Origin of the sequence: Ruthenibacterium intestinale, from assembly GCF_040096265.1 — a bacterium.
Taxonomy (GTDB): Bacteria; Bacillota; Clostridia; order Oscillospirales; family Ruminococcaceae; genus Ruthenibacterium; species Ruthenibacterium komagatae.
In genome coordinates this window covers 1-57,671 of the sequence record NZ_JBBMFA010000092.1, presented here as the reverse complement: position 1 = coordinate 57,671, position 57,671 = coordinate 1, and the positions used below count along the sequence as shown (strand labels likewise).

General features: G+C 48.9%; 52 protein-coding genes, 4 tRNA genes and 1 pseudogene (1 of these 57 running past the window's edge). 40 read left to right on the top strand and 17 right to left on the bottom strand.

From position 1 onward, the window contains the following. From WMO24_RS09100 to WMO24_RS09070, 7 genes are all read right to left on the bottom strand, one after another. Positions 1–268, bottom strand: the start of a protein-coding gene (locus WMO24_RS09100) for a sensor histidine kinase (RefSeq protein ID WP_349216113.1). Its footprint begins 1,544 nt before the window's first position; 268 of the gene's 1,812 nt are visible here — the first part of the coding sequence; the start codon lies at positions 266–268; its stop codon lies beyond the left edge, outside the window. A gap of 14 nt (positions 269–282) precedes the next feature. After that, complete coding sequence (locus WMO24_RS09095; protein WP_349216112.1) at positions 283–1,881, bottom strand: response regulator transcription factor; 1,599 nt, start codon at positions 1,879–1,881, stop codon at positions 283–285. Positions 1,882–2,020: 139 nt separating this feature from the next. Further along, positions 2,021–3,085, bottom strand: coding sequence for a galactose/methyl galactoside ABC transporter permease MglC (locus WMO24_RS09090; protein WP_349216111.1), 1,065 nt, complete (start codon positions 3,083–3,085; stop codon positions 2,021–2,023). Between the two features lie 17 nt (positions 3,086–3,102). Further along, positions 3,103–4,602: a sugar ABC transporter ATP-binding protein gene (locus tag WMO24_RS09085; protein WP_349216109.1), complete on the bottom strand. Its 1,500-nt coding sequence runs from the start codon at positions 4,600–4,602 to the stop codon at positions 3,103–3,105. A 156-nt stretch (positions 4,603–4,758) separates the two neighbouring features. Further along, complete coding sequence (locus WMO24_RS09080) at positions 4,759–5,892, bottom strand: galactose ABC transporter substrate-binding protein (protein WP_349216108.1); 1,134 nt, start codon at positions 5,890–5,892, stop codon at positions 4,759–4,761. Between the two features lie 525 nt (positions 5,893–6,417). Further along, a complete protein-coding gene (locus WMO24_RS09075; RefSeq protein ID WP_349216106.1) occupies positions 6,418–7,194 on the bottom strand; it encodes a helix-turn-helix domain-containing protein in 777 nt (258 codons plus the stop codon). A 129-nt stretch (positions 7,195–7,323) separates the two neighbouring features. Beyond that, positions 7,324–7,408, bottom strand: a tRNA-Leu gene (locus tag WMO24_RS09070). Between the two features lie 95 nt (positions 7,409–7,503). Here WMO24_RS09070 and WMO24_RS09065 point away from each other — a divergent pair. The 24 genes and pseudogenes from WMO24_RS09065 (at position 7,504) to WMO24_RS08950 (ending at position 29,380) form a co-directional block, all read left to right on the top strand. Further along, positions 7,504–8,829 (top strand): pyrimidine-nucleoside phosphorylase, encoded by a 1,326-nt coding sequence (locus WMO24_RS09065; RefSeq protein WP_349216104.1) that lies wholly within the window; start codon positions 7,504–7,506, stop codon positions 8,827–8,829. A 95-nt stretch (positions 8,830–8,924) separates the two neighbouring features. Continuing rightward, entirely contained in the window at positions 8,925–9,281 is a 357-nt protein-coding gene (locus WMO24_RS09060) for a DUF134 domain-containing protein (protein WP_349216102.1), read from the top strand. Next, complete coding sequence (locus WMO24_RS09055) at positions 9,278–9,655, top strand: NifB/NifX family molybdenum-iron cluster-binding protein (protein ID WP_349216101.1); 378 nt, start codon at positions 9,278–9,280, stop codon at positions 9,653–9,655. Before WMO24_RS09060 ends, WMO24_RS09055 begins: the two co-directional genes overlap by 4 nt. Before the next feature lie 414 nt (positions 9,656–10,069). Next, entirely contained in the window at positions 10,070–11,119 is a 1,050-nt protein-coding gene (potA, locus tag WMO24_RS09050) for a spermidine/putrescine ABC transporter ATP-binding protein (RefSeq protein WP_349216099.1), read from the top strand. A 1-nt stretch (position 11,120) separates the two neighbouring features. After that, positions 11,121–11,930, top strand: a complete 810-nt coding sequence (locus WMO24_RS09045; RefSeq protein WP_349216098.1) for an ABC transporter permease — start codon at positions 11,121–11,123, stop codon at positions 11,928–11,930. Further along, positions 11,927–12,799: an ABC transporter permease gene (locus WMO24_RS09040; protein WP_349216096.1), complete on the top strand. Its 873-nt coding sequence runs from the start codon at positions 11,927–11,929 to the stop codon at positions 12,797–12,799. Before WMO24_RS09045 ends, WMO24_RS09040 begins: the two co-directional genes overlap by 4 nt. Further along, positions 12,796–14,007: an ABC transporter substrate-binding protein gene (locus WMO24_RS09035; protein WP_349216094.1), complete on the top strand. Its 1,212-nt coding sequence runs from the start codon at positions 12,796–12,798 to the stop codon at positions 14,005–14,007. The genes WMO24_RS09040 and WMO24_RS09035 overlap by 4 nt, the downstream gene beginning before the upstream one ends. Before the next feature lie 69 nt (positions 14,008–14,076). Then, positions 14,077–15,164, top strand: a pseudogene (locus WMO24_RS09030) (putative NPN-dependent ornithine cyclodeaminase). A 131-nt stretch (positions 15,165–15,295) separates the two neighbouring features. Further along, positions 15,296–15,372, top strand: a tRNA-Arg gene (locus WMO24_RS09025). Positions 15,373–15,378: 6 nt separating this feature from the next. Beyond that, positions 15,379–15,455 (top strand) — tRNA-His (locus WMO24_RS09020). A gap of 45 nt (positions 15,456–15,500) precedes the next feature. Next, positions 15,501–15,576: transfer RNA gene (locus tag WMO24_RS09015), tRNA-Gln, on the top strand. 648 nt (positions 15,577–16,224) lie between these two features. Beyond that, on the top strand, positions 16,225–17,511 hold the full coding sequence (locus tag WMO24_RS09010; protein ID WP_349216093.1) for an ABC transporter substrate-binding protein: 1,287 nt from the start codon (positions 16,225–16,227) through the stop codon (positions 17,509–17,511). Positions 17,512–17,662: 151 nt separating this feature from the next. After that, positions 17,663–18,535 carry a carbohydrate ABC transporter permease gene (locus WMO24_RS09005; protein WP_349216092.1) on the top strand — a complete coding sequence of 291 codons (873 nt, stop codon included), beginning with the start codon at positions 17,663–17,665 and terminating at the stop codon, positions 18,533–18,535. An 18-nt stretch (positions 18,536–18,553) separates the two neighbouring features. Further along, positions 18,554–19,393, top strand: a complete 840-nt coding sequence (locus WMO24_RS09000) for a carbohydrate ABC transporter permease (protein WP_349216091.1) — start codon at positions 18,554–18,556, stop codon at positions 19,391–19,393. A 48-nt stretch (positions 19,394–19,441) separates the two neighbouring features. Then, positions 19,442–20,263: a transketolase gene (locus tag WMO24_RS08995; protein ID WP_349216090.1), complete on the top strand. Its 822-nt coding sequence runs from the start codon at positions 19,442–19,444 to the stop codon at positions 20,261–20,263. Then, positions 20,256–21,191 (top strand): transketolase family protein, encoded by a 936-nt coding sequence (locus tag WMO24_RS08990; protein WP_349216088.1) that lies wholly within the window; start codon positions 20,256–20,258, stop codon positions 21,189–21,191. The genes WMO24_RS08995 and WMO24_RS08990 overlap by 8 nt, the downstream gene beginning before the upstream one ends. Before the next feature lie 16 nt (positions 21,192–21,207). After that, entirely contained in the window at positions 21,208–21,624 is a 417-nt protein-coding gene (locus tag WMO24_RS08985; RefSeq protein ID WP_349216087.1) for a cupin domain-containing protein, read from the top strand. A gap of 97 nt (positions 21,625–21,721) precedes the next feature. After that, positions 21,722–22,402, top strand: a complete 681-nt coding sequence (locus WMO24_RS08980; protein WP_349216085.1) for a FadR/GntR family transcriptional regulator — start codon at positions 21,722–21,724, stop codon at positions 22,400–22,402. A 245-nt stretch (positions 22,403–22,647) separates the two neighbouring features. Beyond that, positions 22,648–23,325 carry a response regulator transcription factor gene (locus WMO24_RS08975; protein ID WP_349216083.1) on the top strand — a complete coding sequence of 226 codons (678 nt, stop codon included), beginning with the start codon at positions 22,648–22,650 and terminating at the stop codon, positions 23,323–23,325. Next, the gene (locus WMO24_RS08970; RefSeq protein ID WP_349216081.1) at positions 23,318–24,526 is read left to right on the top strand and encodes a sensor histidine kinase; all 1,209 of its coding nucleotides are present in this window, start codon (positions 23,318–23,320) and stop codon (positions 24,524–24,526) included. Before WMO24_RS08975 ends, WMO24_RS08970 begins: the two co-directional genes overlap by 8 nt. 142 nt (positions 24,527–24,668) lie before the next feature. Then, complete coding sequence (locus WMO24_RS08965; RefSeq protein WP_349216080.1) at positions 24,669–25,649, top strand: ABC transporter ATP-binding protein; 981 nt, start codon at positions 24,669–24,671, stop codon at positions 25,647–25,649. Next, positions 25,646–26,509: an ABC transporter permease gene (locus WMO24_RS08960; RefSeq protein ID WP_349216078.1), complete on the top strand. Its 864-nt coding sequence runs from the start codon at positions 25,646–25,648 to the stop codon at positions 26,507–26,509. Before WMO24_RS08965 ends, WMO24_RS08960 begins: the two co-directional genes overlap by 4 nt. Then, entirely contained in the window at positions 26,509–27,969 is a 1,461-nt protein-coding gene (locus WMO24_RS08955; RefSeq protein WP_349216077.1) for a GldG family protein, read from the top strand. Before WMO24_RS08960 ends, WMO24_RS08955 begins: the two co-directional genes overlap by 1 nt. Beyond that, the gene (locus WMO24_RS08950; RefSeq protein WP_349216075.1) at positions 27,956–29,380 is read left to right on the top strand and encodes a DUF4340 domain-containing protein; all 1,425 of its coding nucleotides are present in this window, start codon (positions 27,956–27,958) and stop codon (positions 29,378–29,380) included. The genes WMO24_RS08955 and WMO24_RS08950 overlap by 14 nt, the downstream gene beginning before the upstream one ends. 59 nt (positions 29,381–29,439) lie before the next feature. On the opposite strand, the gene WMO24_RS08945 is transcribed toward WMO24_RS08950, so the two are convergent. The 3 genes from WMO24_RS08945 to WMO24_RS08935 all read right to left on the bottom strand — a co-directional run bounded on the left by WMO24_RS08945 (position 29,440) and on the right by WMO24_RS08935 (position 32,708). After that, on the bottom strand, positions 29,440–29,907 hold the full coding sequence (locus tag WMO24_RS08945) for an S-ribosylhomocysteine lyase (protein WP_349216073.1): 468 nt from the start codon (positions 29,905–29,907) through the stop codon (positions 29,440–29,442). A 17-nt stretch (positions 29,908–29,924) separates the two neighbouring features. Then, entirely contained in the window at positions 29,925–31,670 is a 1,746-nt protein-coding gene (pyk, locus tag WMO24_RS08940) for a pyruvate kinase (RefSeq protein WP_349216072.1), read from the bottom strand. Between the two features lie 291 nt (positions 31,671–31,961). After that, on the bottom strand, positions 31,962–32,708 hold the full coding sequence (locus WMO24_RS08935) for a YdcF family protein (RefSeq protein ID WP_349216070.1): 747 nt from the start codon (positions 32,706–32,708) through the stop codon (positions 31,962–31,964). An 87-nt stretch (positions 32,709–32,795) separates the two neighbouring features. Between WMO24_RS08935 and WMO24_RS08930 the strand changes: the two genes are divergently transcribed. Genes WMO24_RS08930 through WMO24_RS08920 form a run of 3 tightly spaced genes read left to right on the top strand, consistent with a single transcriptional unit; the run spans position 32,796 to position 36,662 of the window. Further along, positions 32,796–33,611: an ABC transporter ATP-binding protein gene (locus tag WMO24_RS08930; RefSeq protein WP_349216069.1), complete on the top strand. Its 816-nt coding sequence runs from the start codon at positions 32,796–32,798 to the stop codon at positions 33,609–33,611. After that, complete coding sequence (locus WMO24_RS08925; RefSeq protein ID WP_349216068.1) at positions 33,608–35,296, top strand: CARDB domain-containing protein; 1,689 nt, start codon at positions 33,608–33,610, stop codon at positions 35,294–35,296. The genes WMO24_RS08930 and WMO24_RS08925 overlap by 4 nt, the downstream gene beginning before the upstream one ends. After that, positions 35,283–36,662 carry an ABC transporter permease gene (locus WMO24_RS08920; RefSeq protein ID WP_349216066.1) on the top strand — a complete coding sequence of 460 codons (1,380 nt, stop codon included), beginning with the start codon at positions 35,283–35,285 and terminating at the stop codon, positions 36,660–36,662. The genes WMO24_RS08925 and WMO24_RS08920 overlap by 14 nt, the downstream gene beginning before the upstream one ends. Before the next feature lie 63 nt (positions 36,663–36,725). Here the strand turns inward: WMO24_RS08920 and WMO24_RS08915 are convergent, their stop codons facing one another. From WMO24_RS08915 to WMO24_RS08900, 4 genes are all read right to left on the bottom strand, one after another. Then, on the bottom strand, positions 36,726–37,796 hold the full coding sequence (locus WMO24_RS08915; RefSeq protein WP_349216064.1) for a M42 family metallopeptidase: 1,071 nt from the start codon (positions 37,794–37,796) through the stop codon (positions 36,726–36,728). A gap of 6 nt (positions 37,797–37,802) precedes the next feature. Beyond that, a complete protein-coding gene (locus tag WMO24_RS08910) occupies positions 37,803–39,734 on the bottom strand; it encodes an NAD(+) synthase (RefSeq protein WP_349216150.1) in 1,932 nt (643 codons plus the stop codon). 4 nt (positions 39,735–39,738) lie between these two features. Continuing rightward, a complete protein-coding gene (gene tsaA, locus WMO24_RS08905) occupies positions 39,739–40,443 on the bottom strand; it encodes a tRNA (N6-threonylcarbamoyladenosine(37)-N6)-methyltransferase TrmO (RefSeq protein WP_349216149.1) in 705 nt (234 codons plus the stop codon). A 67-nt stretch (positions 40,444–40,510) separates the two neighbouring features. Then, positions 40,511–40,996 carry a DUF1836 domain-containing protein gene (locus tag WMO24_RS08900; protein ID WP_349216062.1) on the bottom strand — a complete coding sequence of 162 codons (486 nt, stop codon included), beginning with the start codon at positions 40,994–40,996 and terminating at the stop codon, positions 40,511–40,513. A gap of 123 nt (positions 40,997–41,119) precedes the next feature. On the opposite strand from WMO24_RS08900, the gene WMO24_RS08895 reads away from it, so the two are divergent. The 13 genes from WMO24_RS08895 (at position 41,120) to WMO24_RS08835 (ending at position 54,082) form a co-directional block, all read left to right on the top strand. Continuing rightward, positions 41,120–42,145, top strand: a complete 1,026-nt coding sequence (locus WMO24_RS08895) for a M42 family metallopeptidase (protein WP_349216061.1) — start codon at positions 41,120–41,122, stop codon at positions 42,143–42,145. 174 nt (positions 42,146–42,319) lie between these two features. Continuing rightward, positions 42,320–43,309 (top strand): ABC transporter substrate-binding protein, encoded by a 990-nt coding sequence (locus WMO24_RS08890; protein ID WP_349216059.1) that lies wholly within the window; start codon positions 42,320–42,322, stop codon positions 43,307–43,309. Positions 43,310–43,411: 102 nt separating this feature from the next. After that, positions 43,412–44,326 carry an ABC transporter permease gene (locus WMO24_RS08885; protein WP_349216057.1) on the top strand — a complete coding sequence of 305 codons (915 nt, stop codon included), beginning with the start codon at positions 43,412–43,414 and terminating at the stop codon, positions 44,324–44,326. After that, the gene (locus WMO24_RS08880) at positions 44,319–45,113 is read left to right on the top strand and encodes an ABC transporter ATP-binding protein (RefSeq protein ID WP_349216055.1); all 795 of its coding nucleotides are present in this window, start codon (positions 44,319–44,321) and stop codon (positions 45,111–45,113) included. Before WMO24_RS08885 ends, WMO24_RS08880 begins: the two co-directional genes overlap by 8 nt. Positions 45,114–45,126: 13 nt before the next feature. Next, positions 45,127–45,798, top strand: a complete 672-nt coding sequence (locus WMO24_RS08875) for an HAD hydrolase-like protein (protein WP_349216054.1) — start codon at positions 45,127–45,129, stop codon at positions 45,796–45,798. Next, complete coding sequence (locus WMO24_RS08870) at positions 45,795–46,757, top strand: NAD(P)H-dependent glycerol-3-phosphate dehydrogenase (RefSeq protein WP_349216052.1); 963 nt, start codon at positions 45,795–45,797, stop codon at positions 46,755–46,757. Before WMO24_RS08875 ends, WMO24_RS08870 begins: the two co-directional genes overlap by 4 nt. A 53-nt stretch (positions 46,758–46,810) precedes the next feature. Continuing rightward, on the top strand, positions 46,811–46,960 hold the full coding sequence (locus WMO24_RS08865) for a hypothetical protein (RefSeq protein ID WP_349216050.1): 150 nt from the start codon (positions 46,811–46,813) through the stop codon (positions 46,958–46,960). Positions 46,961–47,084: 124 nt separating this feature from the next. Continuing rightward, positions 47,085–47,822: a YjjG family noncanonical pyrimidine nucleotidase gene (locus tag WMO24_RS08860; RefSeq protein ID WP_349216049.1), complete on the top strand. Its 738-nt coding sequence runs from the start codon at positions 47,085–47,087 to the stop codon at positions 47,820–47,822. Beyond that, positions 47,788–48,720 (top strand): alpha/beta hydrolase, encoded by a 933-nt coding sequence (locus tag WMO24_RS08855; RefSeq protein WP_349216047.1) that lies wholly within the window; start codon positions 47,788–47,790, stop codon positions 48,718–48,720. The genes WMO24_RS08860 and WMO24_RS08855 overlap by 35 nt, the downstream gene beginning before the upstream one ends. A gap of 66 nt (positions 48,721–48,786) precedes the next feature. After that, on the top strand, positions 48,787–49,932 hold the full coding sequence (locus WMO24_RS08850) for a sodium ion-translocating decarboxylase subunit beta (RefSeq protein ID WP_349216148.1): 1,146 nt from the start codon (positions 48,787–48,789) through the stop codon (positions 49,930–49,932). Between the two features lie 13 nt (positions 49,933–49,945). Next, positions 49,946–50,059 (top strand): OadG-related small transporter subunit, encoded by a 114-nt coding sequence (locus WMO24_RS08845; RefSeq protein WP_349216046.1) that lies wholly within the window; start codon positions 49,946–49,948, stop codon positions 50,057–50,059. A gap of 138 nt (positions 50,060–50,197) precedes the next feature. Then, positions 50,198–52,180: a hypothetical protein gene (locus WMO24_RS08840; RefSeq protein ID WP_349216045.1), complete on the top strand. Its 1,983-nt coding sequence runs from the start codon at positions 50,198–50,200 to the stop codon at positions 52,178–52,180. A 12-nt stretch (positions 52,181–52,192) separates the two neighbouring features. Beyond that, entirely contained in the window at positions 52,193–54,082 is a 1,890-nt protein-coding gene (locus WMO24_RS08835) for an ABC-F family ATP-binding cassette domain-containing protein (RefSeq protein ID WP_349216043.1), read from the top strand. A 34-nt stretch (positions 54,083–54,116) separates the two neighbouring features. Here WMO24_RS08835 and WMO24_RS08830 read toward each other — a convergent pair whose 3' ends face one another. The 3 genes from WMO24_RS08830 to WMO24_RS08820 form a co-directional block, all read right to left on the bottom strand. After that, positions 54,117–55,271, bottom strand: coding sequence for a DHHW family protein (locus WMO24_RS08830; RefSeq protein ID WP_349216041.1), 1,155 nt, complete (start codon positions 55,269–55,271; stop codon positions 54,117–54,119). A gap of 18 nt (positions 55,272–55,289) precedes the next feature. Next, positions 55,290–56,696 (bottom strand): MBOAT family O-acyltransferase, encoded by a 1,407-nt coding sequence (locus tag WMO24_RS08825; protein WP_349216039.1) that lies wholly within the window; start codon positions 56,694–56,696, stop codon positions 55,290–55,292. An 86-nt stretch (positions 56,697–56,782) separates the two neighbouring features. Next, entirely contained in the window at positions 56,783–57,262 is a 480-nt protein-coding gene (locus WMO24_RS08820) for a DUF4358 domain-containing protein (RefSeq protein WP_349216038.1), read from the bottom strand. Between the last annotated feature and the right edge of the window lie 409 nt (positions 57,263–57,671).

The following is a 57,671-nucleotide window of genomic DNA, read 5'->3' as shown; positions in this document are numbered from 1 at the left end:
TTTTGATGATACGGTAATAAACGGTGTCGGAAACGCGCATCATGCGGCGCAGATGACTATCCATGCTTTGCTTGACCTGTTCCAGAACTTTTTGACTGGCGCTGGCCTCGACTTGCTGTGTGGCGGCGGAATAACGAAGCACCAGCGAAAGGCCGATGAACAAAATTCCTACCACGGAAACAGCAGTAAAAGAAAGGGAGATCACGCGGCGTATGCTCATTTTTCGATAGGAAGCCGATAGCCTTCCGATCAAAGAACGCACAAACACAGGCAATCCTCCTTTCATTGTGTTGATTGGCGATGTTCAGCACGGTATTTGGACGGGCTGGTTCCGTACTGACGCTTGAAAACATAGCTGAAATAGTTGGGGTCCAAATAACCAATCTGCTGAGCAATCAGATATGTTTTTTCATCTGTATTACGCAGAAGTTCTGCTGCTGCATCCATACGCACATTGGTGACATAGGCAGTGAAGCTCATTCCGGTTTCTCTTTTGAAGAGGGTTGAGAAATAGGCAGGGGAAAGGTGCAGATGGTCGCACAGCATTTCCACAGAAAGTTCTGTGTCCGTATAATGCTGCGCGATAAATGTACGCGCCTTGTCAACTGCGCGAAGAGTGGTATCGGTGCGCCGTTGGCCGAATACAGTTTGCAGGCGGAGACAACGCTCTTCCACCCAATGTCCCAATTCCTCCGGCGAGGAAAAATCCGTCAGCTGTACTGCGCCGGAAAAACCGGGACCAAAAACAGAATCGATGGGAATGTCAGCCGCTCGGGCAAGCTTGATCAGACAGGTGAGCAACTCCAGGAAAAAACACTGATACTGACTTAGCGTCGTCTCCCGTGCGCGCTGAATAATGTCGCCCAGGAACTGGCGGACGGTATCCGGCGTGCCGAGTTTTACCGCATTGATCAACTCACGTTCATCCGATTCTCCAAAAGTCAGCTGGCCGGTCTGACGCGGTTCCAAATCACCGATGTACAAAGTACGCCCTGTTCCCAGCAGCATGCGGTAGTCGAGGGCGGAAGAAGCGCCTTGGGCGGAACGCATCAGCTGCGAAAAATCATTGACCGGAGCGCCAATTCCAACCGTGAGCTTTAAACGTAAAACCTTTTCCGCCATAGCACGCACGCGCTCCAGTTCATGGATCAGCAAGTAAATTTGAACAGTGCCCGGGAAAGAGGCGAGCAAAGCCAGATCGTCGTCGTACAAGAGCCATCGGCTGTCGCAACAGGATAGGGAAAAGTTCTCCTGAAAAAATCCCTGTACAGACAGAAGAATCAATTCATCCGGATCATCGCCCAAGGCACTGACATGGATGCGGGCTGTCACCCAGCTGTCGCCATTCAGTGAAATTTCGTAGCGCGCTGCGCGTTCGCTGATTTGGGAAGGCTTGAGCTGCCCGTCCAGAACACGTGCATAGAACAGACCACGCAAAAGGGGAAGACTGTCTTCGTAGCGTTGCCGAAGGGCCTGTACATCCTGCTGTTCGGCACGCTGAGTATCCATGTCAGCATGAAGCCGAGCTAAAACCTGTGAAAGCTCCAGTGCATTGATGGGTTTCAGAAGATATTCGAACACGTTCATGCCAATGGCCTGTCGGGCATATTCAAAGTCATCAAAACCTGAAAAAACAATCAGGCGGACGGCGGGCAGCTGTTCCTTTAAGCGACGGCATAGCTCCAATCCGTCCATGAAGGGCATTTTGATATCGGTGAGAACGACGTCCGGATTCAGATGCTCGGCCAATTCCAGAGCGTCCTGACCATTCCCGGCCTCGCCGCACAAACTGAAGCCCAGTGAGTCCCAGTCAATTTTTCGCCGGATTCCGGCACGCAGCTCTTCCTCGTCGTCTACCAGAAGAACACGATAAGCCTCCATGTCCGCAGTCCCCCTTCAAAATGATTATATCGTATCAGCCGGTCGGATGTACAGGGACCGGCGCCCTTTTATTGAAAAACGGCCGTCCGCCAAGGCGAACGGCCGTTCAGTCGGAACAGGAAATGTGCGACAGTGCTTCTTATTTTTTGACCAAATATTTGCGCATGTCCAATGCACAGGCAAAAAGAATAATGCCGCCCTTAATGGCGTACTGCAGGTTCTGATCCATGCCAACCAACGGGAGTGCCACAAAGATCAGACGAAGCATGATAACGCCGATGACGATGCCGCTGATTTTACCGATACCGCCTACGAAGGAGACACCACCGATAACGCAAGCGGCGATAGCGTCCAATTCATAGTTCACACCGGTGTTGGCCGTGTTGGAAGCGATACGGGCAGATTCCACGAAACCGGCCCAACCATACATGGCGCCTGCCAATGCGAAGACAGCGATGGTGGTCATAAAGACATTGACACCGGAAACGCGGGCGGCCTCTTCGTTGGCACCCAGTGCAAACATGTTTTTACCAAAAGTGGTTTTGTTCCAGATGAACCACATCAAAGCAGTCAGCAGAACTGCATAAATGACGTAGTTGGGAATCTGAATGCTGCCGCCGGCGAAATTCAGAAGGGGAGGATTGCCAACGACGAAGTTACGATATTCGTCCGTCAGGCTGGAAATAGCCATGCCGTTGTTGTTGCCCGCCTGAACATAGAACAGAAGAATGGTGTACAGAATCAACTGCGTTGCCAGCGTGACGATGAAGGGATGCAGTTTGAACTTGGCCACAAAGAAGCCGTTGAACGCACCGATCAGTGCACCGATTGCCACGACGATGAGAATGACAAGAGGAATGGGCAGGGCGCCGATTCCGGTCCACATCTTGTTGGCAATGTCGGATTTCTGCAGCAGAGAAGCAGCTATGCAGGCGGTGATACCGACTGCACGACCTGCGCTCAGATCGGTGCCGGTCAAAACGATACAGCCGGCAATGCCGAGCGCAACAGGAAGGTACGCAGCTGTCAGGGAAAGAAGGTTGATCAGAGAACTGGCGGACAAAAAGCTGGGCTGAGTAATGGCAACATAGACAGCGACCAGCAGCATGATGATAATCAGCGCGTTGTTGAGCAGAGCATTGCCGATTTGTTTTCCGCTCAATTTCTGAGCTTTGGCGGCAAGCGCTTTGGATTCGTTACTCATGAATGATTGCCTCCTCTTTACACATACTTGGCCGCCAGGGTCAGAATTTCTTCCTGGCTGGTATTCTTTGCGTCTACTTCGCCGGCCACCTGTCCGCCGGACATTACCAGAATCCGGTCGCAGACGCCCAGCAATTCAGGCATTTCGGAAGATACCATGATTACGCCTTTGTCCTCTTTGGCCAAATCAATAATCAACTGATAGATTTCGTATTTTGCACCCACGTCAATGCCGCGGGTCGGTTCGTCCAGCAGCAGGATCTCCGGCTTGGTCAGCAGCCAGCGGCCGATAATGACTTTCTGCTGGTTGCCGCCGGACAGGGAGCGGATCTGCGTGTGCTGGCTGGGAGTTTTGATGTGCATTGCCTGGATGGACCACTCTGTGTCCTTGCGCATTTTTTTCTCGCTCAGGAAAACGCCGCCTACAAGGTAGTCTTTCAAACTGGAGATCACGGTGTTTTCCTTGATGTCCCGAATACCGAAAATACCGGTTGCGCGGCGTTCCTCGGTCAGCAGGGCAAAGCCGTTCTTAATGGATTCCCGCGGTGAACGGTTTTGAATCTCTTTCCCGTGCAGTGTAATTGTGCCGCCCTCACGCGTCATGGCGCCGAACAGATTTTCCAGAACTTCTGTGCGGCCGGAGCCGTCCAGTCCTGCAATGCCGAGGATTTCGCCTTTGCGAAGCTGGAAGGTGGCGTCTTTCAAACGGGTGTACTTGCCCGCAATGTGCTGAACGTCCAGAATCACATCTCCGGGAACGTTGGTCTTGGGCGGGAATCGATTGGTCAGTTCGCGGCCGACCATCAGCTTAATAATCTCGTCCATGGTCAGAGTCTTTGCCGGGCGGGTTGCTACCCATTGACCGTCGCGCATGATGGTAACATCATCGCTGATGCGCAAAATCTCTTCCATCTTATGAGATATGTAAATGATTCCGCAGCCCTTGTCACGGAGCATATTGATGATGCGGAACAAATGTTCTACTTCCGTTTCGGTGAGGGAAGAAGTGGGCTCATCGAATACAATGATTTTGGAATCGTAGGAAACCGCTTTTGCGATTTCCACCATTTGGCGCTGAGAAACAGGCAGAGTGGACATGATTGCTTTGGGGTTTACGGTAACGCCCAATGTTTCAAAAATTTCTTTGGTACGCCGTGCCATTTTGGATTCATCGACCATAACGCCGGCGATTTTGGGGTAACGGCCCAGCCAAAGGTTGTCCTGTACGCTGCGGGTCAATGCCTGGTTCAGTTCCTGATGTACCATGGCAACACCGCTTTCCAGCGCTTCTTTCGAACTTTTAAAGTTGACCTCTTTGCCGTCCAGGCGAATGGTTCCTTCGTCCCGATGGTAAATGCCAAACAGACATTTCATCAGAGTCGATTTTCCGGCGCCGTTTTCGCCCATCAGAGCATGGACCGTGCCGGGACGAACTGTCAGGTCCACATGATCCAATGCTTTTACGCCCGGAAAATTCTTGCAGATGCCGCGCATCTCCAGCAATGCTGGCTGCTCCATAAGTTTCCTCCTCTCTTGTGCGGAAGAATGCTTTTACCGGGCGCAAAATGCACCCGAACGAAAACTTTCTTCATGTCAGGGCTAAGCGGGGCTGCCTGTTGGCGGCCCCGCTTGGCTTTTTCTGGTGTTGTTGGGGCGATTCAGATGACAGGGAAATCAGCCTTCAGTGCCGTCGTACATCTGATAGGGAACACGGATCTTCGCCACGTCGTCGTCCACAGTGAACTGATCGGTGTTGGCCATCAATTCAGCGCCATCCTGCACGTTTTTGACCAGCGTGTTGATGGTAGAAGCCATACCGACAGCATCCTGCTTGATGGAACCGGTCATGTTGCCAGCCTGAATCAGCGCTTTTGCGGAATCAGTGGCGTCCACGCCGAAGACGGGGATGATGGTGGTGCCTTCGCCATTGTTGTAGCCGACGTTCTGCAGAGCGGCGATCGCGCCTTCAGCCATGCCGTCGTTGTTGCAGATGATCAGCTCAACCATGTTGTTGTTGTCTTTGTTGTAGCTGCCCAGCAGGGTAACCATGTAGTCGTTGGCGGCCTGTGCAGACCATTTGCCAGCAGCGTCAACCAGGTATTTGGTGGTAGCTTTGGAGTCGTAGTAAGCCAGTTCCGGTTTGCCAGCTTCGGTCAGGATAGCGTTGGCGTCTTCTACAGCGTACTGGGTGCGGGCCTCAGCCTCTGCATTGCCTTCCTGACCTTTGAACAGAACATAAGAGATGCTGCCGTCGCCGTTCAGGTCAACGGTGTCGTAATTGGCCAGCAGATATTCGCCGATCATTTCGCCCTGCATGTGGCCAGCGTCCGGAGCATTGGTGCCGACGAATGCGCATTTTTCATAGCTGTTGATGACGTCGTTGTCTGCAACTTCGCGGTTGAAGAAGATGACGGGGATGTCAGCTGCTTTGGCGGCATCCACAATATCCTTCGCAGGGTCAGAAGTGGAGGTTTCCACGATGTTGACGATCAGCAGATCGGAACCAGCAGTGATAGCGGTTTTAACTTGGTCGGTCTGTGTGGGCTGAGAACCGGCAGCGTCCCAGTTTTTGGGTTCGATGCCCATGGCTTTCAGCTGCTCATCCATCGCAGTGCGAACTGTGGAGATGTACACGTCAGAGAAGTCATAGTAGAACACGTCGACCTGAAGTTCGGAAGCGCTCTGAGCAACGCTGGAACCGGTGGTGCTGCCCGTAGAAGCAGTGCTTCCGGCAGAGGAGCCGCCGCAGGATGCGAGCATGCCCACAGCAAGGATGGCTGAAAGCAGAAGTGCAAGTTTCTTTTTCATTGAAATATCCTCCTACAAGTTTTGCATGTGTGGAACGCTGTCTGCGTCCCTCTTTCTGCCTTTATTTTAAGGGGATTTTTCTTCAGAATCGATAGAAAAATCTTCTGTCCTATAGGAAATTCCTTGGCTTAAAGGTCAGATTGCACAAGCAAAGATACTTTTTGTTGGCGAAAACAGAGATGGGCGGGAAGAAAGGTGGAAAAGCTGTAAAGGTTGAAGGGTTGACATCGATCGATTGTATTGTGGTTGAGCGTTGTTAAGGTGAGACGCTTTACGTGATCGGTGAAGATGAAATATGAAGCATATCTTACTGGAAAATATGCAATATGTCCCTGATAATGCTGTTAGCAGCCGTGTTGATTTTGATTATAGCTGTTTGCAGTCTTGTGAGTGACCTTAAGCGGCAGGCCTGCACAGCATTGTTCGGAGGCAGAGAGCCTTCCTCGGGGATAAAAAAACACGCCCCAATCGGCATTTGCTGCTGATGGAGGCGTGTTTTTTTATTATTGCGGAGTTGTAAATGGATTATCCGGGGTAATATGTAGATAAAGCGTCATTTAACTGCAAAATCCATGCAGGGTAATCCTGTCCCACGCTGGGATTGACGATATTCATAAGTTCTACTTTTCCGTTTCGATAGGTTCCGCTGCAGTTGAACTGATATTTGATGTCTTCGTGCAGGACGATCAGTTCGACTTCCAGATTCAAGAACATATCATCGAGTCGGGTTTGAAAAAACTTGGCTTTTGCATTCCAAATGTGTACGCCTTGTGCTTCCAGCTCCAACAAAGCTGAAAACATATCGTCGGAATTTCCTATGAATTTTTGAATTGCCTGTTCATCTAGTGTCTCGATTGCCTGAGCTGCTTTTCGAGCACACAGGTATGCGGGGATGCAGCGCCATGCAAAACCCTCTCCCACAATCAGCCCGTTCAGTGTAGGAATCAAAAGAAAAAACAGCAGGAAGGCGGAAAGAATGTACGCAATCACTTTTCGTGTGAATGCTTTTGTCTTTTGAGCAATTTCTCCTTCGGAATAGTCAATAACTTTTTTGGCAACAGATTCGGGATTGGCGGTGTGTTCCTTGCTGTTCCCATGCTCTCCAGAGAGAAGCTCTACAATTGTAACATCCAAAGCGGCGGCAAGGGGCTCCAATAAGGATATATCCGGAGCACACAGGCCACGCTCCCACTTTGAGACAGCCCGGTCGGTGACGTGGAGCAGATCCGCAAGCTCTTTTTGTGTCAAATGCTTTTCTTTTCGAAGTTCTTTGATGAAAGTTCCGGTTTTTGCATTGTCCATCTGGTTCCACCTCACCTTAACCCGAATTATATCATATCTGCAGAAAAGTGCACCAAACCTTAGGTTGAGTTGGCAAAAAAGAATCCGAACCTATTTCCGTATGAGAAAATAAGCTCGGATTCTTTTATCTGGTGCGGGTAACAGGAATCGAACCTGCATGGATCACTCCGCCAGATCCTAAGTCTGGTGCGTCTGCCAGTTCCGCCATACCCGCATAAATTATATGTTTCATTTTACAGAGCGTGCCCGCGTTTGTCAATTGCCCATTGGACGGCGGGAGATTATAATAAGAATAAGGAGGGCAGAACTATGAGAATGTACGATGTGATTTCCCATAAGCGGGACGGAAAAGTTTTGTCGGAAGAGGAGATTCGTTTTTTTGTACAGGAATATACGGCAGATCGAATCCCGGACTATCAGGCCAGTGCTCTGCTCATGGCCATTTACCTTAAAGGAATGACTCCGGAGGAAACATCGATTCTTACCTCTGCCATGGTGCAAAGCGGTGAAACGGAAGATCTCTCCATGATTCAGGGAATTAAGGCAGATAAACATTCCACTGGTGGAGTAGGAGATAAAACGACTTTAGCGGTTATTCCCATCGCTGCGGCCTGCGGCCTGAAGATGGCAAAAATGAGTGGAAGAGGTTTGGGTCATACGGGCGGAACGCTGGACAAGTTAGAATCGATTCCTGGTTATCGAATTGCTTTGAGCGAGCAGGAGTTTGCACACCAGGTCAATACCATTGGCGCGGCGGTCATCGGTCAGACCAGAAATTTGGCGCCGGCTGACAAAAAAATGTATGCGCTGAGGGATGTTACGGCGACCGTATCCAGCATTCCTCTGATCGCGTCCAGTATTATGTCCAAGAAGCTGGCGTCGGGCTCCGACTGTATTTTGCTGGACGTGAAGGTTGGAAGCGGAGCTTTTATGAAGACGGTCCAAGAGGCACAAGCTTTGGCAGAAATGATGGTGTCGATCGGGTGGGCGCACGGCAAAAAAACTGCGGCGTTGCTGACACGTATGGACACGCCTTTGGGACATGCGGTCGGCAATGGGGTGGAAGTGTTGGAAGCGCTTCAGGTCCTCAAAGGCGGCGGTCCCGAAGATTTGCAACAGGAATGTGTCCTTCTGGCGGCGCACTTGCTCCACCTTTCCGATGAAAAACGCACACTGCCGGAGTGTGCGGCACAAGCGCAAAACGCAATTGCAAATGGCCGTGCGCTTCAAAAATTTTATGAAATGGTGACGGCGCAGGGCGGAGACGTTTCGGTGCTTCAGCAGGAAGAGAGATTCCCTCAAGCGCCTTTTGAGAGAGCGTTGCTTGCGCAGCATGACGGCTATATCAGTGCAATGGATACAGAAGGAATCGGGATATCGGCCATGCTGCTAGGCGCAGGAAGGCAAAAGAAAGAAGATTCGATCGATCCTACGGCAGGATTGTTATCATTGAAGAAGACGGGAGATTTTGTGCGACGCGGAGAGCCCATCGCACGAATGTATGCTTCCGATGAAACACTGTTTGATGCAGCGGAAAATACTTATCGGCAGGCGCTGTGCTTTTCAGCGCAGCCTGTCGATCGGCCGCCGTTGCTGATTGGTTATGTTTCTCAAAAAGGTACGGCTTTTTATTGACATATGTCGGAAATTGGCTATAATAATAATTGACATATGCCGGATATAGGAGGCGGAAAATGCCAAGGCCAACGAAATGTCGGAGAATCTGTGCTGTGCCGAAACTGGATGAGTTCGGGCCGCTGCATTTACAGAAAGAGCAGGAGCCTGTGGTCCTTTCGGTGGATGAATACGAAGTGATTCGGCTGATTGACAGCCTGGAGATGAACCAGGAAGAATGCGCGGCACAGATGGAAGTGGCACGTACGACGGTACAGGCAATTTACACGTCTGCCCGGCGGAAAATTGCAGATGCACTGGTCAATGGTCGTTTTTTGAAAATTGTCGGCGGAAATTACCGCGTTTGTCCCAATCAGCGGGAATGCTGTCGCCGAAGATGTCCACAGACATGTGCAGGAAATGTTTGCGGAAGCTGCTGCGTGCAGCAGAGTCAAGAGGAGGACTTGAAATGAAAATTGCAGTAACGTATGAAGACGGAAATATTTATGGCCATTTTGGACATACACAGCAGTTTAAGATTTATACTGTCGAACAGGGGACGGTTGTTTCCAGCGAAGTAGTTCCTACTGGAGACAGCGGCCACGGTGCTTTGGCGGGATTTTTGAAAGAGCGCGGCGTGGATACGCTGATTTGCGGAGGAATTGGCGGCGGAGCGCGCACCGCTCTGGCGCAGGCTGGAATTGAATTGTATCCGGGAGCAGTCGGATCTGCCGATGATGCAGTGCAGGCACTTTTGAATGGGGCACTGCGCTATGATCCCAACACGGTCTGTGCGCATCATGAAGGAAACCATTCCTGCGGAAATCATGGATGTGGAAACCACTGAGAAAAAAGATGCGGATGAAATTTCATCCGCATCTTTTTTTTAAGGTGGATTTAGAGAAAATCGAAGAAAAAATGAGAAAATGAGAGGAAATAAGAGCAAATCAGATGAATTATTTCCGAAAGCTCAGAATACGCAGAGATATACAGATAATTTGTGAATTTTTTACGAAAAAACTATTGACAAAATGTGCACAAATCTATATAGTACATTTGTGTGTTTTAAGATGCATCTGAACACACGGCGCAGCTTGACTGTGCCGAACTTGGTGATCGTATGTGTCGCTGTAGCTGCCAAACCGATTTTTCCACTCAGTCGGGGATAAGAGCAGTGTAACAAACCTTTTGCGGGGCGGCATAATTGACACTGGCCCGGGCCATTTCCCGGGAAAATTCCGCAAAGGGGGATGCAATCCATATGGATAATAGTGTAGTTGTATCGTTGAAAGACATTGTAGTTGATTTCGATGGCGAGACCGTTCTGGACGGGCTCAATCTCGATATCCACGACAAGGAGTTTGTAACGTTTTTGGGGCCGTCCGGCTGCGGTAAAACGACAACACTTCGCGTCATAGGTGGATTTATCGAACCGAAATCGGGCAATGTCTTTTTTAACGGAAAAGACATCACATCGTTGCCGCCGTATAAGCGTCAGGTCAACACGGTATTTCAGAAGTATGCGTTGTTTCCGCATCTGAATGTGTATGACAATGTGGCTTTTGGACTTCGCTTGAAAAAGGTGGATGAAAAGGAAGTCCGTCAGCGTGTTATGGAAATGCTGGAAATGGTGGGCCTGAAAGGGTTTGAACGCCGCAGCACGGTCACGCTTTCCGGTGGCCAGCAGCAGCGCGTGGCAATTGCCCGTTCTCTGGTCAACCATCCGCGCGTGCTTCTTTTGGACGAGCCTTTGGGTGCGTTGGATTTGAAACTGCGTAAAGAAATGCAGATCGAATTGAAGCGGATCCAGCAGAGCATGGATATTACCTTTATTTATGTAACGCATGATCAGGAAGAGGCTCTGACGATGTCGGATACCGTCGTGGTAATGCGCGGTGGAAATATCCAGCAGATCGGTTCGCCGCAGGACATTTACAACGAGCCGAAAAATGCCTTTGTTGCGAATTTCATTGGCGAATCCAACATTCTGGATGGTGTGATGCTGCGCGATTTCTGTGTGGAATTTGCGGGCAATGAATTCACCTGCGTGGATAAGGGCTTCGGCGCCAAGGAATTTGTTCAGGTGGTTGTGCGGCCGGAGGATATTCGTGTTGTGCCGGCTATTCAGGGGCAGCTGACGGGAATTGTCGAGAACGTCATTTTTAAAGGTGTGCACTTTGAAATGCATGTTCGTCAGGCTGGATATGATTGGATCATTCACTCTACACAGGCTTCTCAAGTAGGAGAGCTGATCGGTATGTGCATTGGACCGGATGAGATCCATATCATGCACCGCGCGGAGGAAGAGTGAGATGCTGAAAAAGAAATCACTTGCTGCGCCGTATCTGGTGTGGATGGTAGCATTTACTATTTTTCCACTGGCGATTGTTATCTATTTTGCTTTTACTAATAAGGAAGGGCAATTTACCTTTGACAACATCATGGCACTGGGCCCTTATACGGCGGTGTTTGTGCACAGCATCGTCCTCGCGGTCATCGCCACGATCATTTGCCTGTTGCTGGCGTTCCCGATTAGCTTTATGCTGTCCAGACTGAAGGCCTCCCGGCAGAGAATGATGGTTATGCTGATTATGCTTCCCATGTGGATGAACTTTTTGCTGCGCACCTATGCGTGGATGAGCCTTTTGGAGATGGGCGGCTTGATCAATCAGTTCCTGGGCCTGTTCGGGCTGGGACCGTTTCAGATGATCAACACTTCCGGGGCGGTCGTCCTGGGAATGGTCTACAACTATCTGCCCTATATGATCTTGCCGCTGTACACGATCATGGTGAAGATCGACAGCAGCGTAATTGAAGCGGCACAGGATCTGGGCGCGAATATGTTCCACGTTCTGACCCGCGTTCTGATTCCTCTTTCGATGGATGGCATCACCACCGGGATCACGATGGTCTTCGTTCCCAGTATCTCGACGTTCATCATCAGCCGGATGCTGGGCGGCGGCTCCAACTTGCTGATCGGCGATTTGATTGAGCTGCAGTTCCTGGGGAACAGTTACAACTACAATTTGGGAAGTGCCATGAGCTTGGTGCTGATGGTGATTGTCCTGCTTTGCATGAGCCTTACCACTGCCGATACAGAGGAAATGGAGGCGATGGTATGAGAAAGTGGAAAGTTTTGGGACGTGTTTATCTCTGCGCGCTTTTGGGCTTTTTGTACCTTCCCATCGCCATTTTGATCGCGTTCAGTTTCAACGAGTCCAAAAGCCGTGCGGTGTTCACGGGCTTTACCTTTAAATGGTATGTGAATCTGTTCCACGATGAAATGGTTTTGAAAAGCCTTTTGGTCTCCTTGATCATTGCGTTTGCCGCATCCATTCTGGCGACGCTTTTGGGAACGATGGCATCCATCGGCATCAGCTCCATGAAAAAGCGCACGCGCAGCGCCATCATGACGGTCAGTTATATCCCGGTCATCAATCCGGAGATTATTACCGGCGTGTCGCTGATGCTGCTGTTTGTGGTGGGAAACGACGGAATGTCCAAGATCCTTTCCACGATTCTGGACAAAGAGGTCGCGGTACAGGGATTTGGGATGGTGACACTGCTTTTGGCCCACATCACTTTTTGTGTGCCGTATGTGGTCTTCAATGTCAGTCCCAAGCTGCGGCAGATGGACATTCGAATTTATGAGGCGGCTTTGGACCTGGGGTGCAATCCCCGTCAGGCGTTTTTCAAAGTGATCCTGCCGGAACTGATGCCGGCGATTTTTTCTTCGTTCCTGATTTGCCTGACATATTCCATTGATGATTTTATTATTTCCTATTTCACCAGCGGCACCGTTCAAACGCTGCCGATCACGATCTATTCCATGACGAAAAAGCGCGTCAGTCCGGAGATCAACGCGCTTTCCGCCATTATGTTTGTGGTCATTTTGGGCATCATATTGCTTTCCAATACAGCGGACAGTGCCAAGGAACGGCGGCTGGAGCGCATCATGCGCGAAGAAGAGAGAAAGGCGGGTATGGCATGAAAAAATTAGTTTCTTTGTTTGTTGTTACGGTGTTTTTCTGCGTGTTCTGCATGCAGTCTTTTGCTTTGGAGGTGGATCCCGGCTATGATTACGACCGGTTCCGCGGCCAGGACATCACTTTGAATGTGTACAACTGGGGCGAGTACATTTCCGACGGCGAGGATGGCTCGATGGACGTGATCCAGGAGTTTGAGGATCTGACCGGCATCAAAGTGAACTACACCACGTACGATACCAATGAGACCATGTATGCGAAAATTCGCAGCGGCGGCGGCGATTACGACGTGATCATTCCCAGCGACTATATGATCGGGCGCATGGCCAACGAGGGACTGCTGGAAGAACTGAACATGGACAACATCCCCAACTTCAAATACATCATTGACAGCTGCAAATCCGCTCCTTATGATCCGGAGAACAAATACAGCGTCGCTTACACATGGGGCGTTGTAGGCGTGATTTACAACACGACCATGGTGGATGAAGCGGATTTGCAGCAGGGCTGGAAAATCCTCTGGGATGAGGATTATGCCGGACAGATCCTGATGTTCAACAACAGCCGTGACGCCTTTGCGATTGCGCTGAAGATTTTGGGCTATTCCCTCAATCCGACCACCACAGAGGAAGTGGAAGAGGCGGCGGATCTGCTGAAAGAGCAGAAACCGGTTGTCCAGGCGTATGTCATGGACGAAGTGTTCGATAAAATGATCGGCGGCGAGGCGGCTCTGGCTCCCTACTATGCGGGCGATGGAATCACCATGGCGCAGGACAATCCGGACTTGGCGATGTTTATCCCGGAAGAGGGAACCAACCAATACATTGACGGCATGTGCATTCCCAAGGGTTCCAAGAACAAGGAAGCGGCCGAGATGTTCATCAACTTTATGTGTGAAACACAGGTGGCTCTGGCCAACACTGAGTACATTTGCTATGCTTCTCCGCATTCTGAAGTGAAGGACCTTTTGCCGGCAGAATTGAGCGAAAGCGATTTGATGTATCCTTCGGACGAACTCCTGCAGAAGAGCGAGGCAATGGTAGTGCTGTCGGACGAGATCAACAGCGCGATGGACACGGCCTGGAGCGACGTGAGAAGCTATGACACAAGCGAGAGCGCTTGGCTGATGCCCGTTCTGGTGGTGGTCATGCTGATCCTGGCGGTGGGCGGATTTGTCCGTGCCTCCATTCGGAAACGTCACAAAGATTATTGATTCAGAGAACCAGCAGCGTCGATGTCAGTCGGCGCTGCTTGATTTTCCATTGCGTTCAAAGGAGTTTTTATGGCATTTTCACTACGTTCTTATCAGGCGCCGGATTTTGAGGCACTGGGCCTTGCAAATCAACCGGATGCGGTCTTGGCTCCGGTGGTCCAAGAGGGGGTTGCGCCGGACAATTATCATGCGATGAGCATTTTTCCGGAATACTTCAAACTGGATGGAAAATGGATTCTAGCGAAAGAAAGCCGAATGGATTGTGTGGCTGTTTATGACGGAAGTTCGATTCAGGTAAAGAAGTTCCGCAATCTAAAAAAGGAGAACAGGTGGTCCTTGGACGTTCCGAGGACGGAAGCGAAGGAATCTTTTTGTGGGCGGACGGTTTTTCGCAGAAACAAGAAAAAGCGGACGTTTTTGCCTTTCGTCAACAGAGAAGCCGTGAGACGGCCTTTTCGCAGGATTACGATGAATTGGCTGAACTTTTGAAGTATGAGAGAGAAAATGGTTATGTTGTGTGGGTAATGGGGCCTGCTTTTACATTTGATGCGGGAGCTCGTCAGGCGTTCAGTAAAATGATTGCGGGCGGATATGTAAATGCGATTTTAGCCGGCAATGCCTTGGCGACACACGATTTGGAAGGCGCCTATTTGCATACTGCTCTCGGGCAGGATATCTATACGCGGCAGAACGTCCCCAATGGCCATTACAATCATCTGGATACAATTAATCGGGTCAATTCGTGCGGTTCCATTCCGGCTTTTCTGAATCAGGAAAATATTCAAGATGGGATCATCTATCACTGTGAAAAATATCATGTGCCGTATGTTCTGGCCGGTTCTATTCGCGATGACGGTCCTTTGGCGCCTGTCTACGGGAATGTCTATGAGGCTCAGAACGCGATGCGCAACCATGTGCGGAAAGCGACAACAGTAATCTGTATGGCCACGATGCTTCACACTATTGCAGTGGGGAATATGACGCCCTCTTACCGTGTAACAGAAGATGGGACAGTTCGCCCGCTCTATTTTTACTGCGTAGACATCTCGGAGTTTACGGTCAACAAATTATGCGATCGAGGAAGTCTTGCGGCAAAGGGAATTGTGACCAATGCGCAGGATTTTATTGAAAAGCTCAGCCGCAATCTGGGACTTTAATCCTTTAAGGGCGGATGCTCATGCCGATATGAGCATCTGCCGATATTTTTTGATGAATCCGGAAAAAAGTATTGACATTTGTCTCGTGAGAATGTATTATATTAAGGCAGCGTGCTGAGAGGCTCATGTTTGCGCCCATAGCTCAGGTGGATAGAGCAACTGCCTTCTAAGCAGTGGGCCAGGGGTTCGAGTCCCTTTGGGCGCACCAAATATGGTGGGTGTAGTTCAGTTGGTTAGAGCGTCAGATTGTGGATCTGAATGTCGTGGGTTCGAGTCCCATCTCCCACCCCATTAAAAGGGACGGCAAATTCGTAAGGGTTTGCCGTCTTCCTATATTGGGCCATCGCCAAGCGGTAAGGCAACGGACTTTGACTCCGTCACTGCGCTGGTTCGAATCCAGCTGGCCCAACCAAAAATGAGAACAGGATTTTCTCCGTCAAAAGGCCCGGGTTATGCCCGGGCCTTTTGACGTTTGCATGAAATATTGGAACAATGCAACTGTGGGTGAAAATGAAAAGGAGTATGGGCTGAAAGAGGATAGAGCGTAAAGCAAAAGAATAAAGTGTGAAGGGTGGAACAGCCCGGAATAGAAAGAGAAGTCAGCCTGCTTCCGGAGCGAGAAATGAAAATATTTTTACATAGGACAGCGTTGAAGACAAAAGTAAAAAGTGCCTTGTAAACTGTATATATAAACAGAATAATTCAACGATTTTGAAATGCAAAGTTGTATGATGAATTTTTACGCTTTGCGTCAAAATCGAGTTATTATTCTCTAAATAGAGCAATTAATCATACAAATAGCAACAAAACTATTTGCAGATTTACTAGTTTAAAAGGCAGCGAATGTTACATATCTACAAAAATGGAGAGAATCGGATATATTTTCTTGACACAAACGATTAAGGATGGTACCATTTAGTCAACGAAAACACAGAAAAATGATTTGAAAAGGAGTTTGACTTTACAAGGCAAAAGATTAATTTGTATGATGACTTCCGATCGGCATTTTTGTGTGTAAATCGGTTCGCAGAACCGAAAAAAATAATTTGGGAGGCAAATTATGAAAAAGGTAGTAAGCATTGCACTTTCTTTGGTTATGTGCCTTGGCTTGCTGGCGTCTTGCGGCTCTTCCAGCGCAAGCAGCACAGCAACGTCCGGCAGCGGCACAGAAGCTGAGAGCACCGGCGATGTTACCCTGACCTATTGGTACTGGGCAGACAACGACGAGTATGCGAAGACCATGGATGAGATGGTTGCTGATTTTAACGCAACCAACGGAAAGGGCATCACTGTGGTTGCTGAGCAGCAGCCTTGGGATGGCGGCGGATACAGCACCAACCTGCTGAATGCCGTGATCGGCGGCGGCGGCCCCGACGTTGCGTCTTTCAAACTGACCGCAACTCCGAGCTTCGTGGCTAACAATATGCTGGTCAACCTGGACGAGTATATTGCAAACTGGGAAGATAAAGATGACATCGCAGAGAACCTGTGGAATGTTATGAAAGAGGCTTCCGGCACTGACAGCGTGTATGTCATGCCTTGGAACACTCAGATCCTGTACGTTTATTATCGTCCGTCCATGTTTGAAGAGGCTGGCATTGAGGTTCCCACCACTTATGATGAGTTCCTTGAGGCTTGCCGCACTCTGACGAAGGACACCGACGGTGACGGCGTGGTTGATCAGTATGGATTCTCCATGCGCGGCGCTTCCGGCGGACAGGAGCCCTGGGGCAGCTTCATCTACGCTGCTGGCGGCAGCTTCGAGGATATGACCAGCGAAGCTTCCGTGAAAGGTATGCAGGACTTCATCGATCTGTACACCGATGGCTGCGTTCCTTCCACCGCTCCCAACGATGGCTTCCAGGAGACGATCGAGACCAACTTCAAGAGCGGCAAATGTGCGATGGTTATCCACCACACCGGTTCTTACAAAGGCATGGTAGACACCTTCGGCGATGACGTTGCTGCGTTCCAGTTCCCGGCAGGCGAAGGCCGTTGGACCTCTATGGGCGACACCGAGAACGTTATGTTTGAGTCCTGCGAGAACAAAGAAGCTGCTTTCGAGTGGCTGGCTTATCTGGCAACTGGCAAAGGCCAGGAGACCTGGTGCACTGTTACGGGCAACGTGCCTGTGTCCCAGCGTGTTCAGGCTATGGACGAGTTCCAGGATAACCGCTTTATGAAAGCTTCCATCGAAGGCCAGGATTTTGCGGGTATTGTCCCCATTCTGGATACGACCTCTGAGTGGATTGCCAACATTTGGCCCTCTACGGTTCAGCAGGCCCTGCTCGGCCAGATTACGGCTGAAGAGGCTATGCAGACTCTGCAGACGGGATTGTGGGGCTAATTTAACAGCGAATCTGTTCCACTAAAAAGCAATAAACCGGCTCTGCCGGCACGGGTGGGCTGCATGGTTGTAGCCTACCCGTTTTTTGAGAAAGCTAATTCATTGTGCTTTAATAAATAAGGTTATATAAGAGAGGAAAGGGTGAAGGAGATTGGAAAAAGGCAAAAAGAGTATTTGGCCCTATCTGCTCGTGCTGCCCGCTCTTCTGGTTGTCATTTGCGTGGTGTTTATCCCGGTATGCAATGCAATTTTGATGAGCTTTCAAAGCTACGACTTGCGTCGTCCGAATGATATTGGTTTTGTTGGCTTTGCCAACTACATCGCGGTCTTTCAAGACCCTCTGTTCTGGTCCAGCTTGTGGCGGACGATTTTGTGGGTTGTGTTTGGCGTAGGATTCCAATTTGTTTTTGGATTCATTCTGGCGCTTCTTCTGAACCGCAATTTCCGCGGTCGCGGCGTTGTCCGTGCAGTCAGCTTGATCCCGTGGGTTACACCTGGCGTTCTGATCGGTTTGATGTGGCGCTGGATGTATGACGGCAACTATGGTGTTATCAATGATCTGCTGATGAAACTTCATATCATTGATCAGCCCATTGCGTTCTTGGCGCAGACTACGACGGCTTTCCCTTCGGTTGTAATCACGATTATCTGGCAGGGTGTTCCGTTCTTTGCGCTGATGCTGCTGGCTGGTCTGCAGGGAATTTCGGGCGATCTGTATGAGGCGGCAGCAATTGACGGTGCAAACTGGTTCCAGCGTTTGTTCCGGATTACGATTCCTTCTTTGAAAAACACTATTTTCGTTACAACACTTTTGCGTATTATCTGGGTTGCCAACTCGGTTGACGTTATCTTCAATATGACCAGCGGCGGTCCTGCTTATTCTACGCAGACGTTGAGCGTTTATGTGTACAACAAAGGTACGGCTTTGAATCTGAGCTATGCGGCTACAATGTCGATTCTGCTGACTCTTCTGTTGTGCCTGGTCTCGGTGCCGTATCTGAAGCAGATGCTGAAGAAAAATTAAGAAAGGAGGAACGTGATTATGAATTATGTTGGAAAAAAGAATCTTGGAAAAAGTTTTTTGACCGCAGGTCTTCCGCTGTTTATTATCTTGCTGTTCCTCCTGTTCCCGTTTTACTGGACGTTTGTGACTTCCGTAAAACCGGAGAGCGAGCTTTATGGCCCGGTTACTTATTGGCCGCAAACATTCACTTGGGACAGCTATAAAAAACTGTTTGGCGAATTCAACTTCCTGCAGCCCATGGGGAACAGCCTGCTGGTTGCAGTAATCACCACGATCGTTACATTGACAGTTGCCACTCTGGCAGCATATGCCTTTACGCGTTTTGAATTCCGTGGCCGTAAAGGCTTGATGGTGATGTTCCTGACCAACAACATGTTCCCGACGGTTCTGTTGATGATCCCCTTGTACTCCATCATGCGTACTTTGGGAATCCTGTACACTCCGCTGGCTCTGATTGTGTCTTATACGACATTTACCATTCCCTTTACTGTATGGCTGCTGAATGGTTACATCAGCGACTTGCCGATGTCTCTGGAGGAAGCCGCAATGGTGGACGGCTGCAACCGTGCACAGGCATTTTTGAAAATTATTCTTCCGGTTTTGGTCCCGTGCCTGATTTCTACGGGCGTGTACATTTTCATGCAGAGCTGGAACGAGTATACTTTCGCAATGATGTTTACCAATTCCAATAACCGTACAATCCCGGTTGCTCTGAAGAGCTTGATTGGTAACTTGGGCGTCCAGTGGGATTTGCTCACCTCTGGTGGTATCATTACGATCATCCCCGTTTGTGTAATGTTCTTCTTTGCACAAAAACGGTTGGTGGAAGGCTTGACGGCAGGTGCTGTCAAGGGTTAAAATCAGTTGGGTTTCCCTGATAACTTATATAAAAGGAGTATCAACATCATGGAACTTGCTATGCAAAAAGAAAAAGCAAAGCATCTGCGCGCAGACATTCTGAAAATGCTGTACCTGTGCCAGTCTGGACATCCGGGCGGATCTCTGTCTACAGTTGAGATGCTGATGGCGCTGTATTACAACGACGTCATGAAATTCGACCCGAAGAACCCCAAATGGGAAGGCCGTGACCGTCTGGTCCTGAGCAAAGGGCATGCTTGCCCGGCTCTGTATGCCGTTTTGGCGGACCTGGGCTTCTTCCCGCGTGAAGACCTGTGGACTCTGCGCAAACTGCACAGCCACCTGCAGGGACATCCTGACATGAAGAAGACCCCGGGCATTGACATGAACACCGGTTCTCTGGGCCAGGGCGTTGCAGTTGCCGGCGGTATTGCAATGGCTTTGAAACAGAAAGGTTCTTCCAACCGCGTCTTTGCGATCGTGGGCGACGGTGAGATCCAGGAAGGTCTGGTTTGGGAAGCCGCTATGAGCGCTGCTCACTACAAACTGGATAACCTGACGGTTATGCTGGACCACAACGGTCTGCAGATTGACGGCAGCAACGACCAGGTCATGAGCTTGGGCGATGTGATGAAAAAATACGAAGCTTTCGGCTTTGAGTGCGTCAAGGTGGATGGCCATGACATCGAAGCCATCGTGAAGGCTGTGAATACGCCGCACGAAGGCAAGCCTTTGTTTGTGTGCTGCGAGACCCATAAGGGCCATGGCGTTTCCTTCATGGAAGACCAGTTTGGCTGGCATGGCAAAGCGCCCAGCAAAGAGGACTATGAGAATGCACTGAAAGAACTGGGGGTATCTGACAATGGCTGAGAGTAAATCTTTGCGCGTTGCCTATGGCGAAGCTCTGGCAGAGCTTGGCGCGAAAAACGATAAGATTGTGGTTATGGATGCCGACCTGGCACACGCCACAATGACCAATATGTTCCAGGCAAAATTCCCGGATCGTCACTTCAACTTCGGTATTGCTGAGGCAAACATGGTTTGCGGCGCTGCCGGTTTCGCAACGGAAGGCTATGTTCCTTTTGTCAGCACCTTTGCTCTGTTCGGCGCTGGCCGTGCATATGAGCAGATCCGTAACTCTGTCGCGTATGATAACCTGAACGTTAAGTTCGGCCTGTCTCATTCCGGTCTGTGCGTGGGCGAAGACGGCGGCAGCCACCAGGCGATTGAGGATATTGCGCTGATGCGTGTTGTCCCCAATATGACCGTTTTGGTTCCCTGCGATCCCATCGAGATGAAGAAAGCTGTTTTTGCAGCTGCTGAAATCAACGGCCCGGTTTATATCCGTGTGGCTCGTCCTGTGTGTGATTGCATCACGGAAGAGGATACTCCGTTTGTTGTCGGCAAAGCCAACATCATGCGTGAGGATGGCAACGACGTGGCGATCGTCGCTACCGGCCTGATGATTCCGGAAGCTCTGAAAGCTGCGGATCTGCTGGCTGCTGACGGCATCAAAGCTACGGTTGTGAATGTTCACACCATCAAGCCCTTTGACGCAGAGACGATTGCGGCTGTCGCAGCGAAATGCGGTGCAGTCGTAACGGCTGAGGAACACTCCGTCATCGGCGGCCTGTACTCTGCAACCTGCGAGGCTCTGATGGGCAAAGTGAATGTGAAGATGGACCGTGTTGGCGTTGAAGACAAGTTTGGTCAGTCTGGCACACCTGCGTCTTTGTTCGAGGAGTATGGTCTGACTGCTGCCAATATTGCCAACAAAGCGAAAGCTCTGCTGAAATAAAAAGGAGAGATTCAGGATGCTGAGAATTGAAAGCTACGGCCACAATGAGTCTGGCGATAACAAGACTGCTTTGAAATGGGTGTACGAGAACCCCGTTTGGAAAGTGGGCATTAAAAACTGGAAACCGGCGAACGATATCAGCGGCACGACTTGCTTGGAGCGTCACAACAAGACGGACGAGCTTTTCGTTCTGTTGGATGGCCGTTGCACTTTGCTGTATGCGGATGACGACAATGGCACCGCAGTAAATATCGGAAAAGTGGAAATGGAGCCGATGAAGGTCTATAAGATTCCGGCTACTCTGTGGCACAACACCGTGACTCAGCCGGGTGCAAAACTGATCTTGATTGAGAACAACCCCACTGACATGACCAACAGTGATGTTTACAATCTGACTGAGGATCAGATCGCTGAGATTAAAGCGCTGGTCTAAGAGCGAGTTTTTGCAGTAGCAAATGATTGTGCAAAAGCCGTCTGTCCAGTGGGCAGGCGGCTTTTGTGTAATTTGAATGAAACAGGGAGGCAAGAAAATGGCGTTGAAGGAAAACGAGCTCAACCGGCAGATTGCTGCGTTGATTACAGAGCATCTTCGGACGGGCGATAAGCTTCCGCCGGAAAAGGAGTTGACCGCACGCTTTGGCGTGAGCCGTACAGCGTTGCGTGATGCTCTGAATGCGTATGAGGCGCAGGGAATTCTTACCTCCATTCAGGGGAGCGGGCGTACAGTTAAAATGCCTGATCTCACTGATCAAATTATCAATACCTGGGGCATTGTCCTGGAAGCAAAACCGGATATTCTTTTTGATATTCTGGAACTCAGAACTTCCATGGAAATGGCGGCTTTGCCCCGTATGGCAGAACGAATTGATACAGAGCAGCTTCAGTTTATGGGTGCGCAAGTTGAACGTATGAAAGAAAAAGCCAAGCGCGGTGAGACCTTCATGGAAGAAGATCGAGCTTTCCATATGACCATGTTTCATAATGCGGGGAACGTGTTGACGGAACAGCTTTTGATCGCGTTGTGGTCTCTCTTAAATACGCAAATTGCAACCAGACATCCGGACTTGATGGTGGTAGCCTGTCAGCATGAGGACTTGATTAAAGCCTTGGCGCGCCAGGATTTGGCGGGTCTGCAGCAGGTGACTAAGGAACAGCTTGCGGATGTTCGATATCGCGTGATCAATTACATGGTTCAAAAAAGCCGCTTGTGAGGATGAATCAAAAAGGGTCGGGAAAGTTCTTGGAAACTCCCGACTCTTTTTGTATTCAATATGCGTGGGGTGCGTTGAGATAAAAGAGAGATGCTCCCATTTTTATGTTGTGTGTTTGAATAGTGAAATCATAGAGGATTTTCTGGATTCTGTACTTGTTAAATGTTATGATGAGAAAAACACGAACATTTTCAGCTTGATTTCAGCTTTTGAACGTATGCTGGAAATGGTGAGGTGGGAAAATTTTGAAAATTTTGATCGTCGAGGATGAACAGCTGCTCGCTGCGTCTGTTGGAGAACTTTTGAAGAAAAAAGGTTTTGACGTGGAAATTGTTCATGACGGAGAAGCGGGCTTGCAATACGCGGAGCTGGGGGTTTATGACCTGATCATTTTGGATGTGATGATGCCCAAGATGGATGGTTATGAAGTGGCTCGCCGCCTCCGTGCCAAACATTTGGGCACCCCTATTCTTATGCTGACTGCCAAATCTGCGCTGGATGATCGCGTTACGGGGCTCAATGCAGGCGCGGATTATTACCTGCCAAAGCCTTTTGACACAAGGGAACTTTTAGCCTGTGTTAACGCATTGCTGCGCAGACAGGGTTCCCAGGTCAATGAACTGGCTTACGGAAATACAACGTTGGACTTGAACAGTGCAATGCTGCGCTGCCATGGAAATGAAATCCGCCTGTCCGCAAAAGAGTTTGATATGATGCGGCTTCTTTTGCAGGCGAGAGAGCATAATGTTTCCAAAGAGTTTCTTTTATCGCGTGTTTGGGGGTATGATTCCAACGCGGTGGAAAACCATGTAGAGGTATATATTGGCTTTTTGCGAAAAAAATTAGCAGGTATTGGCTCCAATATCCGAATCGAAGCGATCCGCAGACTTGGGTATCATCTGGAGGTGAGCGGGGATGATTAAAAAACTTCGAATCAAATTTGTGGCCATTAATATGAGCATTGTAACCATCCTGCTCTGTGTCATTTTGGGATTGGTCTTTTATTTCACCAGCGCCAATCTGGAGCAGGAAAGCCTTCGTATGATGCAGAGTATCGCGACGCAGCCGTTTCACTTGGGGGTTCCCGGTGAAATGGGAGAAAATGTGCGCCTCCCTTTTTTCACACTGCGATTGAACCCGCGCGGAGAATTGGTAGAGGCAGGCGGGGGATATTATGACCTCTCGGACAGCGATTTGCTGGATGATTTGATTCAGGATGTGCTGGCATCGCCCAAAAGTTTCGGCGTTCTTTCTAAGTATAATCTGCGCTATTACCGGGTGGAAACTCCGGTGAATCCCTGCGTTGTGTTCGCAGATATTTCCAGTGAACGAGCGACCCTGCAAAACTTATTGCAAACCTGCCTTCTGATTGGTGGAATCGGCTTTCTGTTCTTTTTGTGGGGCAGTATTTTGCTTTCAAAATGGGCAGTGCGCCCAGTGGAACAGGCGTGGAAACAGCAGCAGCAGTTTGTTGCGGCGGCTTCGCACGAATTAAAAACTCCGCTGACGGTCATTATGACCAATGCGGAACTGCTGCAAAGCGCCGAGTACAGCGAGGAGAAGCAGAAAGGCTTTTTGCAGGGGATTGTTACCATGTCCGGCCAAATGCGCAATTTGATTGAGCAGATGCTGGAACTTGTGCGAACAGATAATGCGCAGGCCAAATGTGTCTTCCGAGATGTAGACCTCAGCAAGCTGGCAGACTATGCAGCGATGACTTTTGAACCGGTTCTTTTTGAAAAAGGATTGAAACTTTTCACGCAAGTGGATGAGAAAATTCATGTATCCGGAGACGAATCCCAGCTTCGGCAGCTGGTGGATATTTTGCTGGATAATGCCGGCAAATATTCGAATGAGAACGGGTCCGTTTGGGTAACGCTGCACAAGAAAGGCAAGGAGCATTGTGTTTTACAGGTGATCAATGAAGGACCATCGCTCAGTAAAGAAGAGCTGGTGCAAATCTTCCAGCGGTTTTATCGGGCGGATCCGGCTAGAAGCAGAAATGGTAGCTTTGGTTTGGGGCTCTCCATCGCGGAAAGCATTGTCAAACAGCATCAAGGGAAAATTTGGGCAGAGAGTCAGAACGGGCATAACTGTTTTTCGGTAGTTCTGCCTTGCGTTTAAAAAAAGAAGCCTTCTGGAAGAAGGCTTCTTTTTTTGTTTGCGGGATAGGATTTTTCAGTCTCATTTCAGGATGGGATTTTATAATGACAATGGTTTCAGCCGCGCATGTACGCGTGAAATACAAGGAATGAGGAGGTCCATCATGATCAAGGTTGAACATCTGACAAAATGCTATGGGGATTTCACAGCAGTCGATGACCTTTCCTTTGAGATCGAGGAAGGACACGTATACGGCTTCCTGGGGCCGAATGGCGCCGGAAAATCAACCACGATGAACATTATGACCGGCTGTTTGTCGGCCACAAAAGGACATGTTCAGATAGACGGCTATGATATCTTTGAAGATGCGGGAGAGGCGAAGAAACGGATTGGTTATCTGCCGGAACAGCCACCGCTTTATATGAACGAGACGCCGGAAGAGTATCTTCGCTTTGTGGGCGAAGCCAAGGGGCTGCGCGGTGCAGAACTGGAACAGCAAATTCAGGAAGTCATCGAGCAGACAAAGATCGACAATGTCAAAAAACGCTGTATTTCAGCCCTTTCCAAAGGATACAAACAGCGTGTGGGAATCGCGCAGGCTTTGCTGGGCAATCCGAAAGTGATTATTTTGGATGAACCCACGGTGGGTTTGGATCCGCTTCAAATTATTGAAATTCGCGACCTGATCAAACAATTGGGGCAGACGCATACGGTTATTTTGAGCTCTCACATTCTGTCGGAAGTTCAGACGATCTGTGAAAAGATTCTGATTATTTCCAAAGGAAAACTGATTGCTTTCGACCGCCCGGAAAATTTGGAGAAAAAATTGCTGACTCCAAACGAGATTACTGTTGTGGCACAGGCAACAGATAAGCAGGCAAAAGAGATTTTGTCGTCGGTAAACCATATTTCTGAGTGTGAGGTGCGCTCGCAGGAGAACGGGCGAGTTGCCATGCTCCTCAAAACCGATCAGGAGGACATTTACAGTGTCTCGCGTGATATCTTCTTCGCCTTTGCGAAGAAAGAAGTGGCTCTTTTAGAGATGGCACTCAAAAAAGGAAGCCTGGAGGATGTGTTCATTGAATTGACAGATAAGAATGAAACGGAAAATCTCCCGGTGGAAAGTGAGGGGTCAGACACATGATTGCAGTTTTGAAGCATGAATTGAAAAGCTATTTTCACTCTTTGACTGCTTACGTGTTTGGTGCGTTCCTGCTTGCATTTGTGGGAATTGGCGCCATGTTGTATAACATTCAGGCGGCAGTCAGCAATTTTGAGTATGTGCTCAATTTCGGAAGCTTGGTGTTCGTGGTCATTGTACCCATTCTGACCATGCGCGTGATTGCGGAAGAACGCAAGCAGAAAACAGACCAGCTGCTGTATTCGCTTCCTATTACTACAACACAGGTCGTATTTGGAAAATATTTGGCGCTTCTGGTCCTGTATCTGATTCCACTGTTGATTATTTCTATTTATCCGCTTGTATTTGCGCAGTTTGGTGATGTATATCTTCTGACCTCTTACGGATCCATCTTGGCCTTTTTCATCATGGGTGCAGCGTTGATTGCAGTGGGCGTGTTCATTTCTTCGCTCACAGATAATCAGGGCCTTGCAGCCGGAATTGGAATCGCTGTGATTCTGCTGAACTATTACAGCGTCAGTTTGTCGGAGTATGTTTCTTCCACTGCGATCGGTTCTGTAGTGGCGCTGATTGTACTGATTCTTGTCTTGGGAGCAGTGATCCGATATTTGACCAAAAACGGAAATCTCGCTTATTGGATTTGTTTTGCTCTGATAGCAGCAACTGCAATTGCTTACTTCATTGACAGCAGTGCCTTTGAAGGCTTGCTGCCGGACATCATGACAAAGTTATCTTTGTTTGAGCGCTTTACCGTCTTTGTGAACGGAGTGTTTGACATGACGGCGATTGTATATTATTTGAGTGTGATTGCCTTCTTTTTGTTCCTGTCGGTGCAGTCTCTTGAAAAAAGGAGGTATAACTGATGAAAAAATTGCAGATTCCTCACCGTTCGGAAAAGCCGTCGGCAAATGCGGAAAACAACCGGATTGCGTTTCAGGGCGGCTCCTATTCGTTAATTGTCACAGCCATTGTTTTGGCGCTTTTGATTGTTCTTAATATTTTGGCGGCAGCGCTTCCTACCACTTGGACGCAGTACGACATCAGTTCCACAAAGCTGTATTCGATTACCAGCAATACAAAAGCCGTGGTCAATGCGCTTGAAGAAGATGTGACGATTTATTGGATCGTTCAGGCGGGCGAAGAGGATAAGGTGATTGAGAATCTTCTGGACAGATACGACGTTCTTTCGGATCATATCGAGGTTGTAAAAAAGAATCCGGATATATACCCCACATTTGCAGAGCAGTATACAGATGAGACCATGGAGAACAACAGCCTGGTTGTGGAATGTGGTGATCGCAGCCGCTTCATTGGTTACGATGACATTTACATCAGTGAAGCAGATATGTATTCCTATTCTTACAATACGTCGTTTGATGGCGAGGGCGCAATTACGTCCGCAATTGATTATGTGGTGAATGAAGAACAGCCGAAAATCTACGTTCTGGAAGGCCACGGTGAGGCAGAGCTGCCCACAACCTTCAGCGAGCAGCTTGAAAAAGAAAACATGGAACTGAATACGTTCTCTCTGCTCACAGTGGACGCGATTCCGGAAGATGCGGCTTGCGTAATGATTTATGCACCTACAACCGATATTTCTCAGGAAGAGAAAGAAATGCTGTCAGACTATGTGACGAATGGCGGCAAATTACTGGTAATGGCAGGTCCCACTGAAGGTGGCACCTTGGAAAATCTGTACAGCATTCTGTCGGATTATGGCGTGACAGCTAGCGAGGGAATCGTTATTGAAGGAGATCGGGAACATTACGCGTTCCAGGCGCCGTTTGTTCTGATGCCGGATATGGCGAGCAGTGACATTACAGATTCTTTGATTGAGGAACACTATTATCCCATTATGCCGCTGTCCCAGGGCCTGGTTGTAGACAGCACTGCTTCTTCGGTGACGGAACTTCTCACAACCTCTGATGCATCTTTCAGCAAGGTGGCCGGGTATGACCTTGAGACGTATGAGAAGGAAGAGGGAGATATCGATGGCCCCTTTGCGGTTGCGGTTTCGATCGACAGCGGAAATGACGGTCGAATTGTTTGGTTCTCCTCTTCCAGTTTCCTGGACGACACATACAATGCGTACTCTTCCGGTGCAAACGTGAACTTGGGGATGAACGCGGTATCCTCTATGATCGGAGAGAGCGAAGCAATGGCAATCCGGAGCAAATCACTGAACTACAATTATCTGACAATCAGTGATTCCACGTCTTCGTTGCTGAAAGTCATGATGATCGGCGTGTTCCCGCTTGTGTATCTGGGAATCGGCATTGCAGTGGTCCTGAGAAGAAGGAGGATGCAGAATGAAGCGGTTTAAAAGAATATACGCCCTGCTGGCGGTTCTCCTGGTCGCATGTCTGATAACATTCGGTGTGAGCCAATATGAGACCCGCAAGGAACAGATCAAAAACAGCGATGAAGTGATTTTGGAGATCCCAACGGATTCGGTGAAAACACTGTCTTGGGAAAATGAAACCGTTTCGCTTTCGTTCCACAAAGATGACGCATGGGTCTATGACGACGATGATGCATTCCCGGTAGATGAAGAGAAAATCAATGAACTGCTTTCTCAATTTGAGGCCTTTGGTGTATCTTTCATCATTGAAGATGTGGAAGATTTTGGCCAGTATGGCTTAAACGATCCGGTATGCACGATCAATATCGGCACGGAAGATCAGGAGTATACCGTTCTTTTGGGAGACTACAGTGCCATGGATTCCGAACGCTATGTTTCAATCGGCGACGGAAATGTATACCTGGTTCAAAACGATCCGCTGGATTCTTTCGATGCAGAGCTCAGCGATGTAATCAAGAACGACGAAGTCCCTGCGTTCGATCAGGTGACAGAAATCCGGTTCTCCGGGGAAGAAGAATATCAGATTCGATATGAAGAAGACAGTACGGAGACTTACCGAGAGGAAGACGTCTACTTTACACAGGTAGATGGAGAGACCTTGCCGTTGGATACGTCAGAGATCGAGACATATCTCAGCACACTTCAAAATATGGATATGACCGAATATATGACGTATAATGCTACGCAGGAAGATTTGGAAACTTACGGCTTGGCAGATCCGGAACTGATGATGGAGATTGACTATACCACGACGGACGAGGATGACAATGAAACTTCCGGAACGTTTGTACTGAGTGTCAGCCATGATCCGTCTCAGCCGCTCCCGGAAGAGTCCGAATCGGAGGCAACGCAGGACGAAAGCGAAGAGACAGAAGAAGAGGAGATCACAGCCTACGCGAGAGTAGGGGAGTCTCCCATTGTCTACAAAATTTCTACGGATGCATACAAAGCTTTGATGGCGTCGTCGATCGATGATTTCCGTCATAAAGAGGTTGTTCCGGCCAACTTTGAGAACATCGCACAGATTGATATTGTTTTGGAAGATGTCAATTATACGATTTCCAGCAAAGGTGAGGGCGACGACAGAACGTACTATTACGGTGACGAAGAACTTGAGATCGATGAACTGCAAAGTGCGCTGCAGGCTTTGTCGGCGGATAGTTTTACCGATGAGGAGCCGACGCAGAGAGAGGAAATCGATCTGACGTTGACACTGGATCTGGAAGGAAGCCCCACAGTCCATGTAGAATTGTACCGCTACGACGGCGATCACTGCCTCGCCGTGGCGGATGGAGAGCCAATTTCTCTCGCTGCACGTGACAGCGTGGTGGATTTGGTAGAGGCGGTTAACTCAATCGTACTCAACGGATAAAAGAATTCTGGCAGAAAAAAGCAGAGGCATCTGTAAGATGCCTCTGCTTTTTGATTTATTCAAAGATAAGCGGGATATTTAAGCTGCTCGGCCCTCCAGTGCTCCAGGACAGAAAGCATGGCTTCTGCTTCCCGACGTGCACCGGGAAGGTCCTGTTCACGATAGTTGCCGCATTCTTCTTCCCGCGCGCCGGGAATCTCGCCTTCGTAAGATGCGATGAAAGAAAAGCTGTCTTTCACCAGTTGAATCACATCTTCCGGAGCGAGCGTATCGCGAACGAGAAGATAAAAACCAGTTCGGCATCCCATTGGCCCTACATAAACCACCTGCGATGCATCCGCGGAGTTGCGCGCATAGGTGGCAAACAAGTGTTCCAGTGTGTGCAGAGCACCGTTTTCCAAATAATCGCCCTGGTTGGGGACTTTCATTCGTATATCATAGGTGACTACATCGCCGTCCACGCGGGAAGTGTACATCCCGCGCGGAAGTTTGGTGTGGTCAACACAAAAACTTGCAATTCGTTTCACGGAAAAGCCTCTTTTCTTTATTGGGGCATGGAATGAACAACGCCGCGCTCACCATCTACGGATACATGCGTACCGTCGGTCAGCTTGCGGATCGCACCTACTGCGCCGACAACCACGGGCTTGCCCAGTGTAAGTCCCACAATCGCAGCGTGAGAATTCAAGCCCGATTCCTCGGTAATTACAGCAGCAACCGTGCGCAGCACCGGCAAAAGTTCGTTGTTGGTGTAGGGCAAAACCAGAACATCTCCCGGTTTGCATTTTGTCATAGCTTCTTCCACAGAACGGCACACACAGATAGGACCGGTTGCATTGGCTGGCGTTACGCCTACGCCGGAGATCAGAACGTTGCCGACTAGGTGAGCTTTGATCATATTGGTAGTACCGGAAATTCCCACGGGAACACCGGCGGTGAGAACCACAAGGTCTCCACTTTCCACGTACCCGGCTTTTTCGGCTGTTTCCACGGCCATTTCAATCAATTCATCGGTGTTGTGGGCGTAACCCATCTTCAGCGGCGTAATGCCCCAGGAAAGCGAAAGCTGACGGTAAATATTGTCTGCCATGACACAGGCGATGACCGGAGTCTCCGGCCGGTATTTGCTTAACAGGCGTGCGGTCTCACCGCTTTTGGATACAGTGATAATGGCATTGGCCTTGATGTCCATGGCAGTGGTGCATGCAGCATGGGCTACAGCGGCAGCCACACTCAGGTGGCTTTCCAAATGTTTCTGCCGCAGGCGTTTGTCATAATTGATATCACTTTCAGTGCGTTCAGAAATCGCGGCCATCGTGTGGACAGCTTCCGTGGGATAGCGACCTGCAGCGGTCTCGCCGGAAAGCATAATGGCTGAGGTGCCATCGTAGATGGCATTGGCCACGTCCGTAATTTCTGCACGTGTGGGGCGCGGGTTCTCGATCATGCTTTCCAGCATTTGAGTGGCGGTAATGACGGGCTTTCCGGCGTCGTAGCAACGCCAGATGATATCTTTTTGAATAACAGGAATTTCTGTAAAGTCAATCTCTACGCCCATATCGCCGCGGGCGACCATCACACCGTCAGATACGGAAATAATTTCGTCGATGTTGTTGACACCTTCGTGATTTTCAATTTTCGCGATAATTTTGATATAATCACACTTTTGGCTGTCCAGCAAACGACGGATTTCCAGAATATCTGCTGCACTTCTCACAAAGGAAGCCGCAATAAAATCAAAGCCAGTCTGAATGCCGAACAGAATATCCTCGCGATCTTGCGCGCTCATATAGGGAATGGAAAGTTTTGTACCCGGAACGTTGACACCCTTGTGGTTGGAGATGTGCCCGCCGTTTTTTACAACGCAGACAATATCGTCCTCATCGATGTTGTCTACCACCAGCTCAATCAGTCCATCGTCCAGCAGAACACGTGCTCCGGGGGCAAGATCCATGGGAAGATCTTTGTAGGTGATGGAACAGATGTTCTCATCGCCCAGAATATCGCGGGTGGTGAGCGTGAACTTTTGATCCTTTTTCAGTTCCGCACCACCATTTTTAAAATCGCGCAGACGGATTTCAGGCCCTTTAGTATCCAGCAATGCCGCCACAGGAAGATTTAACTCTTCACGCAGTTGTTTCAACGTGGCAAAACGCTTGGCATGATCCGCATGGGTGCCATGCGAGAAATTAAAACGAGCCACGTTCATGCCAGCCAGCATCATGCTGCGCAGAACACCCTCGCGGTCTGTCGAGGGGCCTAAAGTGCAAACAATTTTTGTTTTACGCATCAGAAAAAACCTCCATCGTTCAATCCGTTTTTATACATCCATACGCTTTATTATTACATATTTTTGAATACTTTGCAATGCAAGGGCTTCCTATTTTACATGATTTTTGCTATACTTAGAAAACCGACATCCTATTGCAGAGCGTGGACCGTTTGCTGCCTTTTCATGCAGGGGGAGTTGCGCGGTGATTTGAGAAGCGGCATCACGCTCAAATTTATAATTTTTTTCACAGGTGTGAAAGAAAATTGAGGAGTAGAACGTCTTATAATTAAGCTTGCAGCACGGAAAAGTCTATTTAAAAACAAAGTAATAGGCGAGTGCTAAAACTTCGCGCATATAGCAGGGAAGAATGGAGTCCAGACCGATGCTTGCCGGCACGGAACTCACATCGGAAAATCCCGCGTTCAATACATATTGCCTGGCCCGATAGCAGTGAAATGTATTGGTGACGTAAGCGATGGGCTGGGATGGGTCGATGCCGTGCTCCTGAAGAAGTTTTTGTGAAAACAGAAAATTTTCTTCTGTAGATGTGCTTTCTGTTTCTGCCAAAATCTGTGAATCAGAAATGCCTCTCTGAACCAGATAGCGCTCCATTGCGACGGCTTCCGGAATGCTTTCTCCCGGTCCCTGTCCACCGGATACTACGATCAGTACGTCAGGATTTTTCTGATAGTAGTCATAGGCTGCGTCAAGCCGGCGCGCGAGCAATCCTGTTACGCGCTCTCCGCGCAGTCCGGCACCGAGCACGATAAGCGTTTGCTCCTGTCCGGTAGCGGTAGCAGTATTGCCTAAGACATGAACCAAAAGCATGCATCCGATAAAAAGAACACTGCCGGCAAGGAAGAGAACTTTACATATATGCCCGAACCCGTGTGCGCAGAAGGCATCAATCTTTTCGTGAAAAACAGCGTAGACCCACAGCGCCGCTGTGATACAATACATTAGAAAAGAACCTAGATTGAAACTGGAACGAAACAGGCGGAGAATGCTGTCAATCAGGAAAAATATCGCAAGAGCCCATATGATTTTCATTTTCATAAAAAACCTCCCGGATGATTGTTTTATTGTAACAGGCAAACGGGGGAAACGCAACTTCTGCGCATGAAGCGCATGAGGAGGAATGTTGTGAAGCCGATTATAAAAGTGGATCATATCCGAAAAGTATACCGGGTAGGACATGAGAAGGTAGTCGCGTTAAACGATATCAACCTTTCCATCAATCCGGGGGAAATTTGTTGCATTGTGGGTGCATCCGGTTCCGGAAAATCCACTTTGCTCAATCAGCTGGCGGGCCTGGAGAAGCCGACCCGCGGAGATGTGTACATTGCAGGTCAGAATGTTTCCAAAATGACAGAACAGGAGTTGGCTGTTTTTCGCCAAAACAATCTGGGCTTTGTGTTTCAGTCATATAACTTATTGCCCACACTGACTGCTTTGGAAAATGTGGCTTTGCCGCTGATGTTCAAAGGAATACGAAAGTCTCAACGGGAAAAGATGGCAGCAAAGCAGCTCAAGGCAATGGGGCTGGGGAAAAGAATGTACCATAAACCCACGGAGATGTCCGGTGGCCAGCAGCAGCGTGTTGGTATCGCGCGTGCTTTTGTGGGAAACCCAAAGGTCATTTTTGCGGATGAGCCTACGGGAAATTTGGATTCGCATACTACTGCACAAGTGATGAATGCCATTCTGAAGTTGGCGCATGAGAACAATATCACATTTGTAATGGTCACACATGAGCGTGATCTGGCGGGATGTGCTGACCGGATCATCACCATCAAGGACGGATGTGTCCTGCGGGACGAGGTAATCGAAAATCCGAACCAGGTATTCGAGGTACAGCTGAGTCCCATGGACGAAGAGTATGCGCATGCGGCGGCGGAAAAGGTGGAAAATGCGCGGACACAAGCGGATATTGCAGAAAAAGGAGAAGGGGCACAATGAAAAATATAAGAAAGAGTTATAAAAAGCTGGTGGGGGGAGCCTTAATACTGCTGATGATGGTCAGTGTGTTCTGTGTACCCTTTACAAGTATAGCGTTTGCGGCAGGAAATATCAGCTTTACCAAAAACCTTCCATCAGAACCGCAAACGTTGTCCGGAGGTTCTTTGGTATTATCAGTAGAAGCAAAAGCAGCGGATGGTGCGGCCATTCGATATGAATGGTATAAGGATGGCGCGGCGATTTCGGGGGCGACCAGCGCCACTTATACGGTTTCGACTCCAGGCGAGTATTCGGTAAAAGCAATCAACCAAAGTAACGAAGGGGATTTTGCAGAAAGTCAAACATGTACTGTAACAGAACCGCAGTCCGGTAACGGACAGCTTTACGTTGCCGGCTACAGTGTTGTGGATAATTTGGGAAATCCCATTCTGTACCTGACACCTGAGACACACTGCAAAATTGTTTTCCTGATGGTGGATGGGCGTGTTTTGGATTCGGATGTTCCTCAGGGAACGGATCTGAAAAGCTATATTCATATTACCCCCACTTCCAAAGCGTTTTCTTCGTGCAGCAACGGAGATATTTGGCTGGATCGAGAGGCATCCGTGGATGGAAGCCTAACTTATTCGCTGACCTTCAATGACATTACTTATCTGGACACTACTGCCCAGGACAACACTTTGTCCTTTGATGTAAGTGTTATCAATAATTCGACGCCCGGCGCTCCGATTGCGAACCTTCCGCTGACCTCTGTTTCTCAGTCGATCGGCCAGTGCTCGAAAAGTAAGGATGAGACTGTTACCAGCGGTGCAAAACCTACAGTCATGGTAAAAGATTCCAACTATGGCGGCGGAAACATTGCTGCGGGACAAAACTTTACATTGACGTTGACTTCGTATAATACCAGCCGTTCCACTGCGATTTCGGACGTGGTGACTACCATTACACTGCCGCAAACGCTGACATTGGCAGCGGGGAGCAATACGGTGCTGACGGAGTCTGTTCCGGCGGGTGGTTCCTATCAGACTACTTTCACCCTGCAGGCGCAGAGCAGTGCTGAAACAGGCGTAGCGAATGTGACGGTGGAGTATCGTTATTACATCAAGGGCACAGATGAGCAGTTGACTTCCAGCCAGCTGATTACCGTGCCCATCGTGCAGCCGGATCGTTTCTCCTTTACGTCCATGGATTTGCCGCAGGAGATGTATGCAGGCGAAGAAAACACCATTACAGTTAACTACGTGAACAAAGGTAAGGGTATTTTGTATAACCTGACTGCGGAAATTTCGGGGAATATCAATACGCCGGGTCAGCAGCAGTATCTGGGAAATTTGAACTCCGGAACGGAAGGCAGTGCGGACTTTACGATTCAGACCGACCAACCCGGCACGGTTTCCGGTACAATTACGTTGACCTATGAGGATGTCAACGGAAACGAAAAGAAGCAGACGCAGGATTATTCCCTGACGGTCAGCGAGATGCCTACCTATGATGACATGCCGGATATGGATATGGATGCCATGGGCGACATGGACATGCAGCAGGGGATGCCTGTCTGGGGTTGGGTGCTGATTGGAGTAGGCGTTGTGGCGGTCATTGTGGTGGTTGTAGTGATCGTGAAAAAGAAAAAGGCGAAACGCCGCGCCGAATTACTTGCGGAGGACAATGACGATGAAGATTTCTGATCTTCTGTCCCTTTGCTTTGAGAATCTTCGCCGACGCAAAGGCCGTACAACGCTGACAATTATCGGCGTAGTAGTCGGCACCTGTTCGATTGTAGTCATGGTGTCTCTGGGCATTGCCATGAACGTCGGTTTTGACGAAATGATTCAGCAGTGGGGTGACTTGACCCAGATTCAGGTATACAACTGGAGCAGCGGTACTGGTGAAGTGGATCCGCTGAACGATGAAATGGTGGCTAAAATCGATGAATTTGATCATGTGGTCGTGGCAACACCGCAGTATCAGCCGCGCTATTTCAACATGAATCTGACGGCAGGAAAAAACGATCGTTATGTTGCTCAGTATGTCACAGTTGTAGGAATGTATCCCAAAGCCATTGAATTGTTGGGTTATGAGCTGGAGTCCGGCAGTTATCTGCCGGATACACCGGCTTCTATGAATAGCGGAAAGAAGCAGGTTCAGGTCCTGGTAGGTCAGAATTTAGGTTATCAGTTTACAGACCCAAAGAAGCGGGGAGAAAAAGCCTATCGCTATCCGGGCCAGACAGATGCAGGCGGAAAAGAATTGGGGCCGTTTGTAGATATCTCCAAAGATAAGATGACCTTGAAAAGCAATAACCAGGGCGGCGAAGGAGAAGGCAAGGAGCTGGAGTACGCGCTGGATGTAGAAGGCGTTATGATCTCAGACTACAAAAAAGGCTATGTAACAGATGCCGGCGTGGTCATGGATCTTACGGTCTTGAAGCGTTTGGAAAAAGAGTACATGAAAGCCAACGGTATCAAGGACACCAGCAGCAACAACGGCTACGACAATGTCTACGTAAAAGTGGATGATGTGGATAATGTGGAAGCCGTGGAAGAAGCGATCCAGGAGCTCGGTTATTCTACTTATTCCATGAGAAGTGAACGGGAAAATATGCAAAAGCAGTCCCAGATGATCCAGATGATTTTGGGCGGCTTAGGCGCTGTTTCGCTGTTCGTGGCGGCCCTTTCCATCGCCAACACCATGACGATGGCTATCTACGAGCGCACCAAAGAAATTGGTGTGATGAAGGTGCTGGGGTGTGGACTGGGAAAGATTCGTGCCATGTTCCTTGTGGAAGCTGCGATGATTGGCTTTTTAGGCGGTGTGTTCGGAGTGGCCATCAGTTATGCACTTTCCTTTGCGCTGAATACGTTTGGACCATTGTTGATGGGGTCGGTATTGGGCGGATTTTTGCCTATGTATGGTTCCCAAATTTCAGTAATTCCACTGTGGCTTGCAATGTTGGGAATTCTGTTTTCAACAGGCATCGGTATTGTGTCGGGTATTATGCCCGCCGGTCGTGCAGTCAAAATTTCGGCATTGGAAGCAATCCGGCACGAGTAATGCCGGAAAAGCGTATAAAAAAGAACAGGCGATATTTGTCGCCTGTTCTTTTTTATGATTCTATTATAGCGAAGGGTTCAGTTGCTCCACAATTTCCGGAGTCAGGCTTTGCAAAATTGCACAAGCGAGATTGACCGCCGCATCCATATCGCAGGCTGCCGCATATCCGTAGTGCGTATGAGCATAGCGCACAGGAATCCCCAACACCAGCGTGAGAATGCCGCCGGCAGCCAGATGAATGGACCCGCCGTTGGTCCCACCGCCCGTACGGACAGCCATTTGATGCGGAATCCCGGCCTTTTGAGCAATCTGGCGCGCAAAAGCAATCAAGCCCGGATGGGCAACCATGCTTGCATCCCGATATCGAATTTGAACACCTTTTTTCAGTGCCCCTTGTGCTTGATCTGCAGGCGTAAAAGTATCGTCGGCAGGGGTGCCTTCCAAACAAATCGCCAGTCGGGGACGAAGATGTTCCGCTGTGATTTTGGCACCGCGCAGCCCTACTTCTTCCTGTGTGGAGAAGGCTGCCGCAACATCCACTTGCAGGGGCTCGTCTTTCAAGCGTTCCATCGCATCCACCAGCCCGGCGCATCCCAATCGGCAGTCAAACGCTTTTCCGAGCATTAAGCCGGTCTTTTCAGAGTACGAAAACTGTACGTCGGGTACAGCTACAAGGCCAGGTTCCAAGCCTAGTTCAGCGGCGTCTGCGGCACTGCAAACGCCTGCGTCCAGAAAAATATCATCCAGAGAAAGTCCAGCACTTTTTTCAGCGTTTGTCATGAAATGGGGCGGCTTGGAAGTGGAAACTGCACGAACAAGTTCACCGCGATTGTTCCGGATGACAAAAAGATGCGCAGGGATATTATGTTCTACCCATCCGCCAAGGGGAACAAGTTTCAAAAGTCCGTTGGAAAGCACAGACTGAATCATGAACCCAACTTCATCCAAATGTGCGTCCAGCATTACAAGCGGCCTCCCATTATTTTGAGGAAGAGCAGCATAGACATTCTGCATGCCGTCGCGTTTTACGGAAAAACCATTCAGCAATTCGGAAATGGTATCGGCTACCTCGTGCTCATGGCCGGATGGACCGAAAGCATTTGAGATTTTTTCACAATATTTCAAATTTGGCATATCGCATTATCCTTCTTTTTTGTTTTGTTCCAAATGATCCAGCTCTTGGACCCAGGCCGCAGCGCAGGCGTCGCTGGGCATTCTCCAGTCGCCTCTCGGGGAGAGCGTTACGGTACCGACCTTGGGGCCGTCAGGCACACAGCTTCGTTTGAATTGCTGGCTGAAAAAGCGCCAGTAGAACTTGCGCAGCCATTTTAAAATCACAGCATCCTCAAATTGATCCCGGAACGCATTTTGCGCAAGGAAGAAAACCTTGGCAGGGGAAAAGCCCCAACGCACAGCATAATACAAAAAGAAGTCATGCAGATCGTACGGACCGACAATTTCCTCTGTCTGCTGGCTGATGACTCCATCTTTCGCGGGAAGCAGTTCCGGACTGACAGGCGTGTCTAAAATGTCGCGCAGAACATCACGCAATTCACTGCTGTCCGTAGTATCTGCTACCGTTGCGACAATATGCCGTACTAAAGTTTTAGGCACCGAAGCGTTGACGCCGTACATGCTCATATGATCGCCGTTGTAGGTTGCCCAGCCAAGCGCCAACTCAGACAAATCACCCGTACCGATGACAAGGCCGTTGGTTCGATTGGCCAGATTCATCAAGACCAATGTGCGCACACGGGCTTGGGTGTTTTCAAAAGTGACATCGTGCGTCTGCGGATCTTGCCCGATATCCCGGAAATTGCTTTGAACCGTTTCTGTAATATTGACTTCACGAAGTGTGACGTCCAAAGCCCGGCAAAGTTTTTCGGCATTGTTGCGCGTTCTTTGCGTGGTCCCAAAACAGGGCATGGTGACGGCAGTAATATCGGAAAGCGGACGCCCCAACTCTTTGAACGCCCGCGTAACGACCAAAAGTGCAAGCGTGCTGTCCAGTCCACCGGAAATTCCCACTACAGCGCTGCTGCATCCCGTGTGGGCAAGACGCTTTTTTAAGCCATTGGCTTGCATGGCAAGGATTGCAGAGCAGCGGCGGGCACGATGAGCAGGATCAGAAGGGACGAAGGGTGCAGGGTCAATCCGCCGCGTCAAAGTCGTTTCCTTTTTGGTTGTCTCGAAGGAAACAACCGCGTAGCCATCCTGCTTTGAGGCATCAAAGCTTGTGTTTTTCAGACGTTCTCCCGCAAGACGGTCCACATCGATTTCCGAGCAGATCAATCCATTTTGAAACAGTTGGCTCTGCGCCAGAATGGAACCGTTTTCTGCGATCAGATTGTGACCGGCAAAAACCATGTCTGTTGTGGATTCTCCGTCGCCGGCGTCGGCGTAAAGATAACCGCACAGCAGTCGTGCGGACTGCCCTTCGACCAGACTGCGCCGATATTCAGCCTTTCCAATGGTCTCATCACTGGCAGAAAGGTTGGCAATCAGAACAGCACCGGCCATGGCATGGCTGACACTGGGGGGGAGCGGAGCCCAAAGGTCTTCACAGATTTCTACGGCCATGCACAGATTTTTGTTCTGACGGCTTCGGAACAGAAGCTTGGTGCCAAAGGGGATGCTGACGCCATCAAAAAAGAAGGTTTCGTTTTCAGCGGGCGCAGGTACAAAATGTCTGCGCTCATAGAATTCGTTGTAATTTGGAATGTGCGTTTTGGGGACGATTCCCAGCAGCTTACCTTGCTGCAGAACCGCTGCGCAGTTATAAATTTTACCGTTATGGCGCAAGGGCAGACCGACAACGATCAACAGGGAAAATTCCTGTGTATCATGAAGAAGCGTGCGCAGCGCTTCCTCAGCGCTGTTTAAAAGGGTGTCCTGAAAGAAGAGGTCGCCGCAGGTGTAACCCGTGATGCATAACTCCGGCAGACATAAAATTTCAACGCCAGCTTGTTCCGCCACTCGTACACTGGTCAAAATGGCCTGTTCATTGAAGCTGCAGTCTGCCACATGAATTTGCGGTGTGGCACATGCCGTTTTTACAAAACCATAGTTCATCATTTTAACCGCCTTTTTCGTTTTTGCGTTCGATACTTTGTACTGTTAGAGTTTGGTCCTGAACCGTAAAGCGGATTTCAAAATTTAAAAAGGGAAACCCATAAATTCGCTCCGGATCGTTTTGGTAAGAAGGCCGCGGATCCTGCGCCAAAAGCGCCAGCAGAGCAGCGCGGTCGGAAGGGGCAAGAAGCGCTGAAAGTTCTTCAGGGCAATGCACCAGAAGAGAATCCTGCAGGTGTCGGTCAGCAAAGCCGCCGTTGGCGTCCGGATGGCTGTCAGTAAAGGAAAGGTATGGTTTGATATCATAAATAGGTGTTCCGTCCATCAGATCAGCGCCAGCTACATGCAGGACCGGTCCAAGCTGCGGATGAATCTCAATGGAATTCAGACGGACAGAAGAGAGGCCGATCGGATTGGGGCGGAAGGGAGAGCGGGTGGCGAAAACCCCCATACGCTTATTTCCGCCCAATCGTGGCGGGCGGACCGTAGCGGTCCAGTTTTCGCGTACTGCCTCAGAAAATTGCCAGATCAGCCAGACATGGGAGAATTCTTCCAGACCGCGCACAGCGTCCGGATTGCGATATTCGGGCTCAAAAATAATCTGCGCATTTAATTCCTGCACCAGACCGCTCTGGCGAGGGATTCCAAATTTTGTGGGGAATCCGCAGCGAATTCGTGCAATTGTTTTTAAAGCGGGGCTTTGTTCCACGCGTTTATCCTGCCTTTCCCGATGGAATAAGATCTGTTCGTTATTATAGCACACAATGAAAGAGGCGTCATCCTTGAACCCTGTTTTCTTTCACTGCAGCGAGGGCAAGACGTTCTGCCGCGACTTTGGCTGCACAGGCGAGCGTGGCCATCTCAAGTGCACTTTCTCCATCCCGAGTGGCGCAGTCGTTCATTTTGAAAAATGCCTGTTCCAACAGTTCACAGAATGGGTCGTACCAATTGCCGGGATCGCCTTTATCCAGCAGAATACGGATCATTGGCAAAGATAGCGTTTGCTTGAGCACACCAATGGCAATGAGATGCGCCAGATGGGAGCGATTGTATTTTTTCTTGGTCGGAGGCGGCAGGAGCTGAAGCTTGACGTAATTATTGATCATACTCGCAGTCACAATATGAGGATCTTCACAGGGAACAAAGGGGAAAAGATATTTATCCAGCAGATTCAACACCTGATCCAGATACAATTCAAAATCTGGCAGTTCGTTCCAACGGGGAAGCCGGGCGCCTTTTTGTTCCCAAAGAGTTTCTTCCATCTGTATCCAAACCTCTTTTCATCTGTTTTTCAAAACCAGTATACCGAAAAAAGGGCTACTTTTCAAGAAGAGTGCCCTGTGTTATACTGTTTTACAAAGGATTTGCGAAAAGGGTGGACTGCTATGAAATCGGAATATCTTAAATATGCACTTCGTCAGCTGGAGGCTCTCTTGCGGATTCCGAGTCCCACGGGCTTCACCGCACAGGTGTCACGGTATTGTTTCTACGAATTTGCCAATTTAGGGTACATTCCTACGCTGACACAGAAGGATGGCGTTCTGGTTTGCCTGGGAGGGGGAGAGAATCCCATTCTGCTGGGGGCGCACATTGATACTCTGGGTGCCATGGTACGGGAAATCAAACCCAATGGGCGTCTGCGGGCCGCCAAGGTAGGAGGATTGCAGGCGTCCAATGCAGAGACAGAAAACGTAACGGTGCATACGCGCGGAGGGAAGACGATCAGCGGAACGTTTCAGCTGGAAAATGCTTCGGTCCACGTAAATGGCGAGTATGACAAGATTGTGCGGACCTTTGATAATCTGGAAGTGGTTTTGGACGAAAAAGTGAAAGATGCGGCGCAGGTTCGGGCATTGGGGATCAATGTGGGCGATTATATCACGCTGTCACCGCGCTTTTCGGTGACAGAGAGCGGATTCATTAAAAGCCGCTTTTTGGACGATAAATTGTCGGCGGCGATTCTGCTTACATATGCCAAATATTTAAAAGATGAACAAAAACAGCCTTCCCGAAAAGTGTATGTGGATTTTACCACTTATGAGGAAGTTGGACATGGCGGTGCCTGTATTCCGGAAGATGTCAAGGAAATGATCAGTGTAGATATGGGATGTGTGGGAGAAGGCCTGCAGTGCGACGAAACACAGGTGTCTATCTGTGTGATGGATTCCAGCGGCCCCAGCAGCCGGGCGGTCGTAGACGGCTTGGTGGAAGCTGCAGAACGAGCCAAAGTCCGCTATGCTTTGGATGTTTACCCCCATTACGGTTCCGATGCGGATGTAGCTCTTCGTGCCGGGCATGATGTGCGGCATTGTGTTGTAGGGGCGGGGGTATATGCTTCGCACGGTTACGAGCGTTCACACATTGAAGGTCTCGCCAATACGTTTGATTTACTGTGTTCTTATTTAGATTAATAATGGGAAAAGGCGGATATTTTTTCAGCGAAATTGTTGTTTTTTGCATAATATGCCATATCGAAAGCCCTCCTGTTTGTGTGCTTTGTCAATATCAATTTATGTTTAGCTGTGATATACTTTAGCACAATAAAGGGGTTGCCTCAGACAACCTCTGGTCAGGAGGGTTTCAATATGAAAAAAGCATGGGCGTTTTTGACAGCGGCAGCGTTGCTGGCGGGTCTGGCCGGGTGTGGAGGATCCGGTTCCAGTGCAGCAAATGATGCACAGGGTTCGGGGACCGCGGCTGCGAGTTATAAAGTGGGAATCGTTCAGTATATGGAACACAGCGCGCTTGATTCTGCTACACAGGGCTTTCAAGATGCGTTGAAAGAAAAACTGGGCGATCAGGTGGAATTTGATGTTCAGAACGCACAGGGCGAAGCCACCAACTGCACGACCATTGCGTCGAAGTTTGTCAACGATGGCGTGAATCTGATCCTTGCCAATGCCACGCCGGCAGCGCAGGCTGCCGCTCAGGCGACGGGAGAGATTCCCATTGTAGGCACTTCGATTACAGATTATGTTTCCGCGGGCCTTGTGGCTGATGATGAGGCTCCCGGAGGAAACGTGACCGGCACATCGGATTTGAACCCGATCAAAGAACAGGTAGCACTCCTTCAGGCATTGTGCCCGGACGCGGAAAGCGTTGGAATCCTGTATTGTTCGGCTGAGAAGAACTCTGAGGTTCAGGTGGAACTGGCAACTGCAGAATTTGAGGCTCAAGGTATTCAAGTGCAGGCGTATGCAGCGGCGGATTCCAATGAATTGCAGTCGGTGGTAACCAAGGCGGCCAGTGAAAACGATGCTCTTTATATCCCTACCGATAATCTGCTGGCCAATAATATGGAGATCGTGAAAAACATTACAGTGCCCGAGAAAATTCCTGTCATTTGCGGCGAAGAGAACATGGTGACAATCGGCGGTCTGGCTTCTTACAGCATTGACTACTATACGCTGGGGTACAAAGCCGGTGAACAGGCCTATGAAATTATGGTCAATGGCGCAGATCCCGCAACGATGCCGATTGAGTATATGGCAAAGGAAGATTTGAAGGTTGTGGTCAACGACGAGATCGCGCAGGAGATCGGGGTAACGATCCCTGAGGATTTGGGAGTCGAATAAAGGCGTATTGGCAGCGGCCAGTTCTTTTCCTGGCCGCTGCTTTGTGCTATAATAAACTCTACGTTGCAACATGGATTCGCACGGAAGGAAAGAGGAGTCAAGATGGATTTTTTGCTGGCCTTTTTGAAGTCGATGCCAAGCTCCGTGGCGCAGGGCTTGATCTGGGGTATCATGTCTTTGGGTGTATATATTACTTATAAAGTGCTGGATTATGCAGACCTGACTGTGGACGGCAGCTTGTGCACTGGCGGCGCTGTGGCAGCGGTACTGATTGTTGGAGGAATGAATCCGCTGCTGGCGCTGGTATTTGCCTTTATTGCAGGCATGCTGACCGGCCTTGTCACCGGCGTTTTGCATACCTGCTTTGGTATTCCGGCAATTTTGTCCGGAATTCTCACGCAATTAGCGCTGTATTCGATCAATATGCGCATTATGGGCAAATCCAATGTTCCTTTAAGTGTGGATCAGTACCCGTTGACGGTCAGCTTGCGGTATATCTGGCCGGCCGTTCTGGTTGGGATTATTGCGGTGGCCATTGTAGTGGCTGCACTGTACTGGTTCTTTGGAACAGAAATTGGATGTGCCATTCGTGCGACGGGCAATAATCAGGCAATGGCACGGGCACAGGGCGTGAATACCAATGCCATGAAGGTGCTTGGGCTGGTGCTCTCCAATGGCCTTGTTGGAATGGCAGGTGCTTTGTATGCACAGTATCAGGGAAGTGCAGACATTAATATGGGGCGTGGCGCGATTGTCATCGGGCTGGCCAGCGTGATTGTAGGCGAAGTGGTGTTCGGAAACCGATTTAACTTTGCCTACCGTCTTGCGTCCATTGCAGGCGGTTCCATTATTTATTATATCGTCATTGCGTTTGTTGTGCAGTGCGGTATGCCTACACAGGATTTGAAGCTGTTCAGTGCTCTTACGGTTGCGGTTTTCCTTGCACTGCCTTATCTGCGTGGAAAATACTTCAAAAAGAGCGTGCAGAAGAAAAAAGGGGGCAGAACCGATGCTTGAACTGAAACATATCCATAAGACGTTCAATCCTGGCACGGTCACGGAAAAGAGAGCGATTTGCGATTTGAGCGTGACACTCAATGACGGGGATTTTGTGACAGTGATCGGCGGAAATGGCGCTGGCAAATCCACCATGCTGAATCTGATTGCCGGTGTATACGGTGTGGATGAAGGTGCCATTTTGCTGGATGGAATTGATGTGACGGCGGATCCGGAATATAAAAGGGCCAAATTCCTGGGACGGGTTTTTCAGGACCCTATGATGGGAACGGCCGGCAATATGGGCATTGAAGAAAATTTGGCGATGGCCTACCGCCGCGGGAAAAAGCGTGGGCTTGGATGGGGAATTTCCAAGGAAGAGCGTGCCCTGTATCGTGAAAAGCTCAGCATGTTGGGCTTGGGCCTTGAGGATCGGCTGACCAGCAAAGTGCGTCTGCTTTCCGGCGGACAGCGTCAGGCGGTCACGTTGCTGATGGCAACGCTTCAGAACCCGCGCCTTCTGCTTCTGGATGAGCATACGGCTGCGCTGGACCCCAAGACAGCGCACAAAGTGCTTTCCATCACCGAAAAAATTGTGGCAGAGAATCAGTTGACAACACTGATGGTGACTCATAATATGAAAGATGCGATTCGGTATGGAAATCGTTTGATTATGATGCACGAGGGTAAGATTATTTACGATGTGGCCGGAGAAGCAAAAAAACAGCTTCAGGTTGCAGACCTTCTGCAAAAATTTGAGCAGGCGAGCAACGGAGAGTTCGCAAACGACCGGATGCTTTTGTCCTGAGAGGATGGATTGAATGAAAGAAATACAGGCTGTTTTGTTCGATTTGGACGGGACGCTGGTGGACTCAGAACCGGGTATTCTGGCTTCGTTTGCCAAGGCGTTCGAACCATATGGGATTACGCTTTCCCAGGAACAGAAACGCAGCTTGTTGGGGCCGCCTTTGAAAGACAGTTTTGCACGCTTTCTGCCGCCGGATCAGGTAGAGCGTGCGGTGGCGGCTTATCGAGCGTTTTATGAGACGAATGGGATCTATCAGTGCACTGTTTACGATGGCGTTGAAACCATGTTGTCCTCTTTGCATGCGAATGGGTTTGTGCTGGGCCTGGCAACCTGCAAGTTGAGAAAGGCCGCTCGGACCATGCTGGAATTTTTGCACTTGGATCAATACTTCGACTATTTGGGCGGGTCGGTTCCAGAACTTGATCTGGAGACCAAAGCGCAAGTGATTGATGATGTGTTGGCGCAACCCTGTTTCGCAGGAAAAACAGCGGTCATGGTAGGTGATCGTGACAATGATATGCAGGGAGCAGCTGCATGTGGACTGCCGGTGATTGCTGCTGGTTATGGATATGGTACGCCGCAGGAACTGCAGGCCTTCAGCCCGGTCTATTATGCAAAAACCCCCATGGATGTGAGCAGTTGGCTTTTGGGGCAGAACGACAATGAAACGGAGGAAACGACATGAAGATTACAGTGCTTGGATGTGGGCGCTGGGGGTCGTTTTTGGCGTGGTATCACGGACAGAATCATGAGATTCGGCTTTGGGGAAGAGAAACGTCCCGAGGCTATCAGGAACTAAAGCAAACTGGTAAAAACCAGTATGTTGTTTTGCCGGACAGTGTTGTGATGACCAGCGATCTGGCGGATGCAATTTCGTTTGCTGATGTGATTGTGATTTCGATCGGTGCCCAGCATCTGCGGGAACTGGCCGTACAAGTGAATGAATATCCCGTTCAGAACAAAACGTTTATTCTATGCATGAAGGGCCTTGAAAGTGATACTGGAAAACGTCTGACAGAGGTTTTCAAAGAAGAAGTGAAACAGCCAGTGCGGGTAGCCGTCTGGGTTGGGCCGGGGCATGTGCAGGATTTCACCAATCGGATCCCCAACTGCATGGTTGTGGATTCTGACGATCGTGAAACCGTAAGCTTTATTGTCGACCAGTTGAACTCGGACTTGATTCGCCTGTATCGCGGAAATGACCTGATTGGTACGGAAGTAGGGGCGGCAGCCAAAAATGTAATTGGAATCGCCGCGGGAATGCTGGACGGAAAAGGGCTTTCCAGTTTGAAAGGTGCGCTGATGGCAAGGGGAGCACGTGAAGTTGCGAGGTTGATCCGTGCAATGGGCGGAAATGAGCTTTCTGCTTATGGCCTGTGCCATTTGGGTGATTATGAGGCGACTCTATTTTCGCCGCACAGCCACAACCGTCGCTTTGGAGAAAATTATATTCAGGGCAAGGAATATGGCGAATTGGCTGAAGGCGTGCCGACCGTTCAGGCGTTGGTAAGATTGGGTGAAGAATTCCAGGTGGATCTTCCGATTTGCAAAACGGTTTATGACATTTTGTATTTGAATGCGGATGGGGACAAAGCCTTAAAGGCTTTGTTTATGCGATCGGTCAAAGGTGAATTTGATACATGAGCAGAACGCTTTTCTTCGTTTCAGCATAGGATGAGGCGAAGGAGGGGATACCTATGTATCAGCAGGAAATCAATGAGTTCGTTGAGAGTACGCCTGTAAGAGACTGCAATCCGGCGTTTACAAGTCAGGAAAATTATGATTTAAGCACTTGGAATGACGTCCCGCAGGACACAGAGAAAAAAGAACAGATCGCAGAAAGATGAGTTTTTGGAAGAGAGGGAGAACGCAGATGATGCATCTCCCTTTTTCTACGTAAATTTATGTTGACTAGCCGTGTAAAATAAGACATAATAATTAGATAGAGGATTAAAAAAGGCAGGTTTGAAAATGGCTGTTTATCATTGTGTTCTGTTCGATTTGGATGGAACGCTTTTGGATTTTGGAGCTGCTGAACATGGGGCGTTGCTGGAGACACTGGAACATTTCGGGTTGCCTGCAACGGAACAGACCGAACAGACATATCGTGCCATCAACGATGGATTGTGGGCGGCGTTGGAACGTGGAGAGATTCGCCAGGAAAAACTGGTGGTCAGGCGTTTTGAAAAGCTTCAGGAAGAACTGGGGGGAACGCAAGATCCTGTTCAGATGAACGCATATTATTTGGCGCAGCTTGCACAGAGAGCAGATGTGTATCCGGAAGTGGAAAATACGTTGCGGGAACTTGCTGAAGTTGCAACGCTGGTCGTAGTTTCCAATGGTGTGGAGCATGTTCAGTTGGGGCGGCTGGAGCGGGCCGGCATCCTTCCGTATTTTGACGGAGTATTCGTCTCCGGAAAAGTGGGGGCTTCCAAGCCGTCTCGCAAGATTTTTGATGCAGCGCTTCATTCTTTGGGCATCGAAAATCGAAAAAAGGTTTTAATGGTGGGAGATTCTCTGCGTGCCGATGTGAGCGGAGGCGCTGCGGCAGGATTGGATACTTGCTGGTGCAACTTTAAAGATGCACCCATGCCGGAGAAAGAAAAGCCAACGTATACCATTACAAATTTGGAACAGTTGTTTGAAATTGTGATGGAGAAGGAGGAGCTTGCCAATGTCGGAAATCCGGACAAGCGCCATTTGGTTTGATTCTGCAAATGGAAAAGATCGTGTAGCTGGCTATTATTACGATGTCCCGGATACAACGCCACGCGCTGTTGTGCAGATTTCCCATGGCATGTGCGAGTACATTGGCAGATACCAGGATTTCGCATCTTTTTTAGTGCAAAATGGCTTTGCCGTCTGTGGCAATGATCATCTGGGACATGGTGCTACGAGCGATGGTGGTACAGATGGTTTCTTTTCGGAAGAAAACGGCTGGAAGTATGCACTGGAAGATTTGCGAACGATGAATCGTTTGGCCAGAGAGCGGTATCCTGGGGGTCCGGTTTTCCTTTTGGGGCATAGCATGGGCAGTTTTTTTGCCCGTTTATATGCTGTGACTTATCCAGAAACGATCGATGCATTGCTGCTCAGCGGGACAGGTGGTCCAAATCCTGCTGCGGGAGTGGGGATTTTTTTGACTTCTGTACTGGCAAAATGGAAAGGACCTCGCCATCGATCGAGCTTGATCAATCGGATGGCTTTCGGTACGTATTTGAGCCGAATTTCCAATCCGAATACACCTTACGATTGGATCACAAGGGACCAGGAGATTGTAAACTCTTATGCGGTTGATCCCAAATGTACGTTCATCTTTACGGTCAGTGCCTTTCATGATCTGATGTGTGTGCTGGCGAAGGTCAGTACTCCGGAATGGGCAGCTCGTTTTCCGAAAGAATTGCCTGTAATGCTATTTTCCGGAGACATGGACCCTGTGGGAAGCTACGGAAAGGGTGTGCAGAAAGTTTACGATCTGCTTTGCGGGGCAGGCGTAAAGGATGTTTCCATTAAATTGTACCCGGGCGGTCGGCATGAGATGCTGAATGAGACGAATCGCCAAGAGGTATATCGGGATATTTTAAATTGGTGTAACACGCATTTGTAAAGCGTGTTCGATGTAAATGAAAAAGGAGAATCAGGAATGGAGTTAATTACAACGTTTATCCAAGCGATGTTTGGAGCGCTGATGTCTATGAGTGCGCTGCAGATCGTCAAAATGGTCGTCATGTGGGCCGTTGGAGGAGTATTGATCTATCTGGCGATCAAAAAAGACATGGAGCCCAGCTTGCTCCTGCCGATGGGATTCGGCGCGATTTTGGTTAACCTGCCTTTGTCCGGTGCGATTGACCAGCTGTATGAAAGTGGATTGGAAGAGGGCGCAATTGACGTTCTGTTCCGTGCGGGTATTGCCAACGAGTTGTTCCCGCTTTTGCTGTTTATCGGCATCGGCGCGATGATCGATTTTGGACCGTTGCTTTCCAACCCCAAGCTTTTGCTGTTTGGTGCGGCCGCTCAGTTTGGTATTTTCTTCACCATCTCTCTTGCCTGCGTGGTGAACATGGTTCTTCCGGGAATGTTCAGCATTCAGGATGCGGCCAGCGTAGGTATCATTGGCGCGGCAGACGGCCCCACGGCTATTTTCCTTGCTAACTACTATGATACACAGTACTTAGGAGCCATCATCGTTGCGGCATACAGTTATATGGCACTTGTGCCTATCATTCAGCCGCCGGTCATCCGTATGGTGACGACGAAAGAAGAGCGCAAGATTCGTATGCCGTACGAGGCAAAAGAAATCAGCAAAACGACGCGCATTCTTTTCCCGATTGTGGTTACGGTGATTGCAGGTCTGGTCGCGCCCAGAAGTGTTGCGCTGGTTGGATTTTTGATGTTCGGCAACCTGCTGCGTGAATGCGGTGTCCTGAACAGCCTGTCTGAAACGGCGCAGAATGTGCTGGCAAATTTGATTACGATTTTCCTGGGAATTACCATTGCCACGAAAATGCAGGCCGATCAGTTCCTGACGGTCGGTACGTTGATGATTATGGGCTTGGGCCTGTTCGCGTTTATTTTTGACACGATTGGCGGCGTTATGTTTGCAAAGCTGCTGAACCTGTTCACCAAGAAGAAAATCAATCCCATGATTGGCGCGTGCGGTATTTCCGCGTTCCCCATGTCCAGCCGTGTGATCCACAAAATGGGCCTGAAGGAAGACCCGCAGAACTTCCTGCTGATGCATGCTGCAGGTGTGAACGTGGGCGGTCAGATTGCAAGCGTTATTGCGGGTGGTCTGATTCTGAACCTGATTGCGAAGTAAGGAGGACTGACAAATGGAACAGTTGTTGCAGTCGTTGGGCGTTATGCTCATGGGCATGTGCGGAATCTTCATTGTAATGGGTATTATCAGCCTGGTCGTATCTGGGCTTAACCGCATGTTTAAGTAAAATAGACACAAACAGCCGCCACCTTTTTGGGGTGGCGGCTGTTATCCTGTACGGAGGATCTTGATGTTCACAAAATCTCTTGAAAAATTGAAACAGGGAATGGTGGGCACAAAATATGTGCTGTGCACCCTTTGCGTTTTGCTTTATCTGCTTTTAGCCAAGTTGAGTGGCGGCTCTCTCTGGGACATGCTGCTCTTTTTCCTGTGCACTGCTGCTTATCTTTATTTTCCGGGTCGCTTTTTTGCCTGGATCTCCGGAATGGAAAAGCAGATCCCAAACTTTGCATCGCCGCTTGCGATTTTGTTCGGAACCGGATTTTTGGCGGCATTGTATTGTTTTTGTGAACGTCTCGGCTTTTTGTGGGCGGTTCGGTTGCTTCCGCCTGTGTTGGGTTTGATTTGGATTTTATTTGCAGCGCGTCTGGATGTGAAAAAAGTGCAGGCTCACCTTAGAACCAATGCAGCTGTTCAGTGCATTTTGGTTTTGTGGGCGGGTTTGCTTGTGCTTTTTGCTTTAATGGTCACGGTGAAAAATGCGCATCCCACAGTGGCCGGCGAAATTTTGCCGAATCAGGATGTATTGTGGAATATTGGAAATGCGGAGTCTTTTCATTTGGCTTTTCCACCACAAGATATTCGTTTTTCACAGGTGAGACTTGCTTATCATTATCTTACGGAACTGACAGTGGGGGCACTCTCATTTGTCAGCGGCATTTCCTGCTATGATATTTTTGTGATTTATATTGGACCGGTCGTGCTGGCGGCGTTGCTGTGCTGCCTATATCAAATGGGTACACACTTTTATCAAGGCAATCGGGATAAAGCGCTGCTTTTTACCTTTTCCATGTTTCTGTTTAACTGCGCGAGCTTGTGGACAGCTCTTCTGAATGGCAAAGGTGTTTTTAATAATACCAATATGCTTCACCTGATCACAAATGTGAACTCGCAAAGTACAGCGCTGATTTTTATTTCTGTTTTTCTTGTGCTGTTTCAACATTTGGCGGAAGCCCATTTCCAGGTTGGAATTCGCTTCCTCGCCACATTTTTGTGCAGTTTTTTTCTCGTTTGTTTTGCTAAGGGACCGGCGGCAGCTATTGTGGCCTGCAGTTTTGCAATCACCATGCTTTTTTTGCTTTTTCGCAAGCCCAAATGGGGAAAAGCTCTGCTGTGCTATGGCGGTGTAATTGCTATCTTCCTGACCATCTATTTTGTGATTTTTTCTTCCGGTGTGAACACAAGCGTACACTTTGGATTTGAGACAATCAAGAATATGCCGCCCTATCAGTGGCTTGGCGCTTTGGGGCTGGCAGACAATCATTGGCTTCGCTTGCTGCTTGGCGGGCTTTTGGCATTGGTGTGCATGCAGCCTTTTCAAATTCCGCTTTATCTGAATGGCTTGGGAAAAGACGTTCGAACACTTTTCAAACTCCCTGCGGAGAGGTTGCTGGCCAACGGTGTTGTGGCAGGCGGATTTTTAGCTTTTTTCCTGTTCTGGCATCCGTCGTACAGTCAGCTGTATTTTGCATTGGTCGCTATTTTCTTCTTGAACCTGCTGGCCGTGGATCAAATCGACCAGGTTAGAGGAATTCTTAAAAAAATCACAATTGTGGGCGGGATCTTGGGCCTTGCCACAACTGTGGTTTTGGTGATAAACTTTACCGGGAGTGGTATGCGGCAGTTGGGAAGGAATCTTGATATCATTCCGAAGTATCCTTATGTCAGCACTGTTCGCGCCGGTGATGAAGAAGCAATGATCTGGATGCGGGAGAACACAGAGCAGGATGCAGTGTTTGCAACCAATCGTATTCACACAATGGCGAATACGAATGATGGAATTTCCAGCATTTACTCTGCGTTATCCGGAAGACAGGCGTATATGGAAGGGTATACGTACGCTATCACCAATATGGGAGTTTCTGAGAAGGTCGTAAGCGAAAAACGCGCAGTGAATGAGGCGCTATTCAGTGCGCAGACGACCGGAGAACAAATTTCGCAGTTGTGCAAGGAGAACGGAATTGATTACCTGGTGTATTCTACGCAATATGAAGGGGATACGGAGCAACTTTCCGGCTTTCCTTGTGTGTTTTCCAATGAAGATGTAGAGATTTATAAGATATCTTAAGCTGAGGCATATATGTTATTAACCATTGAAAATTTGAATAAAAGTTTTGGGGCTGATTTGTGCCTTGAGAATGTTTGCTGCACCTTGGACAACCAGGATAGAGTTGGAATTATTGGAGAAAACGGTGCAGGCAAGACAACATTCCTGAAAATGATTACAGGGGAACTGGAACCGGATGCGGGTGAGATTTCCTTTGCACGCGGTACGACCTTGGGGTATTTGGAACAGAACAGCCGGTTGGATCCTGCTCAAACGGTATACGGTGAGATGAAGAATGCTTATCGTTCTGTGTTGGATGCCATGGCGGAGATGGAAATCCTTGAAGGTCAGATGGCGCTTCATCCGGAGGACCGTTCGCTGATGGAACGCCATGCGGAATTGCAGGCAATTGTAGATGCCGGTGATGGGTATCAGATGGATACGCAGATTCGAAAGATTCTGAACGGAATGGCGTTCCCGCCTGAAACGTATGAAAAAAGGATTTCGGTTTTGTCTGGTGGAGAGCATACCCGGCTTCGGCTTGCAAAACTGCTGCTGCAGCGTCCGGACATCCTGATTCTGGACGAACCGACCAACCATCTGGACTTTGAAACGATGGAGTGGCTGGAACAGTTCCTGGGCAGCTATACCGGGGCGATTCTTGCGGTAAGTCACGATCGATATTTTCTGGATTCGGTTTGCAACCGGATTTTTGAATTTGAAGAGCACACGCTCACAATGTACAAGGGAAATTACTCTGCCTATCTTCCACAGAAAGAAGCCGCGGTTGCGCTGCAGCAGAAACAGCACGACGCAGATGTGGAAAAAGCACAGAAACTGGAAGATTATATTGCCCGCAATCTTGTGCGTGCCTCAACGACCAAAATGGCGCAAAGCCGCCGTAAGCAGTTGGAAAAGCTGGAGATCACACAGGCACCGAAAACTGCACACACAGAGCTTAAGTTCCGCTTTGAGTTTGATATTACTCCTTACAATGAGTTGCTTACAACGCATAATCTTGGAATTGTACTGGGTGGGAAGACCCTTGTGCAAAATTTGGAACTTACTGTTCTTCGTGGTGAACGATTGGTCATTGCTGGCCCGAATGGAGCCGGAAAGTCGACCCTGCTGCGAGTGCTGGCCGGAAAATTGAAACCGCAGACCGGTACGGTACGGTTGGGCGCAGGAGCGAAACCATCCTTTTTTGAACAGCAACAGGCTCGCCGGGCGGGGACAGTGATTCATGCTATTTGGGATAAGTATCCTAAAATGACGGAATTGGAAGTCAGAAGCCACCTGGCAAAATTAAACTTCCGCGGTGAGGATGTATTTAAGAATTGCGCGGCGCTTTCCGGTGGAGAATTGGCACGGCTTCGATTTGCAGAAATTCTGTTGGAACGGCCGAATCTTTTGTTTTTGGATGAGCCCACAAACCATTTGGATATTTATACCAGAGAAAGTCTTGGAAAAGCGTTGGAAGCGTATGAGGGCACGCTGGTTTTGGTCACGCATGATCGTTATCTGATGAACAGCCTGGGCTGCCCGATTCTGTATTTAGAAGATGGAAACGCAGTTATCTTCCGAAATTATGAGGCTTTAATGCGGCGAACAAATCCGGTTGAAAAGATTCCGGAGGAAAAGCCGACTCAGCCGCGGCCGGCTTATGGAAAAGAGCAAAGAAGACGGAAAGCTGAACTTCGCGCGAAAATCAAAGCTTTGGAAGACGAGATGGAAGAGCTGGAATTAAAGATTATGGATTTGGAAGGTGCGGTTAATGACCCGGATGTTCTGAAAGATCATGTTCGGCTGCGAGAAGTTTGCGATGAATTGGATGATGCCCGTTTTCGCCAGGATGAGGCGTACAATGAATGGGGCGCCCTGATGGAAGAGCAAGAGACCTACGAACAGGAAGAAAATGCATAAAAAAGATCCCGGAGCTATGGCTCCGGGATTCTTTTTATGCAATCGCAATCCGACCGGCAAGATACATATCAGAGGCAAAACCCTGAAAACTGTACAAAATCAGGATTCGGTCATATCCGCCGCGTTCCAAAATGGTATCAATTTTTTCATTGTTGGCACGAAAATCGACAATACCGATGTTTTTGTAATTTTGAGTGAGATAGGGAATAAAACTATTGGCATAACTGTCTTTAACCACAAGAATACTTCCTTCGCCGTCTCCCTCAATGGTGGAGAACCCGTTGTTTCCGCGCAAAAACGCTTTATACTTATCACGAGTGTCGAAGGCGGAAGTGTCGTAAAGAGGACCCTCTTGAGTGGTTTCGTTTCCGGCGGGATCATAGTTGTGAACAGTCAGCACATTATCAAAATCCGGATAGGTGATTACATCCGGCAATGCATTGTAGGTGCGTGCTTTGGAATAGTTTGTTCCATAGAAATCGTCCACAGTGACAAGTGGGACAGAATCGTGGGAAACAGGCGTCAGACCCTGGCCGGATACATAGTCAGAATACGCGTAATATGCTCCGGTATCCGTCCAGTGATGATCTGTTCGATAATAGATATATTCATCTTTGTGAGAACGCAGCGTGGCACGTTCATCGTAAATGGTTGCCAGACCCGTGAGACGAGCGGATAATTCGTCTAAATAGGCGTCTTCGTCAATTACAGGAACATCAAAGGGGAGTTTCTCCTCCAGAATCAGACTTGCAGACGGGACGATCATCACATCCACCATGTTGGGATGGCGTTCACAGAGCTTTTGAATGGCATCCATGTTTTGGTAAAAACGAGTGCTTTCCCCCAAAGAAACAAATTTGGCAAACAGATAGTGCTCTTTTCCAAGCCATACACCGTTGTTTTCGGTTTTCAGAAACAATGTTTCCATGCGGCTTTTCAAATCAATCCAGCTGTCGCGAAAAGCGATTTGGTCTTTGGTATAAGTGTCATACTTGGACATCCAGGTTTGCGTAGGATCTTTCGCAAGCACACTTTCGATGGAAAAAGAAGGGCGTTGCTCCAATTTTCGGTTTTCAAGTTCGGAATATTCCCGCTTGGGCCAAAACTCATCCAAAATGGCAAACCCCATTAGAAAAGCCAAAAACAGAAACACAATGGGATACTGCTGCAGCTTTTTAACAATGTTCATGGGTGTTTTTCTCCTTCATCAGAATCGGAAATAGAGGAATGGACTGTTGGTAGCGTCCACCATGTAGGCAATGGTTACAATGAAGATAATTCCAAGTACGATGCCGCGAAGCAGGGTGTTCCGCTTCAGGCGTTCGTAGATTTTCAGAGTGATCGGTGTGCAGCACAGGATACATACCAACAGAAGAACACCATAGTTTCGCAGATAATAAAGCGCCGACACACCACCGGATGGAATAAACATCTTTTCAAGCAGCAAAGAAAGAGATACGCCATAATCGCTTCCGACGAACAGTGCCCAACCAATTACGACCAACAACATCGTGTAAAGGTGCGGCCAGATACGTCCCTTTTTTAAGTGGGGGAGCAGCCAGATTTTTTCAATCATCAGCAGAATGCAATAATACAAACCCCAGAAAATAAAGTTCCAGTTGGCGCCGTGCCAAAATCCGGTCAAAAACCAGACGATGGCAATGTTGATCAGTTGGCGTTTCAGCCCTTTCCGATTGCCGCCGAGAGGAATATAGACGTATTCACGGAACCAGCCGGAAAGGGTCATATGCCAACGACGCCAGAATTCGGTAATGCTGCGGGAGATATAGGGAAGATCGAAGTTTGGCGGGAAATCAAACCCGAGCATTTTGCCCATTCCGATTCCCATCATGGAATATCCCGAAAAATCGAAATAAATCTGCAGTGAATAGGCAAGAAGACCAAGCCAGACAAGCGATGTAGAGGCATTGGCAAGACCAATCACACTGTCAGAAGAGGATTGCCCCACAATATCGTACCAAAGTTTGCTGATTCCATCCGCGAGCAGAACTTTTTTGGCAAGGCCGAAGATGAACAAGGAAATTCCCTCATCGATGCGATCCAATGTAACGCGTCCGTGCAGTACATGAAGACGGTCCGACACATCTCGATATTTGACGATGGGCCCGGCAATCAGCTGCGGGAACATAACCACATAAGCGCCAAAATCGATGAGGTTGTGCTCTGCTTTTACATCTCCGCGATAAACATCAATGGAATAACTCATAGTTTGGAAGGTATAGAAGCTGATCCCAAGAGGTAAGGTCAGCTTCAGCAGGGGAATTCCAAGGCCGGTAATAGCATTGATGTTTTGAATGAAAAAGTCTGTATATTTGAAAAAAATCAGCATACCGAGACTGCCGATAATACTGTAAAGCAAAAAGCCTGTGCGCGCCTTGCGGCTGTGCCCGAAACGTTCCAGCCCCAGGCCGGCAGTATAGTTGATTAGAATGGCGACAGCCATAACGGGAAACAGACGAACTTCGCCCCAGGAATAAAAAATCAGACTGCATAAAAACAAGACGGTATTTTTCCATTTGGCAGGGGCAAGGTAGTAAAGTGCCAGCGTGATGGGAAGAAAGCGAAATACGAACAGAATCGTACTAAAGACCATGAGAGAAACTCCTTCTATTTTTGAATCCGAGAGACAGCTCAAAAAGAAAGCCGGTACAGGAGGTACCGGCTTTCCAGGATGCACGCTTATTTCAATGCTTCATCAATCGCCGTATCCACTGCGGAGTAATCCACTCCTTCGCCGGCAATGGCGAGAACCACATAATCGCCCTTTACGACAACACGGCCGTTTTGCGTCTGTTCATATCCGATGGGAAAATCGTCTTTGTAATTTTCCCAAGTGGCAACGATGCCATCCCGATAAGCCTCCAGCTGGGTTTTTACAGTGTCTGCTTTCCCCTCGGCGGCTTTCACAACCAGTACCGTTCCGGGTTTTCCGTTCGTCAGTGTCTGCTGACCGGCAAACTCCACAAAATCTTCTTCGGTCAGGTTCATCGTATAAATCAAATCATCCTGCTCGATTTCTTTGGGATTTTCAATATTACAAACGCTCTCAACTGCGCTGGCAACATCCGCAACATTGTAAGAAGCGGAAGACCCACCGCAAGCGGCAAAAAGTCCAGCGCAAAGGCAGAGTACACTCAAAACAGCAAAGAAACGTTTCATTTTAAGCCCTCTCTTTATAAATAAAGTAATAAAAGCAAGTTAGTGTTATTGTACATGACTTTGAGGATATTTGCAAGGCCTTTTCCAGAGTATGATCCGTTTCGCGCTTTTTATACGATGAAAGGATTAGGTTTCTTTACAAAGGCATAATCATAAATCACAACAAAAATCGAGCCAACCTACACTAAAACGTCGCTGTTTCTTTGTGAAAAGCGACGTTTTTTTATGGCCTGGTTTTGGAAAGGAGTGATGCTGATTTCAAATTGAAAATGAAAGGGGGAGTTATTTTTGCTGGTCAGGCCGGGAGGTCTGGCCTTTTTTCATTCCATCAAAAAGATTAACTATTAAAAGTCAACCCCGAAAATGAATGGTGGTGGTGAAAAAGAGATGGCTCAAAAAAGGTATAGCA

What these genes read in the sequence shown, in the direction of transcription:
- WMO24_RS09095 (WP_349216112.1), bottom strand. Translation starts at nt 1,881, where the DNA reads ATGGAGGCTTATCGTGTTCTTCTGGTAGACGACGAGGAAGAGCTGCGT.
- WMO24_RS08860 (WP_349216049.1), top strand. Translation starts at nt 47,085, where the DNA reads ATGGCTGTTTATCATTGTGTTCTGTTCGATTTGGATGGAACGCTTTTG.
- WMO24_RS08830 (WP_349216041.1), bottom strand. Translation starts at nt 55,271, where the DNA reads ATGAACATTGTTAAAAAGCTGCAGCAGTATCCCATTGTGTTTCTGTTT.
- WMO24_RS08880 (WP_349216055.1), top strand. Translation starts at nt 44,319, where the DNA reads ATGCTTGAACTGAAACATATCCATAAGACGTTCAATCCTGGCACGGTC.
- WMO24_RS08970 (WP_349216081.1), top strand. Translation starts at nt 23,318, where the DNA reads ATGATTAAAAAACTTCGAATCAAATTTGTGGCCATTAATATGAGCATT.
- WMO24_RS08885 (WP_349216057.1), top strand. Translation starts at nt 43,412, where the DNA reads ATGGATTTTTTGCTGGCCTTTTTGAAGTCGATGCCAAGCTCCGTGGCG.
- WMO24_RS08845 (WP_349216046.1), top strand. Translation starts at nt 49,946, where the DNA reads ATGGAACAGTTGTTGCAGTCGTTGGGCGTTATGCTCATGGGCATGTGC.
- WMO24_RS09040 (WP_349216096.1), top strand. Translation starts at nt 11,927, where the DNA reads ATGAGAAAGTGGAAAGTTTTGGGACGTGTTTATCTCTGCGCGCTTTTG.
- WMO24_RS08875 (WP_349216054.1), top strand. Translation starts at nt 45,127, where the DNA reads ATGAAAGAAATACAGGCTGTTTTGTTCGATTTGGACGGGACGCTGGTG.
- WMO24_RS08910 (WP_349216150.1), bottom strand. Translation starts at nt 39,734, where the DNA reads ATGAACTATGGTTTTGTAAAAACGGCATGTGCCACACCGCAAATTCAT.
- WMO24_RS09080 (WP_349216108.1), bottom strand. Translation starts at nt 5,892, where the DNA reads ATGAAAAAGAAACTTGCACTTCTGCTTTCAGCCATCCTTGCTGTGGGC.
- WMO24_RS08965 (WP_349216080.1), top strand. Translation starts at nt 24,669, where the DNA reads ATGATCAAGGTTGAACATCTGACAAAATGCTATGGGGATTTCACAGCA.
- WMO24_RS08995 (WP_349216090.1), top strand. Translation starts at nt 19,442, where the DNA reads ATGGAACTTGCTATGCAAAAAGAAAAAGCAAAGCATCTGCGCGCAGAC.
- WMO24_RS08980 (WP_349216085.1), top strand. Translation starts at nt 21,722, where the DNA reads ATGGCGTTGAAGGAAAACGAGCTCAACCGGCAGATTGCTGCGTTGATT.
- WMO24_RS08950 (WP_349216075.1), top strand. Translation starts at nt 27,956, where the DNA reads ATGAAGCGGTTTAAAAGAATATACGCCCTGCTGGCGGTTCTCCTGGTC.
- pyk (WP_349216072.1), bottom strand. Translation starts at nt 31,670, where the DNA reads ATGCGTAAAACAAAAATTGTTTGCACTTTAGGCCCCTCGACAGACCGC.
- WMO24_RS08820 (WP_349216038.1), bottom strand. Translation starts at nt 57,262, where the DNA reads ATGAAACGTTTCTTTGCTGTTTTGAGTGTACTCTGCCTTTGCGCTGGA.
- WMO24_RS08990 (WP_349216088.1), top strand. Translation starts at nt 20,256, where the DNA reads ATGGCTGAGAGTAAATCTTTGCGCGTTGCCTATGGCGAAGCTCTGGCA.
- WMO24_RS08890 (WP_349216059.1), top strand. Translation starts at nt 42,320, where the DNA reads ATGAAAAAAGCATGGGCGTTTTTGACAGCGGCAGCGTTGCTGGCGGGT.
- WMO24_RS08850 (WP_349216148.1), top strand. Translation starts at nt 48,787, where the DNA reads ATGTTTGGAGCGCTGATGTCTATGAGTGCGCTGCAGATCGTCAAAATG.
- WMO24_RS08895 (WP_349216061.1), top strand. Translation starts at nt 41,120, where the DNA reads ATGAAATCGGAATATCTTAAATATGCACTTCGTCAGCTGGAGGCTCTC.
- WMO24_RS08825 (WP_349216039.1), bottom strand. Translation starts at nt 56,696, where the DNA reads ATGGTCTTTAGTACGATTCTGTTCGTATTTCGCTTTCTTCCCATCACG.
- WMO24_RS08920 (WP_349216066.1), top strand. Translation starts at nt 35,283, where the DNA reads ATGAAGATTTCTGATCTTCTGTCCCTTTGCTTTGAGAATCTTCGCCGA.
- WMO24_RS08925 (WP_349216068.1), top strand. Translation starts at nt 33,608, where the DNA reads ATGAAAAATATAAGAAAGAGTTATAAAAAGCTGGTGGGGGGAGCCTTA.
- potA (WP_349216099.1), top strand. Translation starts at nt 10,070, where the DNA reads ATGGATAATAGTGTAGTTGTATCGTTGAAAGACATTGTAGTTGATTTC.
- WMO24_RS08915 (WP_349216064.1), bottom strand. Translation starts at nt 37,796, where the DNA reads ATGCCAAATTTGAAATATTGTGAAAAAATCTCAAATGCTTTCGGTCCA.
- WMO24_RS09035 (WP_349216094.1), top strand. Translation starts at nt 12,796, where the DNA reads ATGAAAAAATTAGTTTCTTTGTTTGTTGTTACGGTGTTTTTCTGCGTG.
- WMO24_RS09090 (WP_349216111.1), bottom strand. Translation starts at nt 3,085, where the DNA reads ATGAGTAACGAATCCAAAGCGCTTGCCGCCAAAGCTCAGAAATTGAGC.
- WMO24_RS08935 (WP_349216070.1), bottom strand. Translation starts at nt 32,708, where the DNA reads ATGAAAATGAAAATCATATGGGCTCTTGCGATATTTTTCCTGATTGAC.
- WMO24_RS08900 (WP_349216062.1), bottom strand. Translation starts at nt 40,996, where the DNA reads ATGGAAGAAACTCTTTGGGAACAAAAAGGCGCCCGGCTTCCCCGTTGG.
- WMO24_RS09000 (WP_349216091.1), top strand. Translation starts at nt 18,554, where the DNA reads ATGAATTATGTTGGAAAAAAGAATCTTGGAAAAAGTTTTTTGACCGCA.
- WMO24_RS08960 (WP_349216078.1), top strand. Translation starts at nt 25,646, where the DNA reads ATGATTGCAGTTTTGAAGCATGAATTGAAAAGCTATTTTCACTCTTTG.
- WMO24_RS08985 (WP_349216087.1), top strand. Translation starts at nt 21,208, where the DNA reads ATGCTGAGAATTGAAAGCTACGGCCACAATGAGTCTGGCGATAACAAG.
- WMO24_RS08865 (WP_349216050.1), top strand. Translation starts at nt 46,811, where the DNA reads ATGTATCAGCAGGAAATCAATGAGTTCGTTGAGAGTACGCCTGTAAGA.
- WMO24_RS09010 (WP_349216093.1), top strand. Translation starts at nt 16,225, where the DNA reads ATGAAAAAGGTAGTAAGCATTGCACTTTCTTTGGTTATGTGCCTTGGC.
- WMO24_RS08835 (WP_349216043.1), top strand. Translation starts at nt 52,193, where the DNA reads ATGTTATTAACCATTGAAAATTTGAATAAAAGTTTTGGGGCTGATTTG.
- WMO24_RS09045 (WP_349216098.1), top strand. Translation starts at nt 11,121, where the DNA reads ATGCTGAAAAAGAAATCACTTGCTGCGCCGTATCTGGTGTGGATGGTA.
- WMO24_RS09075 (WP_349216106.1), bottom strand. Translation starts at nt 7,194, where the DNA reads ATGGACAATGCAAAAACCGGAACTTTCATCAAAGAACTTCGAAAAGAA.
- WMO24_RS08870 (WP_349216052.1), top strand. Translation starts at nt 45,795, where the DNA reads ATGAAGATTACAGTGCTTGGATGTGGGCGCTGGGGGTCGTTTTTGGCG.
- WMO24_RS09055 (WP_349216101.1), top strand. Translation starts at nt 9,278, where the DNA reads ATGAAAATTGCAGTAACGTATGAAGACGGAAATATTTATGGCCATTTT.
- WMO24_RS08955 (WP_349216077.1), top strand. Translation starts at nt 26,509, where the DNA reads ATGAAAAAATTGCAGATTCCTCACCGTTCGGAAAAGCCGTCGGCAAAT.
- WMO24_RS08855 (WP_349216047.1), top strand. Translation starts at nt 47,788, where the DNA reads ATGTCGGAAATCCGGACAAGCGCCATTTGGTTTGATTCTGCAAATGGA.
- WMO24_RS09065 (WP_349216104.1), top strand. Translation starts at nt 7,504, where the DNA reads ATGAGAATGTACGATGTGATTTCCCATAAGCGGGACGGAAAAGTTTTG.
- WMO24_RS09085 (WP_349216109.1), bottom strand. Translation starts at nt 4,602, where the DNA reads ATGGAGCAGCCAGCATTGCTGGAGATGCGCGGCATCTGCAAGAATTTT.